This is a genomic window from uncultured Psychrobacillus sp. (assembly GCF_938022135.1).
In the GTDB taxonomy this organism is placed as follows: domain Bacteria; phylum Bacillota; class Bacilli; order Bacillales_A; family Planococcaceae; genus Psychrobacillus.
Genome location: NZ_CALIED010000041.1, coordinates 1 through 57671 on the forward strand (window position 1 = coordinate 1; position 57671 = coordinate 57671).

The window sequence follows — 57671 nt, forward strand, 5'->3', positions numbered from 1 at the left end:
ACCACGCGCGTAAGCGATGGGTGATGGCTTATCGCTCACCCCGCGGAAAGCGTCCACCTGAAGCGGAAATCCATTCTACTTTCTTATTTAAAAAGATATCTTAATACAGTCTAAAATCATTTCAAAATATGTGTGAGGTGACAATTGATGAACAATTACTTCGTTAGGCGAATACTACAAATAATACCCGTATTATTAATCATTTCATTTATTGTCTTTTCACTAGTCTTTATAGCAGGAGATCCCGTGGCATTAATGCTACCTGATGACGCCTCTCAGGAAGATGTCGAGCTATTAAGAGAATCCTTAGGCTTAAATGAATCCTTTATCGTTCAATACACTACATACCTGATGAACCTTGTACAAGGTGATTTTGGAGAGTCCTATCGTTATGGGCAGGATGCAATGTCGATCGTCTTAGAGCGTCTCCCCGCAACACTTGAACTAGGGATTGCAGCACTTCTAATAGCAATTGTTGTATCGATTCCACTTGGTATTTGGTCTGCTACCAAACAAAACTCTAGTCTAGATTTAGTGGCGACGGGCGCGGCTGTAATAGGAAAAGCGATGCCAAACTTTTGGCTAGGGATTATGTTAATTTTATTGTTTTCCGTTACGCTAAGCTTCTTCCCGGTTTCCGGAAGAGGAACGCTTATGCATTTGGTTCTCCCTTCTGTCACGCTTGCTACTGGGATAGCAGCGGAAATGACGAGACTCATCCGGTCTAGCATGATTGAAACGTTGAATCAGGATTACGTACGCACAGCAAAGAGTAAAGGTTTAAAGGATAGAATCGTAGTTTATAAGCATGCTTTCCGAAATTCACTTATTCCAGTTATCACCATTACTGCATTACAAACATCTACTTTGGTTGGTGGCACATTGATCACTGAAACCGTCTTTTCATGGCCAGGTTTAGGTCAGTTATTAATACAGGCTGTCAATACGCGTGATATGGCGATTGTTCAAGCCAGTGTATTTGTCATCGCAACACTCGTCATTCTTATGAATCTAGTAGCAGATATTCTTTACCGACTATTAGATCCACGGATTAAATATAGCTAGGGGGGAAGTTAAGTTGACCCAATCACAGACAATAAGCATGACACAAAACAAACCCTCTTCTTTTAAAAGGTGGAGTAGATTACTACTTAGAAGTAAGACAGGTACCGTAGGATTTTTTATCGTATTATTTGTTTTCTTAGTGGCCATTTTTGCGCCATTACTAGCACCACATGATCCCGCTGCTATTAATGCAGCTAATATGCTCAAGCCTCCTTTCTGGATGGAGGGTGGTAGTACTGCAAATCTATTGGGAACGGATAATCTTGGGAGAGATATTCTTAGTCGAATCATATATGGATCTCAAATTTCCTTATTAGTAGGTATTACATCTGTAGTTGTTGCTGGAATCATCGGTGTGACGATTGGCTTGATCGCAGGGTATTACGGAGGTTTTATCGACAATTTGCTCATGCGCCTTGTAGATTCCTTCCTTGCCATCCCTACTATTCTTTTTGCGCTAGTAATACTTAGTGTTTTTGGCCCTAGTGTGATTACGCTTATCTTCGTTCTCGGTGCTACGAACTGGGTAAATTATGCACGGCTTGTTCGCGGCGAAGTGTTGACTATAAAGGAACGTGATTTTGTAAGAGCTGCTCGTTCCATTGGAGTGAAAAACCATAAGATAATTACTCGTCATTTATTGCCAAATGTAATTTCCTCTTTTATCGTAATTTCCACGTTAAGTGTGGCAACAACGATCATTCTAGAAGCGTCACTTAGCTTTTTGGGACTTGGTGTTCAACCACCGACTGTTTCATGGGGATCTATTTTGAGTGATGGAAGAGATTATTTAGCGACTAGCTGGTGGCTGGCAACTTTTCCTGGTCTAGCCATAACAATAACAGTGCTTGGAATCATATTCTTGGGTGATTGGTTAAGAGATGTTCTTGATCCACGCTCTATCAAAAAATAATCTAAAGGAGGAATCCCAATGGCGGAGGAAGTACTGAATGTAAAAAACCTCAAAACTTATTTCCATACTGAAAATGGGATTGTTCCCTCAGTTGATGACGTTTCTATCAGGATAAATAAAGGTGAGACAGTAGCGATAGTAGGGGAATCGGGCTCAGGGAAAAGCGTAACCTCCCTATCCATTATGCGTTTAATCGAATCGCCAGGGAGAATTGAAGATGGACAAATTTTATTTAAAGGAAAAGATATTGTTCCTATCTCAATGAAAGAGATGCGCAGCCTTCGTGGTAATGAAATTGCGATGATTTTCCAAGAGCCTCTGACTTCCTTGAACCCTGTTTTCACAATAGGAAATCAAATGGCAGAATCGATTATGCTGCATCAAAAGAAGAACAAGAAGGAAGCACGTCAAATCAGTATTGAAATGCTGAAAAAGGTAGGAATACCAAGAGCGGAGAAGGTCATTGACTCATTTCCCCATTCCTTAAGTGGTGGTATGAGACAGCGTGTCATGATTGCGATGGCACTCTCCTGTAATCCGGAATTGTTGATTGCAGATGAGCCAACGACCGCTCTAGATGTAACCATTCAGGCTCAAATTCTTAAACTAATGAAGGGCTTAATCACGGAGTTTGATACATCAATTTTGCTAATCACCCATGACTTGGGCGTTGTGGCTGAAATGGCAGATCGTGTAGTCGTGATGTATGCAGGTCAGGTAGTGGAAGAAACGGACGTATTTACGTTATTTAGAGAGCCTAAACATCCATACACGAAAGGTCTCATGGATAGCACTCCTAAAATCCATGAATTAAAGGATGAACTAACCTCTATACCTGGCACTGTCCCAAGTCCGTTAAATTATCCAACTGGTTGTCGGTTTATGGATCGCTGTCCATATGCCATGCAAAAATGTGCGGAAGCTCAACCAAAGCTTGAAGAAATTCTGACAAATCACAAGGTCAGATGCTGGCTCCATGAAGAAAAGGTGGTTGATTTGTATGAAACAAAATCATTTGCTGGAAGTTAAAGGACTGAAAAAGGCTTTTGATATATCGGAAGGTTTCTTAAAAAGAAAAAAACAGTTTCTTTATGCAGTCGACGGCTTGGACTTTTATGTGGACGAGGGAGAAACGCTAGGGATAGTTGGGGAATCCGGATGTGGGAAGTCGACTACTGGAAACCTGATAGGTCAGCTACTGGATGCAACGGAAGGTGAGATTTTATTTGAAGGAGTAGATTTGACGAAGCTAAAAGGAGAGGTGTTAAGAAAGAAACGAGCCGATATCCAAATGGTATTTCAAGACCCTTTTTCTTCCTTGAATCCACGTATGCGCGTGTTTGATTTGATAGCGGAGCCGTTAAGGACTCATAAATCTCTCCATAAAAAAGAGCTCACTGAACGAGTAATGGAGCTTATGGACCTAGTTGGGTTAAATCGTGCTTATGTCAATCGATATCCACATGAATTTAGTGGAGGACAGAGACAACGAATTGGAATTGCTCGTGCTATTTCCTTAAATCCCAAGCTTATCATATGTGATGAGCCAGTTTCTGCACTGGATGTATCGATTCAGTCCCAAATATTAAACTTACTATCTAAGCTACAAAAGGAACTCAATCTAACATTCATTTTTATAGGACATGGACTTCCGGCAGTAAAGCACATCAGTGACAGAATTGCCGTGATGTATCTTGGTAAAATCGTGGAGCTGACGACGAAAGAGAAGTTGTTTTTACATCCTATGCACCCATATACAGAGGGTTTATTGTCCGCTGTGCCAGTTCCAGATCCTACTCAACGGAACATCGAGGGAAGACAGCTTTTAGAAGGCGATATCCCGAGCCCGGCAAATCCACCCCCTGGCTGCAATTTCCATACAAGATGCCCTTATGCTCAGGACATATGCAGTAAAACGGAGCCTATATTTGAGGAAAAAGCGTCAGGTCAATTTGTAGCTTGTCATTTCCCGCTTGAAAATGGTAAAGGAATTATCAATGAAGAGAAAGTGAAGGTAGATGCGTGATGGACTATCTGAGGAGAAACCTTGAGCCCATGCTTGAGCTCATAGAAAAGCTAGTAAATATCGATAGTGGCTCAACGTGTAAAACTGGAGTAGATAAAATAGGAGAAATCCTAATAAATGAATATAAACAAATGGACCTCTCAATTGAAATAAAAGAAAATGAGGAATTTGGAAATAACATTGTCATTAAACATAAAGAAGCCTTGAAGCCTGAAATACTTCTAATCGCTCATATGGATACGGTGTTTCCGATTGGAACGGCAGCAGAAAGACCGTTTACCATTAAGGATGGCCTTGCATTTGGTCCAGGAGTAGCGGATATGAAGGCAAGTCAGGTAACTCTATTGTATGCTATGAAATATTTGTACGAGAAAAACGATGCTGCTTTGAAAAATGTCATCATTATTTTAAACAGTGATGAGGAAATAGGTTCCCCGACATCCAGGGAGCTCATTGAGGAAATTTCAAAGGAAGTGAAATATGCATTGGTTATGGAGCCTGCCCGTAAGGATGGATCGATTGTGTCCTCAAGAAGAGGGGGCGGCAGATATACGCTGCATGTACATGGAAGATCTGCACATTCCGGAGTAGCACCAGAAGAAGGCAGAAGTGCTATTGAGGAGCTTGCATATAAAACGATCAAGCTCAATCATTTAACTGACCATGAGCAAGGGATATCAGTAAGTGTAGGTATAGTGGAAGGCGGAGACGCTGTAAATATGATTCCAGACAGCGCCACTGGATATGTAGATGTACGCGTCGAAAGTGATGAGCAAAGCTTAGAAATTGCCAAGCAAATCGAAACTATTTGTTCCGTACCAGACGTACCAGGAACTACAATCGACCTAGAAGGCGGCATCACCCGTCCACCAATGGAGCTTGATGATAAAAACCAGAAACTCCTAGAAATCGTGAAGGAGGTCGGAAACTCCTTTGGCTTGAAGATAACCGATTCTCATACTGGCGGAGGATCAGATGCATCATTTCCCTCTCATCTTGGCGTAGCCACCATAGACGGTGTAGGGCCAATCGGCGGGAAGCTGCACAATGAAGGTGAATATCTCGAAATAGATTCACTGACGGAAAGATGCTTTTTGTTAGCTGAAACGGTGTCGAGGCTGTCGGGAACTGGTGGGTAGGTTGGAGGGTGTCCCTGTGTGGGCGTCCCTGTGTCAGACACTATTCTGACAATTGACTACAATTCTCGGTAATTGCATCCCTTTGTCATACAGAATCTTCAGTGAACAGTTGGATTCAAAGGCTCGGAAGCGTGTAGGCCCAAGGAGACTGGTTGTTGTTTAAGAAGGATAAATTAAAGGTCACTCATTACTGAGTGGCTTTTTATTATGTAAATAGGAAAAGCCGCGAAACTAAAAAAAGCAGGATTTTTTCGTGTCTATTGCGAATAAATAACGAAGGATATATAGATTCGGCAGGTATGAACAATTTAATTCTGGTAAGGCGTGGGATGTCAAAGGGGGGAGGAGGATAAATAGATGATTAAGCTTAAAGAAATGAATAACCATGAATTTAATACCTACTTAGATTTTATGATACCGGATTATGCGAAAGATATTTCGGACAACTATAATCTTCCGATAGATAAAGCGATGGAAGAATCAGAAATGATGATGAAGGATTTGTTTCCAGATGGTTTATCCACCGATGGACAATTTTTATACAACCTCTATGATCCTGTAATAGCTAAGGAAGTAGGAATCATCTGGTTTAGTGTAAATCTGGAAATTAATCGCGCCTATCTTTATCACCTTTATATTAAAGAAGCATACAGGCAAAAGGGTTACGCAACAAAAGCCTTAGAGGAATTACAAGATAGAGTAAGAGGGCGTGGAATAAATTCAATTGCCTTGAGTGTATTCGGAAATAATGAACATGCTTATCGACTATATACAAAGCTGGGGTTTACCTCTTCTGCTATTTCCATGCACAAACTGTTGTAGCTGTCCCTGTGTCAGACATTATTCTGATAATAAATTTAAATAATTTCTACATATTTCATACTACAGACTTTAATATTCAAACGCTAGAGAGTAGCGGAGTTTAATCATTTTCTTTAAGCGAGATAAAGCGGTCTTCCAATTTGAATTAAAAAAATTTAAATAAATATTGATAAAAGATGTTTAATGACATTTTAGCGGGGTATATAAATAGTACAAGGCGGAACTACCGTAGGAAAGGACTGGTAAACATGAGTTTACAAGAAAATCCGATGGATGAAATGCACAGCCTTGGCGGAAAATTTGCTTTACTGACGAAAGGTACTCTCGTCGGGAACCGATATATTTAGGTTTCGATTTAGTGTATTTTAGCAAGTGAAAGAAAAGTTTTTTGTTTTAAGTGCAACCTAAATGTCTGATGGTTCGGTCACAGACGAATGTCAGTTAGATTTACGAAGAAATATTAACAAATTTTCCGAGTGTATTCCCTTTATAGGGAAAGAAGAAGCGTAATCCGAAATTTGGATTACGCTTTTTTCTTTGTGTCCGGATGTTAATCGAAGAAAAAACTATTATATTGATAACATTATTTTGTTATATAGGCTGCAGCATACTATAACTTATTCAAGAGAAAGTCGTATAAAATAATCTATTAATATACTAATGCGATAACTTTTTCACAATTAGTTAAAATGATTCATTTTAAAATTTCAGTAAATTCTAAATTGACAATTAAATAAGATTATATTATGGTTTAAATAGTTATCACTGAAGCATAACAGTTATGCTATATCGGTAAAGGAGGAGTTAGATGAGACAGTTACAGCTACCAGCCTTTCAGTTTACAGAGGAGCAGATGGCTTTTCGACAGGAAGTTAGGGCTTATTTAGAACAGGAGAAGCTTGACGGAGCCTTTGAAACACATTCGGATTCTTGGTTAAGTGGATATAGCGCGGAGTTTTCTCAGAAACTTGGGGAAAAGGGTTGGGTTGGCATCACATTTCCTAAGGAGTATGGTGGCCAAGCGCGATCTAGTATTGACAGATACATAATTACAGAGGAGCTGTTAGCGATTGGTGCACCAGTTGCCTCTCATTGGTTTGCGGATCGGCAGTCTGGACCGCTTATCCTAAAATTTGGAACGGAGCAGCAGAAGGAGTTTTTCATACCTAAGATTGTGAGAGGAGAATGTTTCTTTTCCATTGGTCTATCTGAACCGAATTCTGGTTCTGATTTAGCATCCTTAAAGACCACTGCTACTAAAGTAGATGGTGGCTGGGTAGTCAATGGGATGAAAACATGGACGTCGGGTGCACATCATTCGCATTACATGATTACCTTGTGCAGGACTGCCCCACAGGATGTTAATAATCGCCATGGGGGAATGAGTCAGCTCATTATCGACTTGAAGTCGGAAGGGGTAACTGTTCGACCGATTCAATTTTTGACAGGAGAGCATCACTTTAATGAAGTGTTTCTTGAAAGCGTTTTCGTGCCAGATGATAGATTAATAGGCCAAGAAGGAAATGGCTGGTCACAGGGGTTAACCGAGCTGTCGTTTGAGAGAAGCGGTCCTGAGCGGATCTTAAGTACATTTCCTTTATTAAATGAAGCTATGAAGCTACTAAAGGTAAAGGGTGACCATCGAGGTTTGATAGATGTTGCGAAGCTAGTCAGCAGAATGTGGTCTTTGCGAAATATGTCAATGGGTATCGCAGCTATGCTGGAGGAAGGTAAGGACGTGAATCTAGCAGCCGCACTTGTGAAGGACTTAGGGAATAGTTTTGAACAAAGTGTTGCAGAGGTGATTCGTTTGCTACTTCCAACTATGCCGAGCAAGCAGGAGGCAGACCATTATTCTAGATTGCTAGCTGAATCTATTCTGCATGGTCCTGGATTTACGCTAAGAGGTGGGACAACCGAAATCTTACGAGGAATAGTCGCAAAAGGAGTGGTTTCTGCATGAGTGAGATGAGAGAATTTATCGAGGATACGACCGAAAAAATATTGAGGGATCTATCGACTAAGGAGACGAGGGAAAGGTTTGAGGAAGGGGAATGGAGCAAGCCACTCTGGAAGGCAGTTCAGGAATCAGGTCTGACTTACCTTGGGATTGATGAGGATTCTGGAGGCGTAGGAGGCGACAGTCAGGATATATTTTCTATCCTACGAATCGCTGGCAAGTATGCAGCGCCGTTACCTCTAGCAGAAGTGATTTATGCCAATCAGTTTCTTGCTAAGGTAAATGGTGAAGTGGATGATAAGCTACGAGTTTTACATCTATGCGAAGACGGTGAGGATACGCTTTTTCATGTTCCTTATGGGCGCTTTGTAGATGAGATTATCGTTGTTTCTCCTAGTGGCTATGAGCGAGTGAATGCCTCAGAAATGACCTACACGTTAAAGGCTAATCTTGCAGCTGAACCTAGAGATTTGGTGCAGTGGAATAAAGGGAAAATAGGAGCGTTAACTGTTCCTTTTCAAGAGCTTAAGGAGGACTATGAGCGTTATCTTACGATGAGTCGAGTGGCAATGATGACGGGAGCTATGGAGAGTATTTTGGCATTAACGGTATTTTATTCGAAGGAGCGTCAGCAGTTCGGTCGGCCTTTGCATCGTTTTCAGGCGATTCAGCATCATTTGACAGCTATTGCCGGAGAGGTTGCTGCGGCGTATGCTACATTCGAGGCGACAGTAGCAGCTTACGAGAAGGACACTAAGAATGAAAAAATTGCAATGGCGAAGATAGAAATTTCCTCTAATAGCAATGTAGTTGCTAAGGCGGCACACCAGCTGCACGCGGGTATTGGTATGACGTATGAGCATGAGCTACACCATTTTACTAGAAGACTTTGGTCTTGGCGAGAGGAAGCCGGAAATGAAACCTATTGGGCAAATCATCTTGCCGATTTGTACTTAACAAGAGAAGAAACAATTTGGGAAGCCATTACAGAAGTGAGAGGGGTAGAGGTAAATGTCGGATCTACTGTTTGAGGTAAAGGATACAATTGCAACGATTACACTGAATCGTCCAGAGGCACTAAATGCGTTTAGCGGAGAAATGCTAGATTTATGGATTGAGGCTTTAGAAGAGGTAAGAGATTCAGAGGAAATATCTGTACTTGTTGTTCAAGGTGCTGGAAAGGGTTTTTGTTCCGGCGGAGACATAAAGGAAATGATTGCAGGAAAAGGCTTTTATAAATCAGATAAAGATATTATTTCGAAGGGGATTAACCGAAAAAACTCTCTTTGGAAAAAAGTGCAACGAGTTCCTCTTTTATTGGAGGAGATTGATAAGCCCGTTATTGCTAAGGTGCATGGTGTAGCATTCGGAGCAGGGCTTGATATGGCCTTGATGTGTGATATCCGATTTGCAGCTAACTCTTGTAAGCTATCAGAAAGCTATATTAAGGTAGGCATTGTACCTGGTGATGGTGGAGCCTACTTCTTACCAAAGCTTGTCGGAAAAGACATGGCGCTTCATATGCTCTGGACTGGAGAGGTGCTGACAGCTGAGGCAGCAAAGGAACGAGGCTTAGTGACATTTGTCGTGCCAGATGGGGAATTGGATGAAGTAGTTGCAGCTTATGCCAAACAGCTGTCTGAAGCACCAAGGCTAGCAACACAGCTGATCAAGCGAGCGGTTTGTCAAAATAGTGAAATGTCCTTGCGATCCTCGTTAGATTACATTTCCTCTAAGATGGCATTGGTGATGGAGGATGACAACCATAAAGAAGGCGTCCAGGCGATTGTAGAAAAAAGAAAACCAAACTTTAATCGAGAAGAGGTAATGTTGAATGAAAAGTAGACATTGGTTAGTGCTTCTAATGGTTTGTATGTTGATATTTGTAAGCGCTTGCAGTTCTGATAATGGAGCGACTGCAGAGGGTAAGCCTGACCGTATTACATTTAGTACTGGCACAACGAGTGGAGTGTATTATCCACTTGGAGCGTTGCTTGCAACGCATTGGACGAATACGAATGATCTTTCAGTTACGGCTCAGGCTTCTAACGGGTCGGTAGAAAACTTAAAGCTAATGCAACGTGGAGAATCCCATTTAGCCTTTTCAACGGTAAACATTATTTGGGAGGCCTATAACGGAGAGAACAGCTTTGGGGATAAAAAATATGAAGATGTTCGTATTCTTGCCAACTTGTACCCAAATGTCAGCCATATTATTGCTTTGAATGATGCAAAAATTGACTCTATCGATGATCTAGATGGGGAATCCTTTGTCCTCGGAGCAGCAGGTTCGGCTACAGAGCTTGAATCTAAGCTCATTTTGAAGGCGCATGGAGTTCAGTCAGTGAAAGAAAATTATGTGGGATTTGGAGAAGCGGTAGATTTGATGCGTAACAAGCAGGTGAAGGCAGTCAACATTTATACCGGGGTACCAGCTGCTGGGGCATCTGAGCTGATCTCTACCGTAGATTCTAAGTTGGTGAGTTTTACTAAAGAAGGTGTAGCCAATATGACGGATGAGAAAAATCCATGGAATTTTGAGTATGTTATCGAAAAAGGAACGTACGAGGGACAGGAAGAGGATATTTTAACGGTAGGTCAGTATAGCACGATAGCGGTTGATGTCAATTTGAGTGAGGAAACTGTGTATGAGATGACGAAGTCACTTTGGGAAAACTTAGATACATTAAGCGAAGGACATTCTGTCGTTAAGGCATTTGATCTAGAGAAGGCAGTGACTGGTACAGCGGATGTGCCGTTACACCCAGGAGCAGAGAAGTATTACAAAGAAATCGGCGTTTTGAAATAGGGGGGTGGACAGGATGACTACTCAAGAGCAAGCAAATCTTCCAGTGGATGAGGACGCTAGTCAACGCCAGTTTATCGGTAAGTGGGCAAGAGTTATTTTAGTAGCAACAATCATTTGGACCTTTTTTCAACTATATATGAGTAGTTACGGTGTTATGGATGCGATTAAGTTCCGAGCATGGCATCTAGGCTTCCTGCTAGTATTTAGTTTTTTGTTATATCCTAGCTCTAAAAAAAGTAAAGCTAGATTACAGCCAAGTAAAATAGATTTGGTGCTAGTAGCGCTTTCTATTATTACAATTGGTTATCTCATTTTGACCTACGATACATTTATTAGAGATCGATATGGTGCGAACATCTTCATGGACTATATCATTGGAGGCTTGGCGATTATTTTGCTATTTGAAGCGACCCGCCGCGTGACTGGTCTATCCATGACAATCATAGCTGCCGTCTTTTTACTCTATAACTTCATCGGTCCTTATTTACCAGGAATGTTTGGGCATGCGGGCTTTAGCGTGGAACGGGTAATCTCGATTATGTTCTGGGGTGGTCAAGGTATCTTTGGGACCGCTATAGGTGTGTCGGCTACATACATTTTTGTATTCGTCATGTTCGGGGCATTCCTGAAAAACAGTGGATTCTCTGATTTTATCAATGACTTAGCCTTAACGATTGCCGGTAGAACATCTGGGGGTCCAGCAAAGGTTGCGGTTATCGGAAGTGGATTAATGGGGATGATGAGCGGTTCAGCAGTAGGGAACGTTGTGACCACTGGAGCCGTAACAATCCCATTGATGAAGAAAACAGGTTACAAGCCAAAGTTTGCTGCAGCAGTTGAGGCAGTAGCCTCCACTGGTGGCCTTATTGCTCCGCCAATTATGGGAGCTGCCGGGTTCATCATGGCCGAGTTTCTAGGAGTCCCTTACAGTACAGTTATGCTGGCAGCCATTATCCCAGCAGTTTTGTATTATAGCGTACTGCTTATGGTCGTACATTTAGAGGCAAAACGTCTTGGATTGTCTGGTGTGGCAAAGGAAAATATTCCAAATGCTATTGTAGTTTTAAAGGAAAAAGGACACTTATTAATCCCGTTGGTCGTGTTAATAGCTACGTTAATGACTGGTGTTACACCACTCTTTGCAGCTATTTGGTCATTAATAGCTACGGTTATTGCTTCTTGGATTCGCAAAAGCACGAGAATGGGCTTTTCAGATATCTTACGTTCGATTGAAGAAGGAGCACGAGGAGCGGTTAATGTAGGGATCGCTACCGCAATTGTAGGGATTGTTATCGGAACGGTTACGTTATCGAGCATCGGTTTGACCATTGGAAACAACGTACTAAATCTTGCTGGAGACAGCGTACTAATTGCAGCAATTTTAACGATGGTAATCAGTATCATCCTTGGAATGGGAGTACCTGCAACAGCAGCGTATATTATTGTGGCAACAATTTCGATTCCAATTCTTACACGTATGGGAGTGCCTCCAATTGCTGCCCATATGTTCGCATTCTATTACGCAGCATTATCTAGTATTACTCCACCTGTTGCTCTAGCGTCCTATGCTGCAGCAGGGCTAGCGAAGGTGAGTCCAAATGCGGTATCAATCGAGTCAGTGAGATTAGGGCTTGTCGCCTTTATCATTCCTTTTTACTTCCTGTTCAATCCACTATTGCTATTCGACGGAGGATCGGTATTAGCGAGCATTAGTGCTGGGGTAATCGCATTAATAGGAGGGGCAGCTTTATCGGTAGCGATAGTGGGATATTTGTTTTGCCGGATAACTATACTAGAACGACTACTATACGGTGCTGCTGGGCTACTCGTTATTGATACGTCTGGATTTACAGATTTAATCGGATTTGCCATGTTGTTAATCCTTTTCTTATTTCATTTAAGGAAAGTAAAGGGAAGAGGGGTTAACTTTGAGTTTGCTCGGGCTAAAAAAGCAGAAATAAAGTAAGGAATGAAGGGAGAGGTATGGAAATGATTCAACCGCTACATGATATTCGCGTCTTAGATTTGTCTCGAGTCTATGCTGCTCCTGCAGGGGCTATGACACTAGGAGATTTAGGTGCAGATGTGATCAGAGTAGAACCACCTGGTGGATCGGACAGCATGAGAGAGTGGGGACCTTTTATAAATGGAGAGAGTACCTACTATTTATGTGCCAATCGAAATAAGAGGTCTATCACCCTCGATTTAAAGTCAGTGGAAGGAAAAGAACAGTTTCTAAAGCTAGTGGAGAAGTCAGATGTAGTCATTGAAAACTTTAAGACGGGAACGATGAAAAGACTTGGATTGGACTATGAGGAATTGAAAAAGCGGAACCCTAAAATCATTTACTGTGCAGTAACCGGCTTCGGTCAGACAGGTCCTCTTGGCGCGCTTCCAGGCTTCGATCCAGTCGTGCAGGCGATGAGTGGATTAATGGATGTTACGGGTCAGCCAGACGGAGAGCCAACAAAGGTAGGTATCCCAATTGCAGATATTATTACTTCAGGATACGTTGCGTTAAGTATTGTTGCGGCTATTCGTCAAAGAGATATGACTGGCGAAGGGCAGTTTATAGATTTGTCGCTATTAGATGTACAGGTCGCAAGTATGGCCAATGTCGCTAGTGCCTATCTGAACACGGGGATGATATCCGAAAGAAAAGGTAACCAGCATAATAATGTCACACCGTATCAGGTATTCCAAACAGGGGACTATCCAATTATGATTTGTGCAGGGAATGATGGACTGTTTCGAAAGCTGGCAGACGCAATGGGACATCCCGAATGGGGAGTTGATAATCGATTCGTGACAAACAACGATCGAAAGCAGCATGAAGGTGAACTGGTGGGGTTAATTGAAGCGGTTTTAGCTACTAAACTATCCGAGGAATGGGTGACTATATTATCCGATGCAAAAGTGCCAGTAGGTCGAGTAAACACGATTCAACAGGCACTGGAGCAGGAGCAAATCATGGATAGAGAAGGCGTTGAAATCGTAGAACACCCAGCGGGGTCAATTAAGCTTTTAGCAAGTCCGCTCAAGCATAGCGGCTTAAACGTAAAAACAAGATACGCACCCCCTACTATTGGCCAGCATACAGAGGAGATTTTAGAGGAGCTATTAGGAAATAAGGAAATAGAAGATTCATTCACTGTTAAAAATAAGGTAATATGAAGGGAGCAGGTATGAAAGAGGTGCTTCCCTTGGAGAATGAATCAAACAAAAGCAAATATTCTATGTCATCTATCCACCGGGTTATACAAGTGCTAAGAGCTTTCTCGCTAGACTATCCTAAGTTATCACTAACCGAAATATCCAAGCACACAGATATTTCAGTCTCTAGTTTGCAAAGAATAGTGAGCACATTAATGTCGGAGGGATTTTTAGTAAGAGACGAGCAAACAAAGCAATATTCGTTAGGCCTAGAGCTAATGTTCCTAGGAGAGCTCGCAGCTAAAAGTGATGCTCTACTATCAAAAGCAATCCCGATCATGGAAAGGCTAAACGAACAAACGAAAGAAAATATTTCTATTAATATAATAGAAAGAAACGAGCGTCGGTGCATTTATAACTTGCCGAGCCGTCATGAGCTAGCGGCACTTACCTTTGTTGGTCATACGTCGCCACTTTATGCCGGTGCATCTGCGAAAATACTTTTAGCACACCAATCAGATTCTTATTTAAGAGATTACTTAGAAACAGTAAACTTCGAGAAGATTACTGATATTACTGTAGAAACAAAAGAAGAGCTGCTAGAACAGCTATCCCTTATTCGTCAACAAGGCTATGCCATGACTAAGGGAGAAAGAGTGAAGGGAGCAGTTTCCGTCAGTGTCCCAATCATCGCACATGGACAAATTTTGCTCGGTGCCCTCTCAGTGACTTACCCTTATATTCGCCAGGAAGAATATGATGACGAGCAGTTGATTCAGTTGTTGAAGGATGCTGCTGGGCGAATTGTTTGAGTGTTGTGTGTGTCCCTGTGTCAGATACAATTCCCTACAATTCGGAGAAGTTTTGTTTGTATCTATCAAAAAGGATGGAGTGACTGACGTCGCTCCATCCTTTTTTTAATATAGCTTCCCTTGTCGATACAACACAGTAGATAATCGTATTACCGCATGGATAAAGCAATTTTGACGAAGTGGCAATGGATCACTGAAGTATAGAGGAAGTAGCGTGTCCATCGTATGCTTCATTTTATCGAGAAGTTGGTTGTAGACTTCTTCTTCCGAGTAGAATTGTGTTTCACGACCTTGCAGCCATTCCAGGTAGGACACGATTACCCCGCCGGCATTCGCTAAAATGTCGGGGATGATGATGACACCCTTTTGGCTCAAGTATAGATCTGCATCCTTTGTCGTTGGGGCATTTGCACCTTCTACAATAATCCGGGCCTTGATCTCGGCTTTATTCGTTGTGTTTAACTGATTTTCTAAGGCAGCCAGGAATAAAACATCCACATCCATTGTTAGAATTTCTTCTCTACTCAGGATAGTCGCTGTGACTCCAGCTTCTTTTAGTTGTTCCTCTGACGTTGGTAGGTCACCTTTATTCCCGGCAGAGAATTGGACAAGTGACTGGATATCTAAGCCTTCTTTATTAAAGAGTGTTACATTTCTATCGCTTACAGCAACGACTTTATTTTGTAAGTACTCGCATTTAGCAGCCTCGAGTGCAGTGACTGAGCCAACGTTACCAAACCCTTGGACAGCAACACTTAATGGTCGGTTGGCGTGTTCCATTAACGTTTTAGCGTAAGGATTATCGGAGCCTGCTAACGTTTGCCCGTGCTCCTTGGCATAATTGCTTAGCATATAGCGGAAGGTGAAATAAACCCCTTTACCCGTTGCCTCACGTCGTCCTAAAGACCCTCCATTGGCGACACTTTTTCCCGTAAAGCTGCCGAGATAAGGCTGCCCTTGGTTAATTTTTTTGTATTCAGCCATCATCCAGTCCATTTCACGCTCACCAGAACCAACATCTGGTGCTGGAATATCACGGTCGGGGCCAAGTACATGATTAAAATAACGAACGTATTTCGTACAAATACGATGTAGCTCCTTATCGGTGAAGTTTTTAGGATCAATAACGATTCCGCCTTTTCCTCCCCCAAATGGTACATCATGCAAAGCGTTTTTTAACGTCATCAAAAACGCTAAGTTAATAACCTCTTCCTCATTAACCGACTCATGAAAACGAATCCCACCTTTATAAGGTCCAAGGGCATCATTATGATGCACCCGATAAGAAGGAATTCGAACGACCTCTCCACTTTCGAGCGGGACACGCAGGAAGGACTTATGTATCTGATTCGGCGTTGATAAAATCGCATTCAACGAAGTAAAGGCCTTTGTCCTCATTTCACCCTGTAACTCTGGCAAAAATGTCTCGTTCTCCAATAATGCATTCAGTGACTGTTTTACAATAGATATTGTTTGCTCTTCCACTAATTCCAGCACCTCCAAATAATTGTTCATCGTTGTTAGTTATACCCTAAAGTTTTGGGAAAAAACGTAGGAAATGTAATTACTGTTTAACGACTTTCATGGATAGTGATTTATTGTTATGATTTGTTTTAACTAGACTATGAAAAGGAGTCGAACAATGAATCTAAATAACTTTCAAGAAAAAATGGACCAAGAAATTTTGATGCGAGGCTTTGACTATTATAGAGAAGATAGGGTCATAAAGAGCTATAAGCAGGATGAATATACGTATAATTTTATTGTACAGGGTAGTGGAGATTACGGAGTTATTGTCATGATAGAAGAGAACGGAGAAATATCTTATTCCTCCTGTGGTTGTCCATATGATTATGGGCCTGTTTGCAAGCATGAGGCTGCTGTTTATTTTAAAATTTTGGAAGATGAATTTGATGGTGAAATGGTGGGGAAGAAAAAGCCTGCTGTCTTTGAGGTATTGAATGATTTATCTAAAGACAAATTGGTGGAAATATTAATGGAAATGGTAGAACAGGATTCAAAGTTTGGGGAAAAGTTGGTTTTTAAATATGCAAAAACGAATGAAACTAATTTGTTAGATCAGTGTAAAAAGTTACTTTCTTCTATTGTTAAAGAGCATAAAGGTAGAGAGGGCTATATCTCTCGTCGAAATGCTTATGCATTTGTAATGGACTTCGAAGAACTGTTGGAGAAGATTAAAGAAACGGAAGATACATTAATAGCTATTAATATTGGATTACTCGTGCTAGATGAAGGTATGAAGGCACTCCAATATGCAGATGATTCGGACGGAGATATAGGGTCACTTATAGACGAAACATTAGGGCTTATTGGCGAGAGAGCAATGGATGGCGATCCTTTAGACGTGAAATTACGAATAGACATATTTAATAAACTAATGAAGCATGTGGATCGACGCATATTTGATGGATGGTCCAATTTTAAATTGAATATATTAGAAATCTGCGAGGAGTTTGCGGATATAGAAGTCTTGAGGAATAAGTATAGAGCCAAATTGGAAAAGATGATAAAAGAGGCGAAGGGTGACTATTCGAATTATTATAAGGAAAGTCTCCTTGAGTTATTGTGGAACATAATGGAAAAGTATGATTCTGAAGACGAAAAGGCTTCTTTTATTCAAGCAAATCTTCACTACCCGTTTTTCCGACAGCAGCTAATTAGTCAGCATAAGGAAAAGAAAAATTATGAGCAAGTGATACAGCTTGCTTTGGAGGGAGAAAATCAGGACCAAAAGCTTCCTGGTTTAGCGATGGATTGGAAGAAGGAACGATACGTAGCTTATAAAGAGCTTTCGCTCAAAGAAGAACAGAAGAAACTTGCTAAAGAGCTATTGCTGTTCGATGACTTTGCATATTATAAAGAGCTAAAAGAGCTTGCCCAAGACGACACATTTTATAATTCTCTAATCCATGAATTAAAATTTTCTGAATGGTGGAAAGCAAGGGAAGTATACCTGAAGATTATCCTCGAAGAAAACGATTTAGAGGAGTTATTGCATTATGTTAAGGGAAATCTAATATACCTAGAAAACTATGCTGATCAACTGGCACAAAAATACCCAGAGGACGTTATAGAAATGTATCAAAATTATATACATTCCTCAGCTAAATCAGCCACGGACAGAAAGCGTTACAAAGGCGTATGTAGAATAATCAAGAAATACAAAAAGTATGCTGGTGAGGAAAAACAAACAGATCTAATCCAGCAATTAAGCACCGAGTATGCAAAAAGGCCAGCTTTTATAGATGAGCTCGGCAAGCTATAAGCAACAATAAGTCGATGAAAGAGAATCATTCTCTTACATCGGCTTTTTTATTGAGTTGAATTTTGTCCTCCTTCCATTATACATATGACAACTAGTTGAAGACCAAACTACGAAAAACAGCTTTATGATTGATTTCTGTTTATGTGTGCTTTTAGCGTAATAGACTTTTTGTAACAAAACAACTGGATTAATGGGCGCTTTCTCCTTGGTTAATGGGACACTTTTTGATTTTTGTGTGCTCGATTTAGTTAATGGGACACTTTCTTCATTTTATGGGACATTTCTACTTGATTAATGGGCGCTTTCCGCATAGTTAATGGGACACTTTTGGACTTCTAATGGGCACTTTTGCGGTTTATGGGCGTTTATCTTTCATTTATGGTGCACTCTTAGTATATTTATGGGCACTTTCAGGTGTTAAATGGGACACTTCTTAACTGTTATGTACCACTGTCATAATTTTAGGTGCGAATCTCCTGTTTAGGTGCGATGATCCCTGATTTAGGTGTCACTTCAACAATTTTAACCGTTCCCAAATCTCTCTATTCACACCATATCTTTTTACCGAGTTTTCACTAAATTCACAATATATTTAATTCATTTTTAGAAAGTTTACAATACCTTTACATTCACTTAATAGAACGTTAAGAAATTAGCCTTATGATGGAGAGTAGATAGAAGTCTATAACTTTTGGAGGTTGTCCATGTTATTTAAAAAAGCGATTGTTTCTCTCGTTATTCCGTTTGCGTTGTTAGCTGGCTGTGGAGGTAATGATTCGGGGCAGGATAGTGGCGATAAGCAGACGATCTCGATTTCAGGGTCTACATCGGTGGGGCCTTTGACAGAGAAGCTGGCGATGAAGTATGAGGAAACAGAATCGGTCAAAATAGAGGTTAACCAGATTGGGTCGTCAGCTGGGATTACCAATGCAACAAATGGTGTTTCGGAAATTGGGATGAGCTCTCGCGATTTAAAGGACGAGGAAGCGGCTCAGTTAGAAGAAATTATTATTGCTTATGATGGGATTGTTATTGTGACGCATCCATCGAATAAGGTGGAGAACTTAACGATGGAACAGGTGAAGCAGATTTTCACTGGTAAGGTGAAGAACTGGAAGGAGCTTGGCGGAGAAGATTTGGAGATTGTGGTTGTTTCGCGTGAGGACGGCTCTGGTTCTCGTGATGCGTTCCAGGAAATTGTCGGCTATTCCTCTGGGGAATTGATTCGAAATGCGATTGTTGCTAGTGGGAACGGTAATATCAAGACAACAGTGGCAACAAATAAGCACGCAGTTGGCTTTATTTCCTTCGAATATATCGATGAAACGATCTACCCGATGAAGATTAATGGCGTAGAGCCGACCGCACAAAACGTGCTGGACGAAAAGTACGGTCTTTCAAGACCATTCTTATTCGTTTATAAGGAAGGCGAGTTAACAGCTGCTGGGCAGCAATTTATCGATTATATTTTAAATCCTGAAGGACAGCAAATAGTTTCGGAGGCAGGAGCTATCCCTATTCTTCAATAAAATCTGTGAAATTACATAATGGGAGGAACTTGCGTGACTACACCACCATTCGAGAAGCAAACCGTTGAAATAGAAAAAGCTAACAAACGCAAGTATTTTCTAGAAGGTTTATCTGCAAAGGTTTTCCTTGCTTGCGCCTTATTATCGGTCATCAGTTTAGCGTTAATAGTAGGTTTTGTATTTTATAAAGGATCCTATCCGTTTATAGCAGAGGGCTATAGCTTTATAGATTTTATTTTCGGCTCGGACTGGGTTCCAAGTGAGGATAAATTCGGTATTTTCCCAATGATCGTGGCTTCTCTATTCGCGACAATTGGTGCATTAATTATTGGAGTTCCAATTGGCTTGTTCACGGCGATTTTCTTAGCAGAGATTGCACCTAAGTGGCTAGCTAAATTAATTTCCCCGGCTATTCAGCTATTAGCTGGTATCCCTTCTGTATTGTACGGGGTATTTGGACTTGCGATTATCGTTCCTTTTTTACAGGACAACTTTGGACTAGCGAGAGGGCAAAGCTTACTGGCTGTCATTCTTGTGTTAGCTATTATGATGCTTCCTACGATTGTTACGGTAGCAGAGACATCGATACGTGCTGTACCTAAGGCATACACAGAGGGCTCTTTAGCGCTTGGTGTATCTCATATCGGGACCATTTTTAAAGTAATTGTTCCTGCTGCAAAGTCTGGGATTATGGCAGCGATCGTCCTTGGATTAGGACGAGCAATCGGTGAGACGATGGCCGTTATATTGGTTGCGGGGAACAGCTTGATCATTCCTACAAGTCTTACAGACAGTGTTCGACCGTTGACTACGAATATTGCTTTAGAGATGGGATATGCGTTTGGAACTCATCAGGAAATGTTATTTGCAACGGGGATCGTTTTATTCTCATTCATTCTCATTTTAAATTTCGTACTAGCTAGAATTACAGCAAGAGGAGGCAACTAATATGAATAGAGTAAAGGATAATATTTTACGTGGCCTCTTGTGGTTTTCTGCTTTTATATCGGTTGCCATTCTCGTTGTAATTGTTGGCTATATTTTTTATAAAGGCTTCCGATTAATCAGCTTTGATTTTATATTCGGTGATTATTCTCCTACTGAGGGAGGCGGCATCTGGCCGATGATCGTCACCACTATTTACTCGATTCTGATTTCGTTGGCTATTGCGACACCAATTGGTATTTTGGCTGCTGTTTATTTACACGAGTATGCAAAGCAAGGTCGACTAGTGAAAATCATTCGCTATGCGACGGAAAGCTTAACAGGGATTCCTTCTATTATTTATGGCTTGTTTGGAGCGGTATTCTTTGTGGCTACGTTAAAGCTTGGTATGTCTATTATCGCGGCATCCCTGACATTAACGATTATCGTTTTACCAGTCATTATCCGAACGACAGAAGAGGCGTTAAAGACGGTACCAAACACGTATCGAGAAGGCTCTCTAGCACTAGGGACGACGAAGCTACAAACGCTTTATAAAATTATTTTGCCAAGTGCGATGCCAGGGATATTGTCAGGTATTATTCTTTCCATCGGACGTATCGTGGGAGAATCGGCGGCTATCTTCTTAACAGCAGGAACAGTTGCGGCGATGCCAGATAGTATTTTCTCTTCAGCACGAACGTTAACAGTACATTCTTACTTAGTTACTCAGGAAACGGGAAATATTGAATTGGCAGCAGCCATTGGTATTGTCCTGATCGTGATCATCTTAGTCCTTAACTTGTCTGCAACTTATATATCGAAGAAATTCAATAAGGCAAATCATTAAACGAAGGAGACCAATATGAAGAAAATACTTTCTAAATCTACCGCTGAAAGCTCTGGTGCAATTACAACTACGGAGCAATCAAAAATTAATGTATATGACCTGAATTTATTCTACGGGGAGAAGCAGGCGTTATATGGTGTTTCCTTAGGTATCCAGGAGAAAGAAGTAACTGCATTAATTGGCCCTTCCGGCTGTGGTAAATCTACGTTTCTACGTACATTAAACCGTATGAATGATTTAATCGATGGAGTGAAAATCACTGGGAGAATTGTGATTGACGAAGAAGATATATATGCAAGTCAGGACGTTATCAAGCTACGCACAAAGGTAGGAATGGTTTTCCAGAAGCCAAACCTGTTCCCGATGAGCATTTTTGATAACGTAGCTTATGGACCACGTATGCAAGGCATTAAAAGCAAGAAGGCTTTAAATGAGATCGTGGAAGAAAGTCTTCGTGGGGCTGCGATTTGGGATGAAGTGAAGGACAGATTAAAAACATCTGCTTTAGGACTTTCCGGTGGACAGCAGCAGCGTGTGTGTATCGCTCGTGCGATTGCCATGAAGCCAGATGTGATTTTAATGGACGAGCCAACTTCCGCACTAGATCCAATTTCCACGCTTAAGGTAGAAGAGCTTATCACGCAAATGAAAAAAGATTACACGATTGTGATTGTGACACATAATATGCAGCAGGCAGCTAGAATCTCTGATAAAACAGCATTTTTCTTAAATGGGGAAGTCATCGAGTACGATCAAACAGACATTATCTTTTCAACACCAAGTGACTCTCGAACAGAAGATTATATTACTGGTCGTTTCGGATAATTAGATGGGAGACGGAAAATGATACGCGAAAACTTTGAAAATAATATGCAGGAGCTAGAAAATAAGCTAGCTGAAATGGTAAGAATTACAGAGGAGCAGCTAGAATGCTCCTATCAAGCATTAGAAACGCAGGACATCGAGCTTGCTTTAAAAACAATTGAAAAAGACAATACGATCGATGACATGGAAAAGGAAATTAACCAAATGGCTATTTGGTTTATCTCCAAGGAGCAGCCACTTGCTCGTGACTTACGCCGAATCATTGGCGTGCTGAAAATATCAAGCGACATCGAGCGCATCGCTGACTTTGCGGTTAACATCTCCAAGGCAACTATTAAAATTGGAGAGCGGCCATCCCTGTTACACATGACAAAGCTTGAGCCGATGAAGACGGTATCCATTACGATGCTACAAAAATCGTTGAAGTCGTTTATAGAGGAAGACATAGCCCTGGCAAAGGAAGTAGCCGACCTGGATGACCTAGTCGATGCGAACAGTAGAGCTAATTACCAAAATCTCATTCAATATTTAAGTGAGCATCCCGAGGACACAGCCCAGCTAGTCCAGCTCCTATTCATCAACCGTTTCTTAGAACGCACAGCCGACCACATCACCAACATAGCAGAAAGTACGGCTTATCTGATTAAAGGTAGGATGTATGATTTTAACTAACATTTAAACCGATAAAAGAAGCTTACCGCTTCCTCTATCGGTTTTTTTGTATCTAATTGCCTGTATAGCTATTATATTGATTGAAAATTATAGATTAAAATACAGGTAAATATATGGAATTTGTCGAAACCATTATTAAGGTGTTTTCTATAAAGCTCACAAGATTTATTCAGGATCGAAAGGAGAATGTTGATTGTCTAATAATAGAGTACAATCTAGTATTCAAAAAGCACTAGAAATGTTAGACTGCTTTACTACAAAAAGTCCGTTATTAACTTTAGAAGATATTATGCAAAAGATACAATTGCCTAAAACTACTGTTTTTAGAACTCTGACACAATTAGAGGATTATGGTTATGTAAAAAAAGAAATTGTAAATGGTAAATCTCACTACTCTTTAGGTTATGCATTCTTAGAGAAAGGACAGCTTGTTAAAAATACGATTGATATACGGACGCTTTCTCGGGAACAGATGGTTTACATTAGAAATGAAACGAACCTCACTGTTCAATTGGCAGTACGTGAAAAGGAAGAGGCAATATATATTGAGCAGTTTGAATCCTGGCGTCCTATACGGCTATATCCTAACGTAGGCAAGAAGGCTCCCCTTTATGTTGCAGCTTGTCCAAGAGTATTGTTAGCGTATATGGACGAGAAGGAACAGGGATATTTACTAGAAAAATTTGAATATAAAAGCATTACCAAAACAACCCCAACTAACCCTCTTCATATTCAGGAACTTTTAAAGGAAATAAGGGAAAATGGTTATAGTATTAGCAAGGGAGAACTATTTGAAGGGACCATCGCAATAGCCGTTCCTATTTTTAACAACTTAACAAATGATGTAATTGCATCATTAAGTGTAATAGGGATAGAATCTGATTTTGATAAGAATCTATCTCGGTATATAGATTTACTTAAAGAAGCAGCTTTTCAAATCGCACAAAAGATAATATAAACGCAATAAAGGGAGAGTCTAAAATGCTAGACTCTCTTTTTATCTGAAAAATTAAAATTTTCTATTTAATTTTAAATGGAAAATGATATAATGGAATTCAAAGTTCACTATATGGAATGGGGGATTGTAATGACGAATAATACCGTACCAGAAATGTCGATTAAAAAAGCAGGGTCAACAGGATTAAAAAGAGGACTTGGTTTTGTGGATCTTTGGAGTGTAGGAGTAGGGGCATTAATAGGCGGAGGCATTTTTACTGTAATAGGACCAGCGGTTTCACAAGCCGGACCTGCTCTGTTTGTAGCTTTTATTATTGCTGGTATTGTTGCTATCCTATCTACAATGAGTTATGCAGAGATGGCATCTATTTGGCCATATCAAGGTGCCTCTTATGCTTACGCAAAATTTGCTTTTGCTCCTATATCAAAAACTTTAGGTAAACTAGTCGCACTTTGGTGTTCCGGACTTTATTTTATTTCTTTTGCTTTTGCTGCAGGTGCAGTTAACTTAGGCTTTGCCGGTTACTTCACTTATATTTTTCCTAATATATCGCCAACCATCGTTGCTCCAATACTCTCTGTTGTCATCACATTACTTCTTCTTGCAGGAATACAAGCTACGGGGAAAATTAATACTGTATTTTCTATAATACAGGTGGTAGCGTTGTTTGCTATCGCAATGATTGCGTTATTTGTAAACCCTGTTGGTCCCTTTGAATATTCTGAGTTTCTACCAAATGGATGGACAGGTGTGTTCGCTGCAACAGCACTAATTGCTTTTGGACAAATGCAGGTAGAAGCTGTCTTAACTTTAGGCGAAGAAGCAAAAAATCCACGTAGAAATCTTCCGCTAGCTCAAATAACTGCTTTGGTTACTGTAGTAATACTTTACATATTGACAGGTTATGGAGTAGTAGCATCAACTTCACCGATTGATTTGGCTTCCTCCTCAGCTCCGTTATCATTGGTAATGGAAAATATTTTACCGGGAATTGGAGCGGTTCTAATTGCTATTGCAGCTTTAACTGCGACAGGAACCTCGACAATTGGTTGCATTTTAGGATCTTCTAGAATGCTCTATTCTGCGGCAAGAGAAAATGCTGTGCCTGCCATTTTTGGTAGAGTAAATAAAAAAACTGGTGCACCTAGCATCGCTATAGTCTTTACAGGAATTATTGCACTAGGAACTACTTTTACGGCTACGATGGGATATGCGGATGCTATTAGTTTGCTTGTGAGTGCTGCTGTTTTTGCTAATTGGTTTATGATGGCTATTATGAATATTGCTTTAATCGTGGTGAGGGTGACAAGACCAGAATTAAAGGCAGGTTTTAGATATCCCTTTAATATTAAAAACATTCCTGTCCTTGCTATCGTTGCTACTATTGGATCTATTTGGATTATTACGTACCTGTCTGCCATCTCTTTAATTATAGGTATTACTTGGGTAATTTTACTCACTCTTTGGTACTACTTATATGCTCATAAGCGCTGGGATTACTTAAGTGAGGAGGATATGAAAGAGATGACCAAAGAGGCTTAAATATTATAAGGGGGTTGGAAAGTAATGAAAAGTATATGGTTACATGAAAACAAATGGAAAGATGTAGAGGAATACTTAAAAGTAAAAAAGACAATTATCGTACCATTTGGGAGTGTAGAGCAACATTCAACCCATTTGCCTATGGGAACAGATTCTTTTGTAGCTGAAAAAGTTGCGGAGGATGCAGGGAGATTAACTAACACACTAGTGGTTCCTCAGTCTTGGTTTGGTTGGGCACCTCATCACATGGCCTATCCAGGAACGATTACATTGCGTCCAGAAACATTGACTGCACTTGTCGAGGATATATGTCAAAGTTTAATTTATCATGGATTCGAAAAAATTATCATTATTAATGGACACAGGGAAGCTAATCTACCTCCCATTAAAATTGCTACTACTAGACTAAGAAACAAGACAGGAGCTTTTCTTCCAATTGTGGATCCATTTTACTTTAACTTTGAAAAAGGTAAAGAACTAAGACTTTCTGCTCCTGGCGGAATTGGACATGCAGAAGAGATGGAAAGTTCTCATATGTTTTATTTATATCCTGAGCTTTGTGATCCAGAAGAAGTAAGAAGTAATATACCTAATAAGCATCGGTATCTTCAACATGACCCGTTTATAGAGGGAGACCGAGTATTGAGCTCTAGTGATGTATTTACTTATAAGGAAGCAACTAATGGTTTTGGTCTAATGGGGGATGCAACCGGTTCATCAAAAGAGACAGGTGAAAAATACCATAATAAATTTTTAGCTAATTTAAAAGAATTGATAGAATACTGCGAAAATGAAGTGCATGTCGAACTAAGAAATAGAGAGATTCCCTTATAGACTCTCTACCTAATAGCATTCTATCGTGTATTTTACTTAGTAAATGAATATCATGACCTATTAAATATAAATATTTTCTATGTATTGATTGGAGCGGCAGGCGGCGACTCCAGTGGGATGAGTGAGACAGATAAGACATCACAACCGCGCGCGTTAGCGACGGGTGATGGCTTATCGCTCACCCCACGGAAAGCGTCCGACTAGAGCGAAAATCAATTTTGCTTTATTTAGAATTTATAAAAAATTTTACTTACATACATAGCAGGTTTTATTACCAAAATGAAGTAACTAAAGAGTTTAACTTTTAGTTGATAAAACTATAGATTGGAATATGATATAATAGTGTAGGCTTTATGTGAGGATATTCACTAAGAGTATAACTTTAAGTGTTTGGATAACATAAGAGCATATAGATTTTGGATATTCCAAAGGAGGAACACGTAAGTGAGTTTAAAATATGCAATTATCGGGTGTGGACGAATCTCTCCTAATCATGTTGCTGCAGCTATAGAAAATAATTTAAATATTGTGGCGTTATGTGATGTGGACGAGAGCAAAATGGATGCAACAATTTCCATGTTCGAGCTTCCAGAAACAGTGAAGAAATATACGGATTACAAGGAAATGCTTCAACAGGAATCTCCTGAGCTAATCGGGATTTGTACGGAAAGCGGAAAGCATGCACAAATCGCTTTAGATTGTATCGAGCATGGCAGCAATCTAATTATCGAGAAGCCAATCGCATTATCTTTAGAGGAAGCAGATCAAATCATTGCTTTAGCTAAAGAGAAAAACGTTAAAGTAAGTGCTTGTCACCAAAACCGCTTTAACAAGTCTGTTCAAAAAATGAGAGAAGCTGTTGAAGAAGGTCGCTTTGGTCGATTACTTCACGGTACTGCTCATATCCGTTGGAACCGTGGGGAAGATTACTATACACAAGCACCATGGCGCGGAACTTGGGAGCAAGATGGCGGTGCGTTGATGAACCAATGTATACATAATATTGACTTGTTACGTTGGATGATGGGCGACGAAATCGTAGAGGTTGTTGGTATGACGGACAATCTAATGCACGGCTTCATCGAGGCGGAAGACCTTGGTATGGCGCTAGTTCGCTTTAAAAATGGCAGCTACGGAATTATCGAAGGTACAACGAATATCTTCCCTAAAAACCTAGAAGAAACACTTTATGTGTTTGGTGAAGAAGGTACCGTTAAAATCGGTGGTAAGTCTGTTAACATCATTGAAGAGTGGATGTTCGCTGATGACAAAGATAACTCAGAAGAAGTAAAAGCTAAATATTACGAAAATCCACCATCTGTTTATGGATTTGGACACAACCCACTATATACAGATGTGATCGAAGCGATTAAAAATGACAGAGATCCTTATGTAACAGCAGTGGACGGTAGAAATGCACTTGAGCTAGTATTAGCTATTTATAAATCAGCTGCAGAAGGTAAAAGTGTTAAACTTCCATTGGAAAAATGTAGCACAATGGACTTTGCAGGAAGATTTTCAAAATAAATATATTTTAGCAGCCGGAGTTTCACTTCGGTTGCTTTTTTTAATTAAAAATAGAATAAAATACCTTTTTCTTACTGAAACATTTATAATAGAGTTACTATTGTTTAGAAAGAAAGAAGGAGATCACTTGTCTTCAATTAATGAACAACTTTACAATTATTTGATTGAAAATTCTCCACATATTTCCCAGCAGTGGCTAGTGGAAAAAAGAAATTTTACTGATCCTTTTTATTCAAATAATCCTAACCCTTCAATAGATGAACTGTTGAAGGAACAGAATGCATTGACGATTAGGACAGTTGCCACTTCCTTATTGGATGAGAAAACATTTTCCGAGCTATTAGAGACATGGGCTGAAACAGTCGCAAAAAATAGAGTAGAAAATAATATAGCAATTCATAATGTGATCGAGGCACTTAACAAGACGAGAGAGATTATTTGGAGCTATGTAGAACGTTTTGTTCAAGGTCAAGCAGGAGATATTACAACTAAAGATGTTTTAAAGTGGAGCGCCATTTATAATCAATCCTTTGACCGATTAATCTTTGAATTCTCTAAACGCTATTATTATCTGTTTACGACTCGGCTTAATGCTCAACAAATGCTAATACGTGAATTGAGCAGTCCTATCATACCTATACTAGAAAAGGTTGGTGTCTTGCCAATCGTTGGGGACGTGGATACATATCGCGCAAAATCTCTAAGTGATGAGATTCCACAAAAGTGTATAGAGCTTGGGTTAGACAAGCTGTTTATTGATATTTCCGGAGTTTCTATAATAGATACAATGGTTGCCAATGAGCTGTATAAGTTTATGGAGGTTTTAAGCTTACTAGGAATTCGTCCATATATTTCGGGTATTCGCCCAGAGGTGGCACATACCTCTGTCCAGCTAGGACTAGACTTCGGTAAGATTTCTACATTCAGTTCGTTAAAGCAAGCCTTGCTTCGGACAGGCGTTTATAAAAATATGTAATGTTTAATAGCAGCTGGAGCTATAGCTTTAGTTGCTTTTTTGATAAGAAAAGCTTTAAAGGTGAGGTTATATGTCGAAAATTTGGTCGTATTTAGCAGTGGTTTTATGGATGGGGTTAATCTTCTTTTTCTCCAGTCAGCCAGCTGATGATTCAAAGGAATTAAGTACAGGGGTAACAGAGGTAATTTTATCAGTGGTAGAAGCTGTTGCTCCGGAGTCGGATTTATTTGTTGATCATTTACATCATTTCGTACGAAAGAATGCACATTTTCTTATTTATTTTGTATTGGGAATATTGGTTGTCCGAGCGTTCCGGTTAAGTGAGATTCAAGGTAAGAAAAGTATCGTATTTGCTTTAGCTATTTGCATTGTTTATGCGATTAGTGATGAGCTTCATCAGCTGTTTGTCCCTGGTCGGGGAGCGCAGGTGAAGGATGTATTGATCGATAGTACTGGCGCATTTGTTGGAATCATAATATATAGTTGGCTAAAGGGTTTGCGGAGGAGTTCAAAAGCATAGATTTGGGGGTGGCTTTTATTTCACAGGGAAAAATTGATATTCAGAGATACATAGATTCTCCAGAAGAAATCCAGCGACTATATAAAAGAACATTGTGGATAGTCGTTTTGTCACAGGTTTTTGGAGGAGCAGGATTGGCAGCTGGAATAACAGTCGGGGCTTTGATTGCTCAGGATATGCTAGGGACAGATAGCTATGCAGGTATACCTACTGCCCTGTTCACGTTAGGGTCAGCAGGAGCGGCGTTAATGGTTGGTAGGATGTCACAGCGTTATGGTAGGAGGTACGGCTTGTCCGGCGGATTTATCGTCGGTGGTATTGGTGCCATTGGGGTAGTTGCTGCTGCTATGACTGACAGTATTATCTTACTGTTTGCCTCCTTGTTAATATATGGTGCAGGATCAGCGACAAACTTGCAGGCAAGATATGCCGGGACAGATTTAGCCACTGCCAAGCAGCGTGGTACGGCTATTAGTATTGCGATGGTATCGACCACATTAGGGGCGTTTGCGGGTCCAAATTTAGTAGGGGTTATGGGAAGGTTTGCTGAGTCTATCGGGGTTCCATCTCTTGCTGGGCCATTTATATTGGCGGCAGCTGCCTATTTATTGGCTGGAACAATTCTTTGGGTTTTATTGCGACCAGATCCGTTAGTGATATCGACTGCTATTAATAAGCAGGTGGAACAGGATACTTCAAGTGTGGAAGAGGAAGTAGAGGATAGGAGAGGTATTTTCATCGGGGCTGCCGTTATGGTCATCACTCAGGTCGTGATGGTTTCCATTATGACAATGACTCCCGTGCACATGAGGAATCATGGACATGACTTGAACGCAGTCGGACTTGTCATTGGCTTTCATGTGGCTGCGATGTATTTACCCTCACTTGTTACTGGAATATTAGTCGATCGTTTTGGTCGAGTGGCGATTGCGGTAGCTTCTGGATTTACACTGCTGGCTGCAGGGTTAGTGGCGGCATTTGCACCAGGTGACTCTTTAGGAATGCTTATTGTGGCGCTTGCTTTACTTGGGCTAGGCTGGAATTTCGGTTTGATCAGCAGTACTGCTTTGATTGTAGATTCTACCGTACCTACTACTCGGGCAAAGAGACAAGGGTCGATTGACGTATGGGTGGCGCTCGCTGGTGTTTCGGGTGGCGGCTTGTCGGGTGTGATTGCGGCTCAAACTAGCTATATGACACTTTCGTTAGTGGCCGGGATTTTATCGTTCATACTCATAGTTGGCTTGTGTAAGGTTCCAGGTAGAGCTTGGAAATTTTCGTGGAAGAGTTAAAATATGAAGGGCTGTTTTGTTAGGTGTTTTTGTGCCTGACAGACAGCTTTTTTTGTGTGTTGTGTGTCCCTGTGTCAGACACAATTCTCTACAGTTGTGTGTCCCTGTGTCAGAAGTAATTCATCAACTAAACTCACGAAACTTGCATATGAAAATAACATTTTAGTTGTATATTCTATTTAAAGTTTCCCTTTATAACTAAATGTTTTTAGTGAAGATTTGTAACCGAGGAACGCTACGAATCGCAAATTACTTCAGCCATCTAACTAGTCTATATATGTAAATTAGAGTATTACAAATATTTAATATTTTCCTAATTGTATTTAATGATTCGCCATGTTATGGTAATAATTGACATTAATATTAGTTCTAAATTTGCTAATTAATGTCAGGATATTAAGGCGTTATATATTAAAAATATGGAGGGAAATCATGAACAACAAGATGAAGAAATCTGTCATGGCAGCAGTACTCACAACTTCTCTGCTAGTTTCAAGCAATACAGGTTATGCTAATAGTTCACTTCAATCGATGGTGGATCAGGCAAGAAAAGACATGAAGGAGGCTGCATATGCTTATGTAGTTCCTGCTCAGAACGGTCAGGTTGCTACTAGCGCAGAATTATATCCGGCATTAAATTTGGCGAAGAAGAACTATCAAAAGGCAAGAAGTGCTATACAAAAATCGAACGCTTCAAACAAGAATGCTATGTTGAGAGATTTAGATGCTTTATACGAGGAGCGTGTTACTAAGGGGATCATACCTTATATTGATGCTTATAATTACGCGGACAAGTATTTAAATCCTATAATGGCTGATATGAAAAAGGCAGAGAGTGCAAAGGATTGGGAAAAGGTTGAATCACTTTATCACAAGCTTTCTGTTCAGCTAAAAAATAGAACCGTTATCCTATACCGTTTTTCTGGTAAAGCAGCTAGAGATCTATTACTAGATCAATATAAGGAGCCTGCAAATCAAAAACGCGATCAGTTAATGATACCTGTCACTATTTATATGAAAGTGAAGGAAGCGGATAAGCTACTTGCAGCAGGTAAAAAGGCAGAAGCCATTAAGATATTAGAATCTATTAAACCATTAGTTATTCGTTTACCTTCTCCTAGCGCTTTACCTATGGTGAAGGAGCTTATCGACAAGGTGACGGAGGTATCTAAAAAAGCAGGAATGGATATTATTATTCCGACACCAATGCCTACACCTGTTCCAACACCACCTTCTATACCAAACCCACCACCATCACCAGGTAACGGCGGCGGCGGAGGTACTCCCGATACAAATTTCAAATTATCTATCATGCATACAAACGATACACATGCTCAATTAGATAATGTGGCAAAGCGCGTGACAGCTGTAAAAGATTTTCGTAAGGAAAAGCCATCAGCCCTTCTAATTGACGCTGGAGATGTATTCTCTGGAACTTTATATTTTAATGAATTTCAAGGACAAGCTGATTTGGAATTTATGAACCTGATGAAGTATGATGTCATGACCCTTGGGAATCATGAGTTTGACTTAGGCTCGAGCTCGGAAGGGCATAAAGCTTTAGCAGAATTTATCAAGAAATCTAAATTCCCTATTGTAAGCTCCAATGTCGACTTTTCGGAGGACGTAGATCTTCAAGGATTATTTAATGTTAAAGTAACAAGCAGTGCGAAAGACGGTCAAATATACAGCGGAATTATCAAAGTAGTAAATGGCCAAAAAATTGGATTGTTTGGTTTAACGACACAGGAAACAAAAGATATATCTAGTCCTGAAAAAGTAGCTTTTACAGATTATATTAAAGCTGCAGAGACAATGGTAGCAGAGTTTAAAAAGCAAGGCGTCAACAAGGTTATTGCTGTCACTCATCTAGGGTATGACGATAATCCTGCATATGACAACGACTTAGAGCTAGCTGCTAGAGTTTCTGGAATTGATATTATAGTTGGGGGACATAGCCATACCAAACTAGAGGCTCCAGTAGTGGTTAATAAAGACAAAAACGGTAAAGCAAAGGATCCTACGGTCATTGTACAAGCCTATCAGTATAGTGAGTTTTTAGGTACTTTGGATGTCGAGTTTGATAAGAACGGAAAAGTTGTAAAGAATGCTGGAAAGCTAATCAGTGTAAATGAAAAAACTGAAGATGCAGAAGCAAAAAAAATGTTAGAAAAATACTCAAATAAAATTAAAGAAATAAAAGAGATGGAAACGGGAGCAACTGCTGTTAAAGCGTTAGAAAATCCACGGTCTACTGCAGATAACCCAGCAAGTGTTCGAAGCAATGAAACTCCACTTGGTAATTTAATAACAGATGGCATGTTAAATAAGGCAAGAGTGTATAACAAAGATGTAATTATGGCATTCCAAAATGGAGGAGGTATCCGAGCTGCTATTAATCAGGGACCGATCACAGTCGGAGAGGTTATTTCCGTGCTTCCATTTGGTAACACCTTAGCAACTATGAAGCTTTCAGGTGCAGAGATAAAAGCTGCATTTGAGATTAGCTTTAAAGAGTCTCCAAAGGAAAATGGTGGTTTCCTTCATGTATCAGGAGCAAAGGTTGTCTATGATTCTACCAAACCAGTTGGGCAACGAGTAGTTTCTATTCAATATAAGGATGCTGCAGGTAAGTATGTTCCACTAGAAAACGAACAAGAGTATATGATTGCGACAAACGCGTTCACCGCTAAGGGTGGAGACGGCTACGATGTTCTTAAAAAAGCGTATGAACAAGGCAGAGTAACTGATTTAGGTCTCTCTGATTGGGAAAACCTACGAGAGCATATCGCAGCGCTTAAAACTGTAGATCCTCAAGTAGAAGGACGAATTGTGAATGTTGCTGGCCAAGGTGACACTGAAATTCCTGGCGGAAATATCCCTGCTGATGACTTCTCAGGAACTAAAGAGGAGCCTAAAGTATATAAAGGCGATGTAACCGTATCATTATCAGATATAAGTAAGCTTGAACATGCAGTAATAAAAGGAAATCTAACATTAGTTGGTAGCCCATCAGGAAGTGTATCCTTCTTCAATATTACAGTTGAGGGCGATGCAGACTTTTCAGAGTTAGATAGTGATAGCTACACCTTAGACGGAATAACGGTCTTAGGAAATATCATTCTATAGCTTTTATTAATACTAAAATCCCTAACTAAAAGGAGAAATATAGAGATGATAAAAAGGAACTGGAAAAAGCATTTAAATGTGCTTTTGTCTGCAACACTTATGGCTGGACTAGTTTTACCAGCGTTACCTTCTAAGGCAGTTGCGGCTACTAATGCCACGGATTTAATCATATCGGAATATGTGGAGGGAAATGCCAATAACAAGGCAATCGAGCTCTATAATGGGACTGGCTCTGACTTAGATCTTTCTAATTATTCGTTAGAGCTTTATGCGAATGGTAAAACAGCTGGCCCAGCTACTTTAAAATTGACCGGTAGTTTGGCTAACGGTAAAACTTACGTAATTTATCATAATCAAGCGAATGCAGCCCTTAAAGACAAAGGGGATTTGCAAAATGGTACTGTGACTGCCTTTAACGGAGACGATGTTCTTCTGTTAAAAAAATCTACGGAGGTTGTCGATTCCTTTGGTCAACTAGGAAGCACAACAAAATGGGGAGAAAATGTCACGCTAGTGAAGAAGGCGTCTATTCTTTCGGGAGATTCAAATCCTAATGATGTATATGATGCCACTGTTCAATGGGACTCGTATCCAATAGACACTTTCGACTATTTAGGCACTCATACAATGGGTGGAACAGCTCCTGGGGAACCTGATCCAGAAGAGCCAGAGGAACCAACATATATTACAGTTGCTGAAGCTCGATCAGGAAAAATAGGAGACACAGTAACTATTAAGGCAATCGTAACTGCTAACCTGAAAAACAGCATTTCTGTACAGGATGGGACGGCGGGGATTGCGGTTCGACCTTCTAGTCTTTCAGCAACGGTTGGCGATGAAGTCATTGTAACAGGTAAGCTAGCGGAATACCGAGGGCTTTTACAATTGGACAATGCTACTCTTGTTAAAAAGCAAGAACAGGTAGGTGCTCCAGCTCCTAAGGTTGTAACAGGGGCAGAAGTGAATGAAGCGAATGAATCACTTCTAGTTCAAGCTAAGGACATTACAATCACTGCAGACAACACTAATAACAACTTTACGGCTACTGACGGAACAACGAGCTTTATTGTGCGAGATGAAAATGGCACATTGAATTTAAAGGTTGGTAATGTCTATGAATCTATTACAGGAATCGTCCAACAATTTGATAATGACTATCAAATTATTCCGCGATTTGCGTCAGATATCGTAGAGGATAGCACGATTTTACAGCCGGTAGTTGCTACTCCTGGAAGCGGGACATATGTAGGGGGGACTACGGTCACTCTTTCTACTACGACATCTGGTGCTGAAATTTATTACACAATAGATGGTACAAACCCTACTGTGGAAAGCACAAAATACACGTCTCCATTCGATATTCAAACGAATACAACAGTTAAGGCGATAGCGGTGACGGCTGATGGAATTTCTGAAATAAAAACCTTTGAATACATCATTACAGACAGTCTACAAATCCACGATATACAAGGAGAAGGACATAATACACCTTTTGCAGATAAAACGGTGGAAGGAATCCAAGGGATTGTCACTTATTCATTTGTTCTAAACGGGGCAACTTACTATACGATTCAAACTCCAGATGAGTTTGTTGATGACAATTCCAATACTTCAGAAGCAATCCTACTATACAGCGGAACTAAGGCTTGGCCAGTTAAAGTTGGAGATTTAGTAGAGGTTACTGGGAAAGTTAGTGAGTATGCATATGATGGATATTCCGATGCTAACCAAACAGACTTGAAAACAACTCAAATTAATGTACGAAATGACCAGGGTGGAAAAGTTACTGTAGTGAAGAGCAATGTATCTTTACCAAAGCCAATTATCATCGATGAGTCAAAGATGAATTTACAAGCAATAGATAGCGATAATTTACAAGTCTTTAATCCAACTATCGATGCAATTGATTTTTGGGAAAGTATAGAAGGCATGCGCGTACAGGTTGGTAACGTTAAGGCGGTATCACCTCAGGAGCATGGAGATTTAATCACTGTTTTAGAAAATGCACCAACCAACTCACTTCACGGAGGATTGCTTTTTGAGGAAGGTAATCAAAATCCGAATCGTATTCAATTCCGATTGGAGCCAAATGGGGCAGCACGAAACTTCGAGGTTGCTACAGGTGACAAGTTTACGGGTCCAATTGTTGGAGTCGTAGGTTACTCTTATCAAAACTTTAAAATTTATGTTTCTCTAAATGAAATGCAAGCAACACACACAAAAGGTACTGCTTCTCCAGAGAAAACTACAATTGTAAAAGCAGAGGATAAACTGACAATTGCTTCCTACAATTTAGAGAATTTCTCTAACAACAAATCGTCTACTTCAGATGACAAAGCTAGAAAGCTAGCTAGAGCCATCGCTAACGATATGCAAAGTCCCGATATCGTTGGAGTAACAGAGGTTCAAGATAATAATGGAGAATCTACAGGAGATTCTAAAGCAAACCAAAGCTACGAGCGCTTGATAACAGCGATTAAGGCTGCTGGTGGTGTGGATTATGAGTATGTAAATATCGATCCTGTTAACAATGCAGATGGTGGAGCACCTAATGCTAATATTCGTGTTGGGTTTCTTTACAACCCAGAGCGTGTATCGTTAACACAAGGGATGCCAGTAGGTGGAGCTACCACTAAAGTTGGCTACGAAAATGGTAAGCTAACGCATAATCCAGGTCGTATTGACCCAACCAATAGTGCATTTAATAGCAGTCGTAAGCCTTTGGCAGCTCAATTTGACTTCCAAGGTGAGAATGTAATCGTAATTGCGAATCACTGGAATTCTAAATCTGGAGATACTCCTTTGTTTGGAGCTATTCAGCCACCAGTTTATACAAGTGAAGCGCAGCGTCATCAGATTGCAAACATAGTTTATGGATTTATAAAAGATGTTCACACGAAAAATCCAGAAGCTAATATCGTTTCATTAGGAGACTTTAACGACTATCAATTCTCCCAATCGTTAAAAATCCATGAAGGTCAATTAATGAAGAATATGATCAACAAAGTGGAAGCTTCGGATAGATACACATATTTATACCAAGGAAATTCACAAGTATTAGATCATATTTTAGTTACGAATAACCTAGCCAACAAAACTAAAATTGATGTACTTCATATCAATGCTGACTTCACAGATATGGCAGGACGTGCTTCTGACCATGATCCTGTGATGGTTCAAATTGATCTGCTTGCAGAGGATGAAGTTACACCAATAGTCGCAGAAAAGCACTATAACCTGAAAAATATTCAATCAAACAGAGTAACTATTACTAAACCAAGCGTTTCCATCGAATTGGATGCTCAATCTGAAATAACAGAAGGTATATTCTTTACCGGTGCTTACGCAGAATTTAAAGGAGAAGCCTTTGCAGAGCATGCTGTTACCCTTGTCCCGGCAAAGGATGGAGCAATCACAGACTTCAAAGGTACAAACGTGCTTAAGGTCATTGTAGATGGTACAAATATTAAGGAAATAAGAGGCGCTGAAAATATTCAAGAATTTGATTTTATTAACGGCGCAACAAGAGATTCTATCAAGATTACCAATTCAAAAGGGGAACCCATTGTGGTTCCTTCCTTACCTGGAGAAAACCGAGCACCAATCGCTTCCACTATACCTGCTATGAACCTGAAGGTAGGACAATCAAAGTCCATTAATTTGATGGATTACTTCTCTGATCCAGATGAGGATGAGCTGACGTTTACTTCCACATTAGGAACGATCAAAGGGTCAGTATTAACTGTTGATCTGGAAGCGGGTACGTACATTGTAGGAGTTACTGGATCAGACGGTGAGAAAGAAGTAACTACGCAATTCAGTGTAGTTGTCTCAGCAGCAGGCTCGCCGACAGATAATTATTATAAGGATGCTCTTGGTAAAGAAGGTGCTGCGCTAAAAGCTGCCCTTCATGAAATTATCGATGACCATACCGAATTATCTTATAGTCAAGTATGGGATGCATTGAAAGAAACGGATGAGGACCCGAAAAATAAAAATAATGTGATCTTGTTTTATTCCGGGAAATCCCGCTCTAAAACTGCCAACGGAGGAAATGTAGGACAGTGGAACCGCGAGCATACGTGGGCTAAGTCTCATGGAGATTTTGGTACAAGTAAAGGTCCTGGAACAGACATCCATCACCTCCGTCCCACGGACGTTCAAGTGAATAGTGCTAGAGGGAACCTAGACTTTGATAATGGCGGGTCGCCAGTTAGCGGCTGTGATGGCTGCTATAAGACGAAAAATTCCTTTGAGCCACCAGATAGAGTAAAGGGTGACGTTGCTCGTATTCTTTTTTATATGGCTACACGGTATGAAGCAGGAGATCGAGTAGATTTAGAGCTAAATGAAAAACTAAACAATGGCTCAGCTCCTTTTCATGGCAAGCTTTCTGTTTTACTAGAGTGGCATGAACAAGATCCTGTAGACGAATTTGAACTTAACCGAAACAATGTTATCCAGGAATGGCAAGGGAATCGCAATCCATTTATCGATCATCCTGAATGGGTGGAGTTAATATGGGGAGAAGCAGGTTCTTTAGCTCTTCCGAAAGCTTCATAAGCCATATTAAAAGACTGGACCCCTTCAAACAGGGGGTCCAGTCTTTTAGTTACTGGAAATTTTCGCACATCAATGAATTTGCATGGGTAGTTCGAGTTGGCCAAGTTTAACATCTGATTTTAGGTGGTTGACGACAATCACTGCTTAGATTACGACAATCCCAAAACCGGCTCACCGGTCAAAGCACTTTTACAACAATTAGTATCCGGATTACTACAATCAAGCTCAGGTTTACGACAATCGCCCCGAAGATTACGACAATCCCTAAAACTGCTCACCGGTCAAAGCGACTTTTACGACAATGAGCACCTGGATTACTACAATCAAGCTCAAGTTTACGATAATCGCCCCGAAGATTACGACAATCCCAAAACCGCTCACCGGTCAAAGTTATGTTTACGACAATGAGCTCCCGGATTACTACAATCAAGCTCAAGTTTACGACAATAGCCCCGAAGATTACGACAATCCTAAAACTGCTCACCGGTCTAAATTATATTTACGACAATGAGAGCCGGGATTACTACAATCAAGCTCAAGTTTACGACAATCGCCCCGAAGATTACGACAATCCCAAAACCGCTCACTGGTCAAAGCTAACTTCACAACAATCCACCCTATCCTACAATTAAAAAACCTGGACCCCTATAAAGGAGGTCCAGGTTTTTATTATTTACGTTTTGTTAAGCGACCAGCTAGGAATGCAGCTGCTGCTAGTCCAATAACGGTGTTTGTTTTTTTATTGAATACTTGTTTGGTGACAAGTGCTAAGTTTTGTGGGCGTTCTGCTAGACGGCGCATGAAATATCCATACCAGTCACTACCAAAAGGTACATATGTACAGAAGTTGTATCCTTCTTTTGCTAGTTGAAGCTGCATGTCCTTGCGGAAGCCGTAAAGCATTTGGAATTCGAATTTATCGTTAGGGATATCATTGATTTTAACAAATTGCTTCACATGATCAATCACGTTATGGTCGTGTGTCGCAATGGAGGTGAACTTGCCGTTTAGCAAATGATACTCGATCAATTGGATAAACTTGCGATCAATCTCTGCTTTATCCTGATATGCGATGTTAGCTGGCTCTTTATAAGCACCTTTAACGATTCTTAAACGATAGTTTTTATATTTCTCAATATTTTCAACTGATTCATGGAAGTAGGCTTGAATTACTGTGCCGATGTTGTCGTGCTGTTCACTTAGTTCCTCCATTAGCTCAAAGGAAGGATACAAACGGCCATAGTCTTCCATATCGAAGTTAACGAAAATATCGTATTCATCCGCCAAGGCAACGATTTCTTTTAGATTTTCATAACAAAAATCGCGATCTATATCTAGTCCTAGCTGTGAAGGTTTTAAAGAGATATGTGCATCCACACCATGTTCATGTATTGCTGTAATAACCTCTAAGATTTGCTTCTTAGCAGCAGTAGCCTCTGATTTTTCGAACACGAACTCACCTAAATTATCAACCGTACAGGAGATTCCCTGTTGGTTTAGTTCTTTAATGCTCTCAATCGTTTCTTGAATATTAGTTCCTGCAACAACACTTTGTGCACCCATTTTTAAACCATATTTTTGAGCTGCACTGTTGAGTGTACGGTTTTCAGATAAAGCGATAAAAAAGTCACGTAATGCCATCTAATATCTCTCCCTCATGTTCATCAATCAATTTCTCAAGCATTATAACATATATTTTAATATTGTGATAAATTTATATTTTTTTAATATAAATTTATTTTTGCGTAAATCCCTGTATGACGGGGTTTATTATTAGAAAATAATAAAAAAATAAAATTATATGAATGCAATATACTTTTCAAAACATATTAAATATTATATGTTTTAAGTTAAAGAAGAAATTAATAGAAAGTGAGGACAAGTATGGATCAGTATATTTTAAGTTTAGAAACAATCGATACACATACGATGGGAGAGGCAACACGTATAGTTATCAACGGTTTTCCAGATATTGTTGGAGAGACGATGATGGAGAAAAAGGAATATGTCAAAGAAAATTACGACCATCTTCGTAAGCTATTGATGAACGAGCCAAGAGGGCATAAAGATATGTTTGGATCCATTTTAACTGAACCATGTAATGCAAAATGTGATATAGGAATAATTTTCATGGACAGTGGCTCCTATTTGAACATGTGTGGTCATGGTACTATAGGCACCGTTACGATGTGTTTAACTAAAGGGATTATTCCTAAAAAAGAGCTTATCTATGTAGATACGCCTTCTGGAGTTATAGAATGCAGAGCGTATTTTAAGGGAGATCAGGTGGAGAGTATCGAATTTACGAATGTCCCTGCGTTTATCTTACATAAAGGATTATCTATCAAGTTAAATGACATAGGTGATGTATCCGTAGATATTGCATTTGGAGGAAGTTTTTTTGGGATAATCAATTCCTCTGATATAGGGGTCAATATTGACCTATCGGATAAACAAAGAATATTAGAGCTTGCTACCGAAGCCAGAGATTATATCAATGAGCATATCCATATTGAGCATCCTACTATTCCGAACATCCGAACGGTGGATTTAATCGAAATTACGAATAAGATTAGTGATAATCATTATAAAAATGTAGTTGTATTTGGAGACGGACAAATCGATCGCTCACCTTGTGGAACTGGAACGTGCGCTAAAATGGCTGCCCTCGAATTAGAACCAGGAGCCTCCATTATTCAAGAAAGTATTATTGGTTCAACTTTTGAAGGAAAGGTATTAGGCAAAACAAAAATCGCAGAAATAGATGCTATTATCCCAGCTATCAAGGGGTCTGCTTGGATTACTGGAGAGCACAGATTTATTCTTCAGGAAGCAGATATTTATGCAGAGGGCTTTGCGATTTAGAGAAGGTTTTTTATTTAAAGGGGGCAAAAAAATGGAAAAGAAATTATCGTTTTTTCAAATTGTAGCCATTGGGTTTATGTTATTTGCTATGTTCTTAGGTGCGGGTAATGTGATTTTTGCTCCAGTTCTAGGGCAACAGGCAGGGACCAATACACCGATTGCCATGGCAGGATTCTTAGTAACTGGAGTAGGCTTAGTTTTACTAGCAATAATTGCACTGACTAAAGGTGGAGGAACTGTGGAAAAGCTGGCAAGTAGGGTTTCCCCTAAATTTGCTGTTATTTTCTCGGTTTTGCTGTTTTTAACGTTAGGACCGATCTATGTTATTCCCAGGACTACCTCGGTAGTTTATGAGATTGCTATTAAACAGCTGATTACAGACAATAGTATGATAGGTTTATTTTTACTTGTTTTTTCTATCATTTTTATCGCTTTGACGGTTTACCTATCATGGGAGACTACTAAATTTGTTGATCGATTAGGCAAGTTAATCACACCTGTCTTTGCAACGCTTTTAGTGATCATCGTCGCTAAATCTATTTTCACTCCGATGGGCTCAGTACATGGACCTGTGGATGGAATGGGCTACGAAACTGCCAGTGATGCATTTTTAAAGGGGTTCACACAAGGGTACTTTACGATGGACGTGTTAGCAGCATTTGTCTTTGGTGGGATCTTTATTAAATCAATTGATGCTTTAGGTATTCGCTCTAAAAAGGAAGTATCCAAGGTGTTTATCAAGGCGGGTCTTGTTACTGTGGTTGGACTAGTTCTTCTGCAGGTATCGATGTCTTGGATAGGGGCAACTAGTGTAGATGCAGTAGGCTATACAACAAACGGCGGAGAGCTGATTGCACTTGCTTCACAAGCGCTGTTTGGTCAAATTGGGATTTATTTAATTGGGATTGTTATTTTATTAACTGGTATTACGACGAATGTAGCTTGTTTAGCTGCTGTTGCAGAGTACTTTGAGCGAATTATTCCGAAGGTGTCGTATAAGAAATGGTTAATCATCTTCTCGCTAGGGAGCTTAATTATTACTAACTTCGGATTAACTAAAATCTTGACTATGGCTTCACCAATATTAATGCTGCTGTACCCAATTGCTATTGCACTAATTATCTTGATTTTTACGGATAGCTGGTTCAAGGGTTCACGTGCGGTATATGTTGGTACTATTATCGGGGTAAGTATAGTTGCTATTATGGATGCATTAAAAGATGCGAACATCGCGGTAGAAACGCTTAACAATGTATTTGGCTTTATCCCGTTGTTTTCAAACGGAGCAGGGTGGATTGTTACTGGTCTGATTGGTGCGATCATTGGCTTTTTCTTTAAAAAGGAGAAGCAGGAAGAGACCGGGGAACTGCGGGAGGCTTAGTGCGTGTCCCTGTGTCAGACACAATTCGCCCAGGCTTACGATAATCTTTTTAATACGAAAAAGCTCCCATATTAGGGAGCTTTTTTATGTCTAGCTTCATCGCCTTGCCCCTCGGGGTCAAATGGATAAAAGCTCCGGTGGCTGGGGAACTGCCTCCTCGCTTTTTCCCATTTGCCTGTCGGGGCAGTGACAAGCGATTCCGCTTTTCTTGTGTTTATAAGAATTTTTGGTTGTATAGCAGGATTGCTTTGGCTCTTGATTTCACGCCTAGCTTGCTGTATATCGTTGTTAGGTAAACGCGTATGGTTCCTTCGGATAGAAATAGTTTTTGTGCGATTTCCTTGTTGGTTGCACCATCTACAAGTAGTTGGAAAACTTCCAGCTCTCGAGGTGTTAGTTGGTCTAGTATGCTGCTCTCCGCTTGGCTGCTGCTTTCTATGAGCCGTTCTACGTAGCTTAACGGCACCGAATTCCAGCCTGTCTTTTTATGTTTTTGTCGTTCTTTGGTATAGGCTTTTAATAATTTAATACTACCCTCCTCATCTAGGAAGGTTCGGACGTAATCATAAGTAGAGCCGTAGCTCAAAGCTTCATGCAATGCGTTCAAGGCGCTGTCCTTATGGTCCATTTCCATTTCACAAATTGCTTCTAACAAGGAAGCTTCTACGATTGTGGATACTTGATCTTCCTCTATTGCTTTAGTTTTCACTTGGATTACAGTCTTTAAGGCTTCTTCTACCTTTGCTGTTGCTAGTAATAATCGAGCATGGACGAGTAACCAAAAAGGTTGTCTCGATTCCGCTTTTCGTAGCTCTGCTTCTGCTCTTAACGTATTTCCTTCTAATAAAAAGCAACGAGCTTTCATCGTGAGTAAAATACTTTGCCAATGCTTATCATTTATTGAATCTAGTACGTTATCTAATAATGCATGAGCTGCTACAAAGTTTTTATTTAAGGCATAAATTTGAGACTTTAAAACATACATGGGAATAAATAATCCAGGATCTTTTAGGCTATGGCCATACTTTAAAGCAATTTCTAATTCTCCAATGGCCGCATCGATATAGTTTCTTTCATACAATGTTTCTGCTGATGCCCCGTAGCTGAAGAGAGTCATATTTTTTTCTTTAAATTCTGTTTCACGGAATAACTTTGCAAACGGAATTGCTTTTTCTAACGACATAAACCTACCCTTGGATCCAATGCTAGTTCGAGTAATCTTATGTTCAAATAAGTTGAACCTTATCGGTATTCCATCCCACCTAGAACTAACATATCCTTGGTCTACTTGCCTTTGAATTATTTCTATCGCTTTTTCAATCCCTGTCCCCATGCTAATAAGCGCATATACTTGCAGTGTTGTAAAAATATCAGCTATTCCTTTGTTCTCCTCTTTATCCATCCATTGTTCTAATTGTTGCTTTAGCTCTAACTCATAAATGATTAAACCCGCCTCTTCTAGTTGAAGGGCAGATATTAAGGTAATGGTGTACATCACTAATATTTCATAATTAACTGGGTAATCGTTTCTTCTTAAAGTTTGGATCCAACCTAAAAAAGTGGAGGTTTCTCCATTCTTGAATATTTCTACTAAATGTTCTGTTATCCACGACTCCGCTAGTGTAAAGGCGCCTTCTTGTAAGGCCAAGTCAATCGCACTGTTGATATCACCTTTTAAGTAAAGCAGCTTCGCGGTTTCCAAGATGATGGATGAAACAAATTCCTTTGGATAACGATTTTTAAGTTCAATTTGTAAAGCTTCTGCAAATAAATGATGGTAACGAAACATCGGTTGGGCATTGTTTAAACGAACAGTGAAAATTCCCTTGTTTTCTAGTTCTATAAGCATTGCATAGCTATCACTTCGGTTCGTTAGGCTATTACAAATTTCCGGTTCTAAAGATTGTAAAAAAGACGTCTTCAGAAGAAAATCTTGAATAGATGACGGAAGTGTATCTAGTATCTCTTGCAATAAAAAATCAGTGATTAAGGGCTGTAAAGGGTTCATCTTGTCTAATGTTAATGCATTGTTGGAGTTGGTCCTCATTGAAATACTCGTTAATTGGATGCCGGCTGGCCAGCCTTCTGTGGTGTTTAATACATGATGTAGTAGCTTCTCTTCGAGGTTTTTCTTTTCGTAAAATTGTTCAATTTCCTCAAATGTAAAGCACAGTTGTTCCATGCTTATCTCATTGAGCCAGGATTTAACTCGCCACTTGGCGATTGGAAGGGGGAGATTCTCACGACTAGTTACGTAGACGTGTACGTTGTCAGGTAGATATTCGATTAGTTGGGTAAGCATTTGATGAATCACTTTATTGTCAATTAGATGATAGTCTTCCAACACAATACTGATGGGACGTTCCATTAAACTCATTTCGTTTAAGAAAGAATCAATCAAAAATTCTAACGTGGAAGGATCCTGTGATTGGAACAATGAGGCGAGCGTGTTATACATGTTACTCTCCGTAATATTAGATGTCGTATGAATAACATATTTCCAAAATCGTATCGGATCATTGTCAGATGTATTCAGGGAAATCCATGTAACGGTGTCATTTGTTTGGTTAAACCATTGGCTTAATAGCGTTGTTTTACCGTAGCCTGCTGGCGCTTGAAGAATGGTGATTCTCTTAGAATGGTTTTTCTGAAGTAATTCATATAATCTTTCTCTATCTAATGCTTCTGCTGTAGCTTTTGGCACCGTTGTTTTGGAACTCAACCAGACCATTTGCATCCTCTTTTACCTCCATGGGTTGCTTATACTTTGGAAAACATAAGAATAATTAACTAGTCTCCTTGTAAATCTATTATACTATTAATCTGCAACTTTTTATTCAAAAAATTAAAATAATTAACATTCCTCAATATTTTCTGAAAATCATTTCGTATAAGCTTAAGTGGTATGTGTTTTTAAGGGATTTTTACGAATGAGAAATGGTTTCTTAAAGTAGGTAGGGGGGATACTTGATAAAGTATAGTATATTAATGATTTTTTAAATAATGCACTAAGAATTGAAATAAAAAACTGAGCAATTCAATAGGAGGAATAGTTTTGAGGAATAAAGGATGGAAGACAGCAACAGCGGTAGCCTTATTAACAAGTTCGGTTTTAGCCTTTTCACCAATTGCGTATGGAAAATCATTTTCAGTGGAGCAATCGGTAGCCACGGTGAAAGGTGATTTACACAAGGCAACTACACTATACGTATCTCCGGCGCTTGAAGGGAATTTAATCCCTAGTGACTCGCTCTATGCTTCGTTAAATAGTGTGAAGAAAAAATATGAGATCACAAAAAGTGTCGTCACTTCATCCAAATTATCGGCAGGCGAGATAGAAGGCACGTTGAAGGAAATGGATGCCATTTACAATGAAAAAGTAACTAAGGGATTAGTTTCTTATATAGATGCGTATAATTACGCAACGAAGTATTTAGAACCTCTAATGAGGGAAATTAGCCAAGCGGAAGCAAAGAGTGATTTTGCCGGAGTAGCTGTTGGATATCATAAGCTTTCGTATCAGTTAAAGGATCGATCCTCTATTTTATATCGCTTTTCTGGTAAAGCTGCACGTGATTTACTATTAGAAAAGTATAAAAAGCCAGCTGATGCTAAGCGTGACGAACTAATGCTACCAGTCACCATTTATATGAAATTATTAGATTTAAACAGCTTATATACAGCTGGGAAACAATCGGAAGCTTTAAAAGTATATGCAGAAGTAAATGCCTTAATGGAAGGGTTACCGAAAACAAGTAAGTATTCGCCTATTCTATTGGCTGAAGTAGCTAAAATTAAAGCGATAGTGGAAGGACTTCCTAACCAGTCCACAGAACAGCAGGTACTTGATGCAAAGGTGGAAGGCTTCGTGAAGGCAGTAAATGCTAGCCAAAAAAATGTTCTTTTATCATCTAGCACGTCCAATTCTATAACGATAACAGTTCAGGAAGATATCAGTATGTTAGACTTTTTGAGTAAAGGATTTTATCCGACCCTCATTAGTAGCTTAGGTGTGTCTAAGGTGAATGGAAACGATCCATTGTCAGAGGCGGCTATGAATGAATTAAAGGCATTGTTTCCTGCAGATGCAAAAGTGCTATCTGAATTAAAAGGCAAGTCATTTAATCTTCCAGTCACCGTTAATAATGGTGCCTTGGATGTCGTATTTATACTAGTTTTTAACTAAACAGAAAAAGACCATGTAAAAGCTAAACTTTTACGTGGTCTTTTTTTGTTTATGAATGTTCATTTTGGAAGCTGAAGGGTTTCACATAATTGCACCCTTCACAAGCGTGGCCTATTTGTTCTTGGGTATCGGGGTGCTGATAGTAAATTTCATCGTACCCACAAATGTAACACTCCATGACATGAAAAATGAGACGAGGACCAATGACGTTGTCTAACAGCTGATTAAAATCGGACTGCATATTCTACATCTCCCTCTGCTTTTGTATCAATATAGCAAGTTAAAACCATATTATTCGTCGAAAGCCGGCAGAAATTTGGATTTGATTTCGACTATTTCCTGTTAATAGATTATATGGAGGGAGCGTGTTCTATTATGAACGTTTTTTTTAGGAGGAACATACTAAAGGTTAGGTCTATTTGTAATCTTTTATTCATAGTAATTGAACTCTATTTTCAATTAAAAAGAACGATTTTTATTCGATGGTGGATTGTTTGTCGGAAAGAGAGGGAAATGAGGGAAAACGGTTAGAAAGATAGATTCATGCTCTGTGCAAGACAGTCAGAATCTCATGTACCTCTTTTTTCGTTGTGGTAGAATAGAGGCATTTTACCCACTTTTTGGAGGCATTTGATTTGATTTGTCGTATTATGGAGGGGAATGAGGACACTTGAGGATGTAAGAAATGAGGAATGCGAAATGATCGAACTCCGAGATGTGCGAAAAAAATATCGTTCAGGGACAAAGCAGATGGAAGTATTGCGCGGGATGGATCTTCGTGTGGAGCAGGGAGAGTACGTGGCAATCATGGGGAAGTCCGGTTCAGGGAAGAGCACGATGCTCAATTTGTTAGGAACTCTGGACTTGTTAGATAAAGGAAGCTATGTGTTAGCTGGAAAGTCAGTACATAAAATGGGTAAAGCTCGTCGGGCAAAGCTACGGAATGAAGAAATAGGATTTGTCTTTCAGCATTTTCAGCTGATCCCCAACTTGTCTGTATATCAAAATGTGTTACTCCCCTTAACATACGGGAGAAAAAGGCTTAAACGAAAGAAAGCTCGCGTCCTTGCTATGTTAGAAGAGATGGGCATTTTAGATAAGAAAAACCACAAGCCAGACCAATTATCGGGTGGTGAAAAGCAACGTGTCGCTATTGCAAGGGCCTTGGTCAATGAGCCTTCGCTTATACTTGCCGATGAGCCGACAGGGAGCTTGGATGAGGAAACAACGAAAAGCATTTTAAACTTATTTGATCGAGTACATGAAAAAGGAGCAACCCTTATTATCATCACGCATGACATGGAAGTAGCTTCTCGAGCACAGCGCATTTTAACATTGCAGAATGGGGTGCTTATATGAAGCTATTTACATCATTTAAATTGGCCTGCTTTGGTTTATGGTCGAATCGGCTTCGCGTGTTATCGGCGATGACTGGGGTGATCATTGGGATGTTTGCAGTCATTGTGTTATCTGCGATTGCTATAGGGGTAAAAGACACGCTGATGAAGCAGATGGGAAGCCTAGGAGCAGAACAAATTCTTGTCATGCCTGGTAGACTGCTCGATACTACAAACGGAGAGAAGGATTTACTAAGCGGATTGACTAGTGTGCCAAGTACGCTTACATATGCAGATGCAGAAGTTGTGGCAGATGTGGAGGATGTCAAAACGGTAACTCCTATTTTGGAAACGATCAATGTAGTGAAATATGATGAAAAGAGTGCTCAGTCGGCTATGGTTGGCACAACGGATCAATTTCTGAGAGTGCAGCATGCCGAGCTGTCGGAGGGACGATTCTTTACGCAAGAGGAGCAGGATGCAAAGGCTAATGTCATTGTGCTAGGAAACAATATTCACGAGGCACTGCTTGGAAATAAGGAAGTTCCCGCTGAGGGCGGAGGGACGCCTTCGGAAGAGAAAGTGGAACCCAATCCATGGTGGAAGCGAATCATGAATAAGCTCCTAGGAGAGTCCGCATCTGCGGAAGAGCCTTCATTAGTCGGACAAACTGTCACGATAAATGAAGAAACGTATGAGGTAATTGGAGTGCTCGCGCCAAACGCTACGCTAGGGTCTAGTACGGATAATAATGTGGTTATTCCGATTCAGACGGCTCTTGAGAATACAGATATGAAGAACTTAACGAAGATGATTGTGGAGGCTTCCAGTGTGGACGCCGTCGATCAGGTGGACGAGCAAGTGTTTAGTGCCATCATGACGAACCATACAGAAATAGATTTCAGTGTGGTGAAGCAGGAGCAAATGCTCGGAGCGTTAGGAAAGGTTACTTCTATATTGCAGGTGATGTTGTTCGGGATTACTGCCACGGCCTTAGTGATCAGCGGTATGGGAATCATGAATGTCATGGTGATGTCTGTCCGAGAAAGAACGAAGGAAATTGGTATAAGAAAGGCACTTGGTGCTACAACCTTCGAAATTTTGATGCAGTTCTTCTTTGAAACGTTGCTGCTATGTGTAATCGGTGGAGCTGCCGGGATTGGTCTTGGATATTTGTTTATAGAGTTTTGGAACAGTAATGTGGATATCTTTGCCTTGGTGCTTCCTTTATGGGCGGTTAAGCTTGCGTTGTATACATCCTTTGGCATCGGTAGCCTGTTCGGCATTTATCCTGCATGGAAGGCTGCTCGTATGAATCCTAGTGAGGCTTTGCGGTTTGATTAGTTTTGGACTTTTGGAAAAGCAAGTAGAATTATTATAGGAATATTATTACAGGTGCCTGGCACCTGTAATATTTGTTTTGCTATTTGATTTTTGGGAAGCTTGTACTTTTTTTATTTACCTAAAGGTTTTTTGTTGTGATTTAGGGAATAAGATAAGATATAGAGTTTCGTAGAAGGGGGAAAAATAGTGAAACAAAAGGTACAAATATTATTGGTTTTGTGTTTGTTTGTCTTTAGTGTAAATATGCCAGCAGCTTTTGCGGCGAATGACAAAATAGATTACGTGGCGTTAGGAGATTCCATCGCTAGTGGTCAAACGCCATATGGAGAAAGAGTTGGACGTGGATTTACAGACATAATTAGCGAGAAGCTTGAGAAAGAAGGACGTTTAGGCTCCTTTACGAAGGAATTTGCTAAATCCGGTGAAACGACGGATGGACTTTTAGAGAAGCTGAAGCGAGAAGATGTTCAAAAGGCGTTGAAGGAAGCTGAATTAGTAACAATCGTCAGTGGTGCTAATGACTTTATCCAGGCCTTTTATGACCCAAAGGATGAAAGTGTGAATGTGGACCTTACAGCAGCAACTTTAATATTGAGTAAGGTGTCGGAGAATCTAACGACTGCGGTTAAACAAGTAAAGGCTATTAACCCAGATGCTGAAATCTATTTGTTTGGCTACTTTTTTCCGTTTCCACATATGACGGATATTGCTACGAGACAGCAGCTTCAAATGGCATTCAATATTGTAAATAATCGAATTGCATCTATTGCAGAAAGTGAAGGTGTGCATTTTGTTAATGTGGCGCCAGCGTTTGATGCAAAGGGAACGGTCTATTTGGAAAATCCAAAGGATATTCACCCAAACGAAGCTGGCTACCAAGTAATAGCTGACCAATTTTTCTTAAAAACGCTGCCTGAGCTACCGCTTGGATGGGGCAGGGTAATGGAGAAAAATATACCCGTAGCCTCTGATAAAAAATGGACAATTACGTTAAGCAAGGATGTCGACAGTGCAAGTTTGAATCAATCCATTTTTGTCATGAAGGATGGTTCAATGGCAATACCAGTTGATAAAGCCGTGTCCAAGGCAAACGGAAAGCAAGTCGAAGTTTTCGCTCCAAAAGGTGGATATAAACCAGGTTCCTACGAGCTAATGATCACCAATGAGCTGAAGGGGACAGATGGAAAACCCTTAACGGAAAGTGTGTTAGTGAAATTTGTAGTGAAGTAGAAGATAGCTTTTGGGACACTAATGATTTTTAGTCGGTCTTCGTTTCCCAAAGTAGTTGGTAGTTAGGGAAAGAAGAAAAAGCCTATTTCATCTTTAAGAGATGAGATAGGTTTTTTTCTATGTATTTGAGGACGGTTATGTAAGAAAAGTGTTGAGTTTTATTATATGGATATTATTACAGGTGCCTGGCACCTGTAATAATATCCATATAATAATGGGGGGATAGTGAGGTAATAGAAGGGTAATAATGGCTGCTTGGATAAATAGTTAGAAAAGTGACTAAATTTTCTGTTAGTATGTTATTTAAATATATTAATGATGTGGGTGGTGATTGGTTTGGTTTCAGTTGAGCAGTTGGCTTGTAGGCTAGAGAAGTATGGGATTCTTTTGGTTGGTGGGGAGAAAGGGAAGGGAAGTGGAATAGATTATATTAATATTCAGGAGCTTCCGTTAAGGAGTGAGCGTGTTCATCCTTTTGGGTTTATTTTGACTACTTTTGCGGCTTTTGAGGGTGAGCAGGGAATCGTTTCCCATGTGGAATGGCTGATTTCACGAAAGATATCAGCACTAGGTATCCATGCTGCTGGTTGTGCGGTGGTTCCAGAAAGCTTGTTGGAGCTTGCTAATACGTATTCGCTGCCTATTTTTACAATACCAATTGATTTGTCTTATAAGGAGATTTTTAAAGAGTTTAATGAGCTGCTTTTAGGGGAGAATGATGCTCTTCGTGTTCAAATTGAGGAGATGAATCTTCAATTACTAGAGGCAGTTGCGCAGGATAAGGGAGTTAGTTATATCGTTGCAACGTTAGGGAAGTATCTTGCTTCACCAATCGTTTTTCTGGATCAAAGCTTAAACATTGTTTCTATTTGGACTAACAATACATACAATCGAGAGGAATATAGCCTTACTGTTAAAGCCGTCTTAGAGCAAGAAAAAGAATGGTTATACAAAGGCAAATACATGGAGGTAGAAAAGGTGTTGACCGAGTCGTTTTCTACACAGCATGATTTGGCATTTTCGGTTCTCCCTATTATGGAGCATACAGAAAATCACGGATTCTTAATTATATGCAACAACGGGGTGGAGGAGTTGATGGTTAACTCTGCCATTCAGTATGGGAGGACGGCCTTACTGCTGGATGCCGTAAAAAGAAAATCGTTAGAGCGTTTCCTGAAAAACCAAGAGATACGAACATTGGAAGGGATTATTGAAAATAAACGCCGAGAATCTAGTCGCTCTTCTAGCCTTTCTTCTTCTCTAAAAAAAATGCCTTACATGTATGTATTTCATTTTGATAATGAAGATTTAATCAATTATGGATTTACCGTTATTTACGATAAGCTGGGTGGAATAAATTCAGATAATATTATTTGGATTTATGAACAGGAGGTTATCTGCCTCACTTCCATTCCGTATCAAACCCAACATTTGAAGGAGTTATTAACTGTTTTGCAAGGAGTTCAATGTGGGGTTAGTGATGGAAGACCTATTAAGGTTGAAGCAGATCTTTCGCTTAAGTATAAACAAGCAAAGCGTTGTCTAGAGCTTACAGATCAATGGAATAGCAATCTAATTTTATTCCAGAACATAGGTGTGGAAAGATTTTTATTTTTGATTAAAGAGGAGAGCGCTATGCAGGAGGCAGCAAGGGGATTGCTTAAGCCTTTATTAGAATTTGATGAATGTAATCATGCAGAATTAACAAAAACATTGGATGTCTATTTAAAGAATTTTTTTAGTCTGAAAAAAAGTGCAGAGGAATTATTTGTCCACCGTAATACTGTGAGCTATCGACTAGAAAAAATTCAAGATTTTTACCCGGGTATTAGCTTTGAAAACCAAAATCATTACCTACTATTTTCGATTGCTTTAAGGTTAATCGACTAATTTTGTTTAGAGACTATAAAATAGTCTCTTTTTTTTGTGCTCTTTAACTAATGAAAAATTTATTAGAAAAATCTAAAATTTCTATTAACTAAAGAGAGGACGGGGATATAGATGCAGACTATTTTGTATAACTGCTCGTTAATTGACGGACTAAATCAAGATATAAGGGAAAACGCTTATCTGATAATAGAGGATAAAAAAATAGTAGAGGTTGGTACTGGAAAAGTAGAGCAGACGGAATCTGCAAATTTAGTTGACGTAAAGGGAAAGTTTGTTATGCCAGGGTTAATTGATTGTCATGTGCATTTAGTGTGGGATGGAACGGAAGATCCGCAAAAGAAGATAGAGCATCTAGACGAATCGAAGGTTGCCCTTCAGGCGTACTCGCATGCACTACTAACGATAAAGGAGGGGATCACCACAGTTCGAGATGTTGCCTCTCCAGGGAAAAGTGTCTTAAATTTACGAGATGTGATAAATAGCGGAAGTTTAATTGGCCCGACAATTGTTGCTTCTGGTCCTGCAGTTTGTATGACAGGGGGACATGTCCATTACTTAGGTAAAGAAGCAGATGGTCCCGATGCTGTTCGGCGAGCTACCCGTGAGGTAATGAAGGAAGGCGCTGATCTGATCAAGCTTATGGCAACTGGAGGTATTTATACATTTGGAGAGGAGCCAGGTTCTCCGCAGTTAAATGTGGAGGAGATGAAGGCGGCTGTCGAGGAGGCACACAAGAAGAATAAGAAGGTAGCAGCACATGCTGAAGGCTTGATAGGAATTCACAATTGTATAGAGGCAGGAGTGGACACAATTGAGCATGCCATTTATGCAGATGAAAGTGCACTCAAAAAAATGAAGGAGAATGACACTTATTTAGTGCCCACGATGATTGTTATGAAAAGATTAGCTACGGATGAGCATATACCAGCATGGGCGTTAGAAAAGGCAAAGCATGTAGTGGAACCACATGAGAACATGCTAAAGCAGGCTGTACAGCTTGGAGTAAAGATAGCAACTGGGACAGATTGTGGTTCACCGATTACTCCACCGAGCTACTATTTTGACGAATTATTAATAATGGAGGATGCGGGAATGTCTAGAATGGAAGTTCTCCAAGCATCTACCCAAGTAGCTGCAGAATGTTTAGGGCTGAGTGATAGGGGCTTATTAAAGAAAGGAATGTACGCAGATCTATTAATTTTGGAGGATAACCCATTAGACGATTTATCTATTTTGAAGGGTAACAAGAGGATTATGAAGGATGGACACTTTATTAATTAAGAAAGGGGATAAGCATATGAATTTAGAAAAGAGGGTACATCAGCTACGCCAGGTAATGGATGACAATGAGCTGACATGTTCAGTTATTTTGAACTTTGAAAACCAATATTATTTTAGTGGATTAAAGGCAATCACATATTCTAGACCGATCGTTTTGTTTGTAGATCAACAACATACAAAACTAGTAGTGCCATCTTTAGAAGAGACTCATGCCAAGGAAAAGTCTATAGCGGACCAGCTACTTGTTTACTATGAAACACCTTTGCATCAAACACAGGCTAATTCTTATATAGAACTATTTGAAGAAGTGATCGCTTCTTATCCGAAAAACTCTAAGATTGGAGTCGAGTTTGCCTCACTCCCACTTGAACTAGGAAAGAGGTTGAGAGATAAGGGATTTGATTTAGTTAGCATAGATGATGAAATTATCCATATGAGAGCTATTAAAGAGGAAGCAGAGATAGAACAAATTATTGAATCAGGTAACTTGGTCAGCCTAGCATTAAAAGAGTCGTTAGAGCATGCAACACCTGAAATGACTGAAATGGAGATAGATCAATTTGGAAATACAGCTCTTTTTCTAGAAGTAGCAAAGAGGCATCCTAATTCGACGTTAGATTACTTTGTTATGTCACCCTCTGGAATAGAACGTACGAATATGCCGCATGTCTTCTCTAATACAAGGCAGCTTAATAAGAATGATCTTGTGATTCACAGCAGACAGGTTGGAATAAATGGATACCGCGCAGAATGTGAACGTACTTTTTTTGTTGGTAATCCTACATTAGAACAGGAGGAAGCATTTAAGCTTGCTCAAGAAGCGCAGCAGGCTGCATTAGACTTTATACGTGTAGGTGTAACAGCAGCAGAGGTAAACGAGGTTGCTTTACAGGTTTTCCGAGATGCAAATATGGAGCAATATGTGAGACATCGGACTGGTCATGGTATAGGGATAGGTCTTCATGAGGAGCCGTCATTAAAGTATTCTAATGACCTTGTATTACAGGAAAATATGGTGTTTTGTGTGGAGCCAGGGCTATACATACCAGGTGTTGGAGGCTTTAGGCATTCAGATACAGTCATTTTAAGGGGGGAGGGGACACAGTTAATTACTCATTATCCAAGTAAGCTAGAGGATTTAATTTTATAACTAATTAGGGGAGGGAAAGGAATGAGTATTTATTTAATAGCCGTCGTTATTTATTTAGCTGTAATGGCCTTGATGGGGGTTTACTTTAGTAAAAAATCAATTGAGACTAGCAAAGATTTTATGGCAGCAGGCAGAACACTCCCCTTATGGGTTATGACTGGAACTTTATTAGCTACCTTTGTAGGTTCAGGAACGGTTGTGGGTGGAGCAAGCTTCATTTATCAATATGGTCCATGGGCAGCCATTTTCAATCTGTCGGGTGGAATCTTCGGTATTATCGTACTTTATTTTATCGCAGGTAGGGTTCGAAAAGGGGAAGCCTTTACTGTTCCAGAAATAATTGAAAAACGTTTTGGAAGTCAAGCCAGACTTGTTGCGAGTATTTTAATACTTCTGGCGTATGTGGGTATTACAGCTTATCAGTTTACTGGTGGAGCGTATGTATTACAGATCACGACAGGGCTACCAATTCAGACAGGTGCTATTATTATTGCTATTCTTGTTATTTTCCTTACAGTGAGCGGTGGATTATTCTCGGTTGCATACACAGATGCGCTAAGTGCACTGCTAATTGTTTTTGGTTTTTTAGTAGGGTTGCCTTTCGTGTTAAATGGAGTTGGAGGCTTGGAGGGATTGTCTCTAAATCTTCCAGAGCAGACAAAGCAATGGAATGGCGGGCTTAGTAACTTACAATTATTAGGGTATTTCTTACCTTTGTTTTTATTGATACTTGGTGATCAAAACATGTATCAGCGATTTGCTGCGGCAAAGGATGAAAAAACAGCTAGAAATTCTACGATAGGATTTTTTATTGGGAGCGTGCTTGTAATCGGATTAACGATAACTTTTGCAACTGCGGCAATTGTGATGTTCCCTAATATTACTCCTGATACTGCAGTGTTGAATATGGCGATTAATGGGTTGCCATTAGGAATCGGGTTGGTAGTTCTCTGTGCGTGCGTTGCTTTTATCATCACTACGGGAACGTCATATTTACTCTCGGCTTCAGGAAACATTGTCTATGATATGTACAAAAGGTATAGCAAAAAAGATATCCCAGATAAAAAACTGTTAAAGATGAACCGCTATGTTGTTGTAGGGTTGGGTGTGTTAGCATATGTGCTGGCCATGTACTTCCCATCCGTACTGGCCATTCAAATGTATTCGTACACCATGTACGGAGCAGCCGTTACCCCTGCACTGCTTGCAACGATTTTATGGAAGCGTGCCACTAAATCAGGGGTGTTGAGCTCCATGGTAGTAGGAGGAGTAAGCACGATTTTATGGGAAGTAGTGTTGAGTAAGCCATTTGAGCTAAATAGCGTATTATTCGCATTGCCAATGGCCGTCCTCACTTTAATAATCGTCAGCCTACTTACCCAACCAGCAGCTAGCGTAAAACAAAAACTGGCCAGTAACTAGAGTGATAAAACGTTACGGGTGCCGAGCGATGTTACAGGTGCCAGGCACGTGAAATATACTAAAATATATAGTTGATGGGAATCCCTTGTTCTGAAATAGGAGAACAAGGGGTTTTTATTTTTTTAGAGAGAAATAGTATAGAGACAGTGTGTTACAGGTGCCTGGCACCTGTAACAAACTGTCTCTTGTAATGTTAATAAATAACAATTGATTTATAATAATATTTTTATCCTTAATAAATAGTTAAGAGTTTACCATAAATAACTATATATTTAATTAGAAAGATTGATTTTTCTTTGTTTTAGTGTGAATTTCTTGTTTTGCATAGATTATTTCTTTATGTTAAAGTTAAGAGTAAATTATTATTTTAAAATAATAAATGGCTCAAAAAAAGAAAAGGAAGTGGATTTATGAAAAAGAATTCTATTAAAAAAACGGTAGCTGCTACTGTGCTTGCCACGTCATTATTTGCTTCTGCAAATGTAACTTTTGCTAGTAGTTCAACTCAACAAGTTGTAGATCAAGCTCGTATTGACATGAAGAATGCGGCATATGCTTATGTGGTACCTGCACAAAAAGGTAAAGTTGCTACAAGTCAGGAGTTATACCCAGCTTTAAACAAAGCGAAAGCAAGCTATAATAAAGCAAAGGCTCAAGTATCTAAGTCTAATGACAAAAACAAGGCGAAAATCTTGAAAGAGCTTGATGCAATGTATGAAGAAAAAGTAAATGGTGGTATTGTTCCATATATTGATGCTTACAATTATGCAGACAAATATCTAAATCCGATCATGGAGGATATTGCTGAAGCAGAAGCTTCACGTAACGTATTCCAAATCGAAAAATCTTACCATGAATTATCAGCTCAGCTAAAAACTAGAACGTCAATCATGTATCGTTTTTCAGGTAAAGCTGCACGTGATTTATTGTTAAAAGAATACAAGGATCCAGCTAATGCGAAACGTGACGAATTACAAGTTCCCGTAACTATCTTTATGCAAGTAGTCAAAGCAGATAAGTTAGTGCAAGAAGGTAAAAAAGCAGAAGCAAAAGAAGTCCTTCAAACTGTCGGACCTTTAATTAATAAAATGCCAGAGTCTAATATTTTCCCAGGTCTTAAACAGTGGATAAATGAAAAGTATGACGCAGAAATAAAAAAGGCAAAGTAAGTTAGCTATTGCTAACCGCTTTGCGCTTAGGTATGGATGAATTTCTATGTAAACTCTATAGAAAAATGGCAGCTTACTCGTATAGAAGTGACTCCATAATCTCTAACTATTTTAAAACTAATAGAAAGACCAGTTCAGTAATCTACTGAGCTGGTCTTTTTTGAATTTAAGCGGTGGTAGAAATCTCGCACAATATGTTACAGGTGCCAGGCACTCGCAATAATAAATTTTCACAAGGATTGGTAGTGTGGACAGAATGGTACGAGATATAGCGAAGAATACTTATATCA

The 57671-nt window shown here is 39.8% G+C and carries 42 protein-coding genes; 39 read left to right on the top strand and 3 right to left on the bottom strand.

The features are described 5' to 3' along the window. Nucleotides 1–147: 147 nt before the first annotated feature. From Q0371_RS09050 to Q0371_RS09110, 13 genes are all read left to right on the top strand, one after another. On the top strand, nucleotides 148–1065 hold the full coding sequence (locus Q0371_RS09050) for an ABC transporter permease (protein ID WP_251552631.1): 918 nt from the start codon (nucleotides 148–150) through the stop codon (nucleotides 1063–1065). A 37-nt stretch (nucleotides 1066–1102) separates the two neighbouring features. Continuing rightward, nucleotides 1103–1978, top strand: coding sequence for an ABC transporter permease (locus Q0371_RS09055; protein ID WP_298470548.1), 876 nt, complete (start codon nucleotides 1103–1105; stop codon nucleotides 1976–1978). 18 nt (nucleotides 1979–1996) lie between these two features. Continuing rightward, complete coding sequence (locus Q0371_RS09060) at nucleotides 1997–3007, top strand: ABC transporter ATP-binding protein (protein WP_298470474.1); 1011 nt, start codon at nucleotides 1997–1999, stop codon at nucleotides 3005–3007. Further along, nucleotides 2979–4004 carry an oligopeptide/dipeptide ABC transporter ATP-binding protein gene (locus Q0371_RS09065; RefSeq protein ID WP_298470476.1) on the top strand — a complete coding sequence of 342 codons (1026 nt, stop codon included), beginning with the start codon at nucleotides 2979–2981 and terminating at the stop codon, nucleotides 4002–4004. The genes Q0371_RS09060 and Q0371_RS09065 overlap by 29 nt, the downstream gene beginning before the upstream one ends. Before the next feature lie 29 nt (nucleotides 4005–4033). Next, a complete protein-coding gene (locus Q0371_RS09070) occupies nucleotides 4034–5143 on the top strand; it encodes a M20 family metallopeptidase (protein ID WP_298470478.1) in 1110 nt (369 codons plus the stop codon). 357 nt (nucleotides 5144–5500) lie between these two features. Continuing rightward, on the top strand, nucleotides 5501–5965 hold the full coding sequence (locus tag Q0371_RS09075; protein ID WP_298470480.1) for a GNAT family N-acetyltransferase: 465 nt from the start codon (nucleotides 5501–5503) through the stop codon (nucleotides 5963–5965). An 808-nt stretch (nucleotides 5966–6773) separates the two neighbouring features. Continuing rightward, nucleotides 6774–7928, top strand: a complete 1155-nt coding sequence (locus Q0371_RS09080) for an acyl-CoA dehydrogenase family protein (RefSeq protein WP_298470482.1) — start codon at nucleotides 6774–6776, stop codon at nucleotides 7926–7928. Continuing rightward, a complete protein-coding gene (locus Q0371_RS09085) occupies nucleotides 7925–8956 on the top strand; it encodes an acyl-CoA dehydrogenase family protein (protein WP_298470484.1) in 1032 nt (343 codons plus the stop codon). The genes Q0371_RS09080 and Q0371_RS09085 overlap by 4 nt, the downstream gene beginning before the upstream one ends. Beyond that, on the top strand, nucleotides 8937–9770 hold the full coding sequence (locus Q0371_RS09090; RefSeq protein ID WP_298470486.1) for an enoyl-CoA hydratase-related protein: 834 nt from the start codon (nucleotides 8937–8939) through the stop codon (nucleotides 9768–9770). Before Q0371_RS09085 ends, Q0371_RS09090 begins: the two co-directional genes overlap by 20 nt. Next, nucleotides 9760–10734 carry a TAXI family TRAP transporter solute-binding subunit gene (locus Q0371_RS09095; protein ID WP_298470488.1) on the top strand — a complete coding sequence of 325 codons (975 nt, stop codon included), beginning with the start codon at nucleotides 9760–9762 and terminating at the stop codon, nucleotides 10732–10734. The genes Q0371_RS09090 and Q0371_RS09095 overlap by 11 nt, the downstream gene beginning before the upstream one ends. Before the next feature lie 13 nt (nucleotides 10735–10747). Beyond that, on the top strand, nucleotides 10748–12700 hold the full coding sequence (locus Q0371_RS09100) for a TRAP transporter permease (protein WP_298470490.1): 1953 nt from the start codon (nucleotides 10748–10750) through the stop codon (nucleotides 12698–12700). Nucleotides 12701–12723: 23 nt separating this feature from the next. Continuing rightward, nucleotides 12724–13908 (top strand): CoA transferase, encoded by a 1185-nt coding sequence (locus Q0371_RS09105; RefSeq protein WP_298470492.1) that lies wholly within the window; start codon nucleotides 12724–12726, stop codon nucleotides 13906–13908. A gap of 29 nt (nucleotides 13909–13937) precedes the next feature. Further along, nucleotides 13938–14699 carry an IclR family transcriptional regulator gene (locus Q0371_RS09110; protein WP_298470494.1) on the top strand — a complete coding sequence of 254 codons (762 nt, stop codon included), beginning with the start codon at nucleotides 13938–13940 and terminating at the stop codon, nucleotides 14697–14699. 105 nt (nucleotides 14700–14804) lie between these two features. Here Q0371_RS09110 and Q0371_RS09115 read toward each other — a convergent pair whose 3' ends face one another. After that, complete coding sequence (locus tag Q0371_RS09115) at nucleotides 14805–16184, bottom strand: Glu/Leu/Phe/Val dehydrogenase (RefSeq protein ID WP_298470496.1); 1380 nt, start codon at nucleotides 16182–16184, stop codon at nucleotides 14805–14807. 157 nt (nucleotides 16185–16341) lie between these two features. On the opposite strand from Q0371_RS09115, the gene Q0371_RS09120 reads away from it, so the two are divergent. From Q0371_RS09120 to Q0371_RS09190, 15 genes are all read left to right on the top strand, one after another. Then, complete coding sequence (locus Q0371_RS09120; protein ID WP_298470498.1) at nucleotides 16342–17985, top strand: hypothetical protein; 1644 nt, start codon at nucleotides 16342–16344, stop codon at nucleotides 17983–17985. A gap of 704 nt (nucleotides 17986–18689) precedes the next feature. Next, nucleotides 18690–19514, top strand: coding sequence for a phosphate ABC transporter substrate-binding protein (locus tag Q0371_RS09125; RefSeq protein WP_298470500.1), 825 nt, complete (start codon nucleotides 18690–18692; stop codon nucleotides 19512–19514). 33 nt (nucleotides 19515–19547) lie between these two features. After that, on the top strand, nucleotides 19548–20462 hold the full coding sequence (gene pstC, locus Q0371_RS09130) for a phosphate ABC transporter permease subunit PstC (protein WP_251552639.1): 915 nt from the start codon (nucleotides 19548–19550) through the stop codon (nucleotides 20460–20462). A gap of 1 nt (nucleotide 20463) precedes the next feature. Next, on the top strand, nucleotides 20464–21288 hold the full coding sequence (gene pstA / locus Q0371_RS09135; protein ID WP_169361325.1) for a phosphate ABC transporter permease PstA: 825 nt from the start codon (nucleotides 20464–20466) through the stop codon (nucleotides 21286–21288). A 15-nt stretch (nucleotides 21289–21303) separates the two neighbouring features. Then, nucleotides 21304–22113: a phosphate ABC transporter ATP-binding protein PstB gene (pstB, locus tag Q0371_RS09140; RefSeq protein ID WP_251552640.1), complete on the top strand. Its 810-nt coding sequence runs from the start codon at nucleotides 21304–21306 to the stop codon at nucleotides 22111–22113. Between the two features lie 18 nt (nucleotides 22114–22131). Further along, the gene (gene phoU / locus Q0371_RS09145) at nucleotides 22132–22785 is read left to right on the top strand and encodes a phosphate signaling complex protein PhoU (protein ID WP_298470502.1); all 654 of its coding nucleotides are present in this window, start codon (nucleotides 22132–22134) and stop codon (nucleotides 22783–22785) included. A 193-nt stretch (nucleotides 22786–22978) separates the two neighbouring features. Next, the gene (locus Q0371_RS09150; protein WP_298470504.1) at nucleotides 22979–23743 is read left to right on the top strand and encodes an IclR family transcriptional regulator; all 765 of its coding nucleotides are present in this window, start codon (nucleotides 22979–22981) and stop codon (nucleotides 23741–23743) included. 129 nt (nucleotides 23744–23872) lie between these two features. Further along, complete coding sequence (locus Q0371_RS09155) at nucleotides 23873–25285, top strand: APC family permease (RefSeq protein WP_298470506.1); 1413 nt, start codon at nucleotides 23873–23875, stop codon at nucleotides 25283–25285. A 24-nt stretch (nucleotides 25286–25309) separates the two neighbouring features. Then, nucleotides 25310–26119 (top strand): creatininase family protein, encoded by an 810-nt coding sequence (locus Q0371_RS09160; protein WP_298470508.1) that lies wholly within the window; start codon nucleotides 25310–25312, stop codon nucleotides 26117–26119. 444 nt (nucleotides 26120–26563) lie between these two features. Beyond that, nucleotides 26564–27646 carry a Gfo/Idh/MocA family oxidoreductase gene (locus tag Q0371_RS09165; protein ID WP_298470510.1) on the top strand — a complete coding sequence of 361 codons (1083 nt, stop codon included), beginning with the start codon at nucleotides 26564–26566 and terminating at the stop codon, nucleotides 27644–27646. Between the two features lie 127 nt (nucleotides 27647–27773). Continuing rightward, nucleotides 27774–28622 (top strand): STAS domain-containing protein, encoded by an 849-nt coding sequence (locus Q0371_RS09170; protein WP_251552645.1) that lies wholly within the window; start codon nucleotides 27774–27776, stop codon nucleotides 28620–28622. A 70-nt stretch (nucleotides 28623–28692) separates the two neighbouring features. Continuing rightward, nucleotides 28693–29142 (top strand): VanZ family protein, encoded by a 450-nt coding sequence (locus Q0371_RS09175; protein ID WP_298470512.1) that lies wholly within the window; start codon nucleotides 28693–28695, stop codon nucleotides 29140–29142. After that, a complete protein-coding gene (locus Q0371_RS09180; protein ID WP_298470550.1) occupies nucleotides 29139–30434 on the top strand; it encodes an MFS transporter in 1296 nt (431 codons plus the stop codon). Before Q0371_RS09175 ends, Q0371_RS09180 begins: the two co-directional genes overlap by 4 nt. Before the next feature lie 432 nt (nucleotides 30435–30866). Then, complete coding sequence (locus Q0371_RS09185; RefSeq protein WP_298470514.1) at nucleotides 30867–33563, top strand: 5'-nucleotidase C-terminal domain-containing protein; 2697 nt, start codon at nucleotides 30867–30869, stop codon at nucleotides 33561–33563. A gap of 45 nt (nucleotides 33564–33608) precedes the next feature. Further along, entirely contained in the window at nucleotides 33609–38126 is a 4518-nt protein-coding gene (locus Q0371_RS09190) for an endonuclease (protein ID WP_298470516.1), read from the top strand. Between the two features lie 669 nt (nucleotides 38127–38795). Here Q0371_RS09190 and Q0371_RS09195 read toward each other — a convergent pair. Then, a complete protein-coding gene (locus tag Q0371_RS09195) occupies nucleotides 38796–39767 on the bottom strand; it encodes a proline dehydrogenase family protein (RefSeq protein WP_251552649.1) in 972 nt (323 codons plus the stop codon). A gap of 243 nt (nucleotides 39768–40010) precedes the next feature. On the opposite strand from Q0371_RS09195, the gene Q0371_RS09200 reads away from it, so the two are divergent. Together Q0371_RS09200 and brnQ are read left to right on the top strand one after the other, a co-directional pair. Beyond that, the gene (locus Q0371_RS09200; RefSeq protein ID WP_298470519.1) at nucleotides 40011–40991 is read left to right on the top strand and encodes a proline racemase family protein; all 981 of its coding nucleotides are present in this window, start codon (nucleotides 40011–40013) and stop codon (nucleotides 40989–40991) included. Between the two features lie 31 nt (nucleotides 40992–41022). Further along, on the top strand, nucleotides 41023–42372 hold the full coding sequence (brnQ, locus tag Q0371_RS09205) for a branched-chain amino acid transport system II carrier protein (protein WP_298470521.1): 1350 nt from the start codon (nucleotides 41023–41025) through the stop codon (nucleotides 42370–42372). A 214-nt stretch (nucleotides 42373–42586) separates the two neighbouring features. On the opposite strand, the gene Q0371_RS09210 is transcribed toward brnQ, so the two are convergent. Next, entirely contained in the window at nucleotides 42587–45109 is a 2523-nt protein-coding gene (locus Q0371_RS09210) for a LuxR C-terminal-related transcriptional regulator (protein ID WP_298470523.1), read from the bottom strand. A gap of 318 nt (nucleotides 45110–45427) precedes the next feature. On the opposite strand from Q0371_RS09210, the gene Q0371_RS09215 reads away from it, so the two are divergent. The 9 genes from Q0371_RS09215 to Q0371_RS09255 all read left to right on the top strand — a co-directional run bounded on the left by Q0371_RS09215 (nucleotide 45428) and on the right by Q0371_RS09255 (nucleotide 57381). Continuing rightward, the gene (locus Q0371_RS09215; protein ID WP_298470525.1) at nucleotides 45428–46558 is read left to right on the top strand and encodes a hypothetical protein; all 1131 of its coding nucleotides are present in this window, start codon (nucleotides 45428–45430) and stop codon (nucleotides 46556–46558) included. Nucleotides 46559–47257: 699 nt separating this feature from the next. Further along, nucleotides 47258–47917, top strand: coding sequence for an ABC transporter ATP-binding protein (locus Q0371_RS09220; protein WP_298470526.1), 660 nt, complete (start codon nucleotides 47258–47260; stop codon nucleotides 47915–47917). Continuing rightward, on the top strand, nucleotides 47914–49239 hold the full coding sequence (locus tag Q0371_RS09225; RefSeq protein WP_298470528.1) for an ABC transporter permease: 1326 nt from the start codon (nucleotides 47914–47916) through the stop codon (nucleotides 49237–49239). The genes Q0371_RS09220 and Q0371_RS09225 overlap by 4 nt, the downstream gene beginning before the upstream one ends. Before the next feature lie 186 nt (nucleotides 49240–49425). Next, nucleotides 49426–50469, top strand: coding sequence for a GDSL-type esterase/lipase family protein (locus tag Q0371_RS09230; protein WP_298470530.1), 1044 nt, complete (start codon nucleotides 49426–49428; stop codon nucleotides 50467–50469). Between the two features lie 336 nt (nucleotides 50470–50805). Then, complete coding sequence (locus Q0371_RS09235; protein ID WP_298470532.1) at nucleotides 50806–52359, top strand: helix-turn-helix domain-containing protein; 1554 nt, start codon at nucleotides 50806–50808, stop codon at nucleotides 52357–52359. A 111-nt stretch (nucleotides 52360–52470) separates the two neighbouring features. Next, the gene (locus Q0371_RS09240) at nucleotides 52471–53640 is read left to right on the top strand and encodes an amidohydrolase family protein (RefSeq protein WP_298470534.1); all 1170 of its coding nucleotides are present in this window, start codon (nucleotides 52471–52473) and stop codon (nucleotides 53638–53640) included. Nucleotides 53641–53656: 16 nt separating this feature from the next. Beyond that, nucleotides 53657–54790: a Xaa-Pro peptidase family protein gene (locus Q0371_RS09245; RefSeq protein ID WP_298470536.1), complete on the top strand. Its 1134-nt coding sequence runs from the start codon at nucleotides 53657–53659 to the stop codon at nucleotides 54788–54790. Nucleotides 54791–54811: 21 nt separating this feature from the next. Then, the gene (locus tag Q0371_RS09250) at nucleotides 54812–56212 is read left to right on the top strand and encodes a sodium:solute symporter family protein (RefSeq protein WP_298470538.1); all 1401 of its coding nucleotides are present in this window, start codon (nucleotides 54812–54814) and stop codon (nucleotides 56210–56212) included. A gap of 410 nt (nucleotides 56213–56622) precedes the next feature. After that, nucleotides 56623–57381, top strand: a complete 759-nt coding sequence (locus tag Q0371_RS09255; protein WP_169361221.1) for a hypothetical protein — start codon at nucleotides 56623–56625, stop codon at nucleotides 57379–57381. Nucleotides 57382–57671: the final 290 nt, after the last annotated feature.

Excerpts from the sequence above, each read along its gene's own strand:
- Q0371_RS09105 (WP_298470492.1), top strand. The coding sequence starts at position 12,724 with ATGATTCAACCGCTACATGATATTCGCGTCTTAGATTTGTCTCGAGTC.
- Q0371_RS09200 (WP_298470519.1), top strand. The coding sequence starts at position 40,011 with ATGGATCAGTATATTTTAAGTTTAGAAACAATCGATACACATACGATG.
- Q0371_RS09160 (WP_298470508.1), top strand. The coding sequence starts at position 25,310 with ATGAAAAGTATATGGTTACATGAAAACAAATGGAAAGATGTAGAGGAA.
- Q0371_RS09075 (WP_298470480.1), top strand. The coding sequence starts at position 5,501 with ATGATTAAGCTTAAAGAAATGAATAACCATGAATTTAATACCTACTTA.
- Q0371_RS09190 (WP_298470516.1), top strand. The coding sequence starts at position 33,609 with ATGATAAAAAGGAACTGGAAAAAGCATTTAAATGTGCTTTTGTCTGCA.
- Q0371_RS09065 (WP_298470476.1), top strand. The coding sequence starts at position 2,979 with ATGAAACAAAATCATTTGCTGGAAGTTAAAGGACTGAAAAAGGCTTTT.
- Q0371_RS09225 (WP_298470528.1), top strand. The coding sequence starts at position 47,914 with ATGAAGCTATTTACATCATTTAAATTGGCCTGCTTTGGTTTATGGTCG.
- Q0371_RS09195 (WP_251552649.1), bottom strand. The coding sequence starts at position 39,767 with ATGGCATTACGTGACTTTTTTATCGCTTTATCTGAAAACCGTACACTC.
- Q0371_RS09185 (WP_298470514.1), top strand. The coding sequence starts at position 30,867 with ATGAACAACAAGATGAAGAAATCTGTCATGGCAGCAGTACTCACAACT.
- Q0371_RS09220 (WP_298470526.1), top strand. The coding sequence starts at position 47,258 with ATGATCGAACTCCGAGATGTGCGAAAAAAATATCGTTCAGGGACAAAG.
- brnQ (WP_298470521.1), top strand. The coding sequence starts at position 41,023 with ATGGAAAAGAAATTATCGTTTTTTCAAATTGTAGCCATTGGGTTTATG.
- Q0371_RS09055 (WP_298470548.1), top strand. The coding sequence starts at position 1,103 with ATGACACAAAACAAACCCTCTTCTTTTAAAAGGTGGAGTAGATTACTA.
- pstB (WP_251552640.1), top strand. The coding sequence starts at position 21,304 with ATGAAGAAAATACTTTCTAAATCTACCGCTGAAAGCTCTGGTGCAATT.
- Q0371_RS09060 (WP_298470474.1), top strand. The coding sequence starts at position 1,997 with ATGGCGGAGGAAGTACTGAATGTAAAAAACCTCAAAACTTATTTCCAT.
- Q0371_RS09250 (WP_298470538.1), top strand. The coding sequence starts at position 54,812 with ATGAGTATTTATTTAATAGCCGTCGTTATTTATTTAGCTGTAATGGCC.
- Q0371_RS09100 (WP_298470490.1), top strand. The coding sequence starts at position 10,748 with ATGACTACTCAAGAGCAAGCAAATCTTCCAGTGGATGAGGACGCTAGT.
- Q0371_RS09085 (WP_298470484.1), top strand. The coding sequence starts at position 7,925 with ATGAGTGAGATGAGAGAATTTATCGAGGATACGACCGAAAAAATATTG.
- Q0371_RS09125 (WP_298470500.1), top strand. The coding sequence starts at position 18,690 with ATGTTATTTAAAAAAGCGATTGTTTCTCTCGTTATTCCGTTTGCGTTG.
- Q0371_RS09120 (WP_298470498.1), top strand. The coding sequence starts at position 16,342 with ATGAATCTAAATAACTTTCAAGAAAAAATGGACCAAGAAATTTTGATG.
- Q0371_RS09240 (WP_298470534.1), top strand. The coding sequence starts at position 52,471 with ATGCAGACTATTTTGTATAACTGCTCGTTAATTGACGGACTAAATCAA.
- pstA (WP_169361325.1), top strand. The coding sequence starts at position 20,464 with ATGAATAGAGTAAAGGATAATATTTTACGTGGCCTCTTGTGGTTTTCT.
- Q0371_RS09245 (WP_298470536.1), top strand. The coding sequence starts at position 53,657 with ATGAATTTAGAAAAGAGGGTACATCAGCTACGCCAGGTAATGGATGAC.
- Q0371_RS09210 (WP_298470523.1), bottom strand. The coding sequence starts at position 45,109 with ATGCAAATGGTCTGGTTGAGTTCCAAAACAACGGTGCCAAAAGCTACA.
- Q0371_RS09255 (WP_169361221.1), top strand. The coding sequence starts at position 56,623 with ATGAAAAAGAATTCTATTAAAAAAACGGTAGCTGCTACTGTGCTTGCC.
- Q0371_RS09050 (WP_251552631.1), top strand. The coding sequence starts at position 148 with ATGAACAATTACTTCGTTAGGCGAATACTACAAATAATACCCGTATTA.
- Q0371_RS09080 (WP_298470482.1), top strand. The coding sequence starts at position 6,774 with ATGAGACAGTTACAGCTACCAGCCTTTCAGTTTACAGAGGAGCAGATG.
- Q0371_RS09090 (WP_298470486.1), top strand. The coding sequence starts at position 8,937 with ATGTCGGATCTACTGTTTGAGGTAAAGGATACAATTGCAACGATTACA.
- Q0371_RS09155 (WP_298470506.1), top strand. The coding sequence starts at position 23,873 with ATGACGAATAATACCGTACCAGAAATGTCGATTAAAAAAGCAGGGTCA.
- phoU (WP_298470502.1), top strand. The coding sequence starts at position 22,132 with ATGATACGCGAAAACTTTGAAAATAATATGCAGGAGCTAGAAAATAAG.
- Q0371_RS09095 (WP_298470488.1), top strand. The coding sequence starts at position 9,760 with ATGAAAAGTAGACATTGGTTAGTGCTTCTAATGGTTTGTATGTTGATA.
- Q0371_RS09175 (WP_298470512.1), top strand. The coding sequence starts at position 28,693 with ATGTCGAAAATTTGGTCGTATTTAGCAGTGGTTTTATGGATGGGGTTA.
- Q0371_RS09070 (WP_298470478.1), top strand. The coding sequence starts at position 4,034 with ATGCTTGAGCTCATAGAAAAGCTAGTAAATATCGATAGTGGCTCAACG.